General features: G+C 31.1%; 51 protein-coding genes (1 of these 51 only partly in view). 42 read left to right on the top strand and 9 right to left on the bottom strand.

The window, feature by feature from the left end; all coding sequences use genetic code 11:
- The 3 genes from BSD9I1_RS02530 to BSD9I1_RS02540 form a co-directional block, all read left to right on the top strand.
- Positions 1-656: the 3' portion of a radical SAM protein gene (locus BSD9I1_RS02530; protein ID WP_186429001.1), read on the top strand. 229 nt of this gene lie to the left of the window's left edge; only the last 656 of its 885 coding nucleotides appear in the window; the start codon falls outside the window, past its left edge; its stop codon occupies positions 654-656.
- A gap of 187 nt (positions 657-843) precedes the next feature.
- On the top strand, positions 844-4,044 hold the full coding sequence (locus BSD9I1_RS02535; RefSeq protein ID WP_242966387.1) for a DEAD/DEAH box helicase: 3,201 nt from the start codon (positions 844-846) through the stop codon (positions 4,042-4,044).
- A gap of 280 nt (positions 4,045-4,324) precedes the next feature.
- Positions 4,325-6,019 carry a methyl-accepting chemotaxis protein gene (locus BSD9I1_RS02540; protein ID WP_186429002.1) on the top strand — a complete coding sequence of 565 codons (1,695 nt, stop codon included), beginning with the start codon at positions 4,325-4,327 and terminating at the stop codon, positions 6,017-6,019.
- A 104-nt stretch (positions 6,020-6,123) separates the two neighbouring features.
- Here BSD9I1_RS02540 and BSD9I1_RS02545 read toward each other — a convergent pair whose 3' ends face one another.
- Entirely contained in the window at positions 6,124-6,549 is a 426-nt protein-coding gene (locus tag BSD9I1_RS02545) for a hypothetical protein (protein WP_052085875.1), read from the bottom strand.
- A 328-nt stretch (positions 6,550-6,877) separates the two neighbouring features.
- Here BSD9I1_RS02545 and BSD9I1_RS18985 point away from each other — a divergent pair, with 328 nt between their 5' ends.
- The 6 genes from BSD9I1_RS18985 (at position 6,878) to BSD9I1_RS02570 (ending at position 14,072) form a co-directional block, all read left to right on the top strand.
- Positions 6,878-7,003 (top strand): hypothetical protein, encoded by a 126-nt coding sequence (locus tag BSD9I1_RS18985; protein ID WP_278281151.1) that lies wholly within the window; start codon positions 6,878-6,880, stop codon positions 7,001-7,003.
- Between the two features lie 180 nt (positions 7,004-7,183).
- On the top strand, positions 7,184-9,064 hold the full coding sequence (gene abc-f, locus BSD9I1_RS02550; RefSeq protein ID WP_186429003.1) for a ribosomal protection-like ABC-F family protein: 1,881 nt from the start codon (positions 7,184-7,186) through the stop codon (positions 9,062-9,064).
- Positions 9,065-9,094: 30 nt separating this feature from the next.
- The gene (locus BSD9I1_RS02555; protein WP_186429004.1) at positions 9,095-10,357 is read left to right on the top strand and encodes an MFS transporter; all 1,263 of its coding nucleotides are present in this window, start codon (positions 9,095-9,097) and stop codon (positions 10,355-10,357) included.
- Positions 10,358-10,734: 377 nt separating this feature from the next.
- Positions 10,735-12,159, top strand: coding sequence for an efflux RND transporter periplasmic adaptor subunit (locus tag BSD9I1_RS02560; protein ID WP_186429005.1), 1,425 nt, complete (start codon positions 10,735-10,737; stop codon positions 12,157-12,159).
- Positions 12,159-12,866 carry an ABC transporter ATP-binding protein gene (locus tag BSD9I1_RS02565; protein ID WP_035311576.1) on the top strand — a complete coding sequence of 236 codons (708 nt, stop codon included), beginning with the start codon at positions 12,159-12,161 and terminating at the stop codon, positions 12,864-12,866. The genes BSD9I1_RS02560 and BSD9I1_RS02565 overlap by 1 nt, the downstream gene beginning before the upstream one ends.
- Complete coding sequence (locus tag BSD9I1_RS02570) at positions 12,867-14,072, top strand: ABC transporter permease (RefSeq protein WP_186429006.1); 1,206 nt, start codon at positions 12,867-12,869, stop codon at positions 14,070-14,072.
- Positions 14,073-14,160: 88 nt separating this feature from the next.
- Here BSD9I1_RS02570 and BSD9I1_RS02575 read toward each other — a convergent pair whose 3' ends face one another.
- The 3 genes from BSD9I1_RS02575 to BSD9I1_RS02585 form a co-directional block, all read right to left on the bottom strand.
- Positions 14,161-14,559 (bottom strand): (deoxy)nucleoside triphosphate pyrophosphohydrolase, encoded by a 399-nt coding sequence (locus BSD9I1_RS02575; protein WP_035311574.1) that lies wholly within the window; start codon positions 14,557-14,559, stop codon positions 14,161-14,163.
- Between the two features lie 150 nt (positions 14,560-14,709).
- Positions 14,710-15,660: a hypothetical protein gene (locus BSD9I1_RS02580; protein WP_186429007.1), complete on the bottom strand. Its 951-nt coding sequence runs from the start codon at positions 15,658-15,660 to the stop codon at positions 14,710-14,712.
- Positions 15,653-16,141 (bottom strand): sigma-70 family RNA polymerase sigma factor, encoded by a 489-nt coding sequence (locus BSD9I1_RS02585; RefSeq protein WP_186429008.1) that lies wholly within the window; start codon positions 16,139-16,141, stop codon positions 15,653-15,655. Before BSD9I1_RS02585 ends, BSD9I1_RS02580 begins: the two co-directional genes overlap by 8 nt.
- A gap of 311 nt (positions 16,142-16,452) precedes the next feature.
- Here BSD9I1_RS02585 and BSD9I1_RS02590 point away from each other — a divergent pair, with 311 nt between their 5' ends.
- From BSD9I1_RS02590 to BSD9I1_RS02645, 12 genes are all read left to right on the top strand, one after another.
- Complete coding sequence (locus BSD9I1_RS02590) at positions 16,453-17,454, top strand: 2-hydroxyacyl-CoA dehydratase (protein ID WP_186429009.1); 1,002 nt, start codon at positions 16,453-16,455, stop codon at positions 17,452-17,454.
- Entirely contained in the window at positions 17,451-18,212 is a 762-nt protein-coding gene (locus BSD9I1_RS02595; protein ID WP_186429010.1) for an acyl-CoA dehydratase activase, read from the top strand. Before BSD9I1_RS02590 ends, BSD9I1_RS02595 begins: the two co-directional genes overlap by 4 nt.
- A gap of 17 nt (positions 18,213-18,229) precedes the next feature.
- The gene (gene queD, locus BSD9I1_RS02600) at positions 18,230-18,661 is read left to right on the top strand and encodes a 6-carboxytetrahydropterin synthase QueD (RefSeq protein WP_186429011.1); all 432 of its coding nucleotides are present in this window, start codon (positions 18,230-18,232) and stop codon (positions 18,659-18,661) included.
- A 1-nt stretch (position 18,662) separates the two neighbouring features.
- Positions 18,663-19,328, top strand: a complete 666-nt coding sequence (gene queE, locus BSD9I1_RS02605; protein WP_186429012.1) for a putative 7-carboxy-7-deazaguanine synthase QueE — start codon at positions 18,663-18,665, stop codon at positions 19,326-19,328.
- Positions 19,329-19,332: 4 nt separating this feature from the next.
- Complete coding sequence (gene folE, locus BSD9I1_RS02610; RefSeq protein WP_186429013.1) at positions 19,333-19,923, top strand: GTP cyclohydrolase I FolE; 591 nt, start codon at positions 19,333-19,335, stop codon at positions 19,921-19,923.
- Between the two features lie 21 nt (positions 19,924-19,944).
- On the top strand, positions 19,945-20,601 hold the full coding sequence (gene queC / locus BSD9I1_RS02615) for a 7-cyano-7-deazaguanine synthase QueC (RefSeq protein WP_186429014.1): 657 nt from the start codon (positions 19,945-19,947) through the stop codon (positions 20,599-20,601).
- 208 nt (positions 20,602-20,809) lie between these two features.
- Positions 20,810-21,355 carry a carbonic anhydrase gene (locus BSD9I1_RS02620; RefSeq protein WP_186429015.1) on the top strand — a complete coding sequence of 182 codons (546 nt, stop codon included), beginning with the start codon at positions 20,810-20,812 and terminating at the stop codon, positions 21,353-21,355.
- Between the two features lie 257 nt (positions 21,356-21,612).
- The gene (locus BSD9I1_RS02625) at positions 21,613-22,308 is read left to right on the top strand and encodes a response regulator transcription factor (protein ID WP_186429016.1); all 696 of its coding nucleotides are present in this window, start codon (positions 21,613-21,615) and stop codon (positions 22,306-22,308) included.
- A gap of 3 nt (positions 22,309-22,311) precedes the next feature.
- Positions 22,312-23,553: a HAMP domain-containing sensor histidine kinase gene (locus BSD9I1_RS02630; RefSeq protein WP_186429017.1), complete on the top strand. Its 1,242-nt coding sequence runs from the start codon at positions 22,312-22,314 to the stop codon at positions 23,551-23,553.
- 185 nt (positions 23,554-23,738) lie between these two features.
- On the top strand, positions 23,739-24,419 hold the full coding sequence (locus tag BSD9I1_RS02635) for an ABC transporter ATP-binding protein (RefSeq protein WP_186429018.1): 681 nt from the start codon (positions 23,739-23,741) through the stop codon (positions 24,417-24,419).
- 16 nt (positions 24,420-24,435) lie between these two features.
- A complete protein-coding gene (locus BSD9I1_RS02640; RefSeq protein WP_186429019.1) occupies positions 24,436-26,919 on the top strand; it encodes an ABC transporter permease in 2,484 nt (827 codons plus the stop codon).
- A gap of 184 nt (positions 26,920-27,103) precedes the next feature.
- Entirely contained in the window at positions 27,104-27,880 is a 777-nt protein-coding gene (locus tag BSD9I1_RS02645) for a hypothetical protein (RefSeq protein ID WP_035311552.1), read from the top strand.
- Positions 27,881-27,950: 70 nt separating this feature from the next.
- On the opposite strand, the gene BSD9I1_RS02650 is transcribed toward BSD9I1_RS02645, so the two are convergent.
- The 4 genes from BSD9I1_RS02650 to BSD9I1_RS02665 form a co-directional block, all read right to left on the bottom strand.
- Positions 27,951-29,423, bottom strand: coding sequence for a rhamnulokinase family protein (locus BSD9I1_RS02650; RefSeq protein ID WP_186429020.1), 1,473 nt, complete (start codon positions 29,421-29,423; stop codon positions 27,951-27,953).
- 29 nt (positions 29,424-29,452) lie between these two features.
- Entirely contained in the window at positions 29,453-30,238 is a 786-nt protein-coding gene (locus BSD9I1_RS02655) for a DeoR/GlpR family DNA-binding transcription regulator (protein ID WP_035311550.1), read from the bottom strand.
- A 152-nt stretch (positions 30,239-30,390) separates the two neighbouring features.
- Positions 30,391-30,996, bottom strand: coding sequence for a class II aldolase/adducin family protein (locus BSD9I1_RS02660; RefSeq protein ID WP_035311549.1), 606 nt, complete (start codon positions 30,994-30,996; stop codon positions 30,391-30,393).
- Between the two features lie 33 nt (positions 30,997-31,029).
- A complete protein-coding gene (locus BSD9I1_RS02665; protein WP_186429021.1) occupies positions 31,030-31,965 on the bottom strand; it encodes a 1-phosphofructokinase family hexose kinase in 936 nt (311 codons plus the stop codon).
- A 327-nt stretch (positions 31,966-32,292) separates the two neighbouring features.
- On the opposite strand from BSD9I1_RS02665, the gene BSD9I1_RS02670 reads away from it, so the two are divergent.
- The 17 genes from BSD9I1_RS02670 (at position 32,293) to BSD9I1_RS02750 (ending at position 49,967) form a co-directional block, all read left to right on the top strand.
- Positions 32,293-33,273, top strand: a complete 981-nt coding sequence (locus tag BSD9I1_RS02670; RefSeq protein ID WP_035311547.1) for a sugar phosphate isomerase/epimerase — start codon at positions 32,293-32,295, stop codon at positions 33,271-33,273.
- A 33-nt stretch (positions 33,274-33,306) separates the two neighbouring features.
- On the top strand, positions 33,307-34,374 hold the full coding sequence (locus BSD9I1_RS02675) for a zinc-binding dehydrogenase (RefSeq protein WP_035311546.1): 1,068 nt from the start codon (positions 33,307-33,309) through the stop codon (positions 34,372-34,374).
- 25 nt (positions 34,375-34,399) lie between these two features.
- A complete protein-coding gene (locus BSD9I1_RS02680; protein WP_035311545.1) occupies positions 34,400-35,641 on the top strand; it encodes a 2,4-dienoyl-CoA reductase in 1,242 nt (413 codons plus the stop codon).
- A gap of 131 nt (positions 35,642-35,772) precedes the next feature.
- The gene (locus BSD9I1_RS02685) at positions 35,773-36,747 is read left to right on the top strand and encodes an ABC transporter substrate-binding protein (RefSeq protein ID WP_035311543.1); all 975 of its coding nucleotides are present in this window, start codon (positions 35,773-35,775) and stop codon (positions 36,745-36,747) included.
- 137 nt (positions 36,748-36,884) lie between these two features.
- Positions 36,885-38,396 (top strand): sugar ABC transporter ATP-binding protein, encoded by a 1,512-nt coding sequence (locus BSD9I1_RS02690; RefSeq protein ID WP_242966388.1) that lies wholly within the window; start codon positions 36,885-36,887, stop codon positions 38,394-38,396.
- Positions 38,397-38,421: 25 nt separating this feature from the next.
- Positions 38,422-39,408 (top strand): ABC transporter permease, encoded by a 987-nt coding sequence (locus BSD9I1_RS02695; RefSeq protein ID WP_052085870.1) that lies wholly within the window; start codon positions 38,422-38,424, stop codon positions 39,406-39,408.
- A gap of 116 nt (positions 39,409-39,524) precedes the next feature.
- Positions 39,525-40,364: a PHP domain-containing protein gene (locus BSD9I1_RS02700; RefSeq protein WP_186429022.1), complete on the top strand. Its 840-nt coding sequence runs from the start codon at positions 39,525-39,527 to the stop codon at positions 40,362-40,364.
- Between the two features lie 114 nt (positions 40,365-40,478).
- Positions 40,479-41,408: a sugar phosphate isomerase/epimerase gene (locus BSD9I1_RS02705; protein ID WP_186429023.1), complete on the top strand. Its 930-nt coding sequence runs from the start codon at positions 40,479-40,481 to the stop codon at positions 41,406-41,408.
- A gap of 36 nt (positions 41,409-41,444) precedes the next feature.
- A complete protein-coding gene (locus BSD9I1_RS02710) occupies positions 41,445-42,491 on the top strand; it encodes a Gfo/Idh/MocA family protein (protein ID WP_186429024.1) in 1,047 nt (348 codons plus the stop codon).
- A gap of 780 nt (positions 42,492-43,271) precedes the next feature.
- Positions 43,272-44,522, top strand: coding sequence for a DNA polymerase IV (locus BSD9I1_RS02715; protein WP_186429025.1), 1,251 nt, complete (start codon positions 43,272-43,274; stop codon positions 44,520-44,522).
- Between the two features lie 15 nt (positions 44,523-44,537).
- Complete coding sequence (locus tag BSD9I1_RS02720; RefSeq protein ID WP_035311536.1) at positions 44,538-44,801, top strand: hypothetical protein; 264 nt, start codon at positions 44,538-44,540, stop codon at positions 44,799-44,801.
- Positions 44,802-44,894: 93 nt separating this feature from the next.
- Positions 44,895-45,431, top strand: coding sequence for a toll/interleukin-1 receptor domain-containing protein (locus BSD9I1_RS02725; RefSeq protein WP_186429026.1), 537 nt, complete (start codon positions 44,895-44,897; stop codon positions 45,429-45,431).
- Positions 45,432-45,468: 37 nt separating this feature from the next.
- Positions 45,469-46,248: an EFR1 family ferrodoxin gene (locus BSD9I1_RS02730; RefSeq protein WP_035311534.1), complete on the top strand. Its 780-nt coding sequence runs from the start codon at positions 45,469-45,471 to the stop codon at positions 46,246-46,248.
- Between the two features lie 24 nt (positions 46,249-46,272).
- A complete protein-coding gene (locus tag BSD9I1_RS02735; RefSeq protein ID WP_186429027.1) occupies positions 46,273-46,506 on the top strand; it encodes a hypothetical protein in 234 nt (77 codons plus the stop codon).
- Positions 46,507-46,654: 148 nt separating this feature from the next.
- Entirely contained in the window at positions 46,655-47,092 is a 438-nt protein-coding gene (locus tag BSD9I1_RS02740; protein WP_035311530.1) for a MarR family winged helix-turn-helix transcriptional regulator, read from the top strand.
- Positions 47,093-47,178: 86 nt separating this feature from the next.
- Positions 47,179-48,570: an MATE family efflux transporter gene (locus BSD9I1_RS02745; RefSeq protein ID WP_035311529.1), complete on the top strand. Its 1,392-nt coding sequence runs from the start codon at positions 47,179-47,181 to the stop codon at positions 48,568-48,570.
- A 308-nt stretch (positions 48,571-48,878) separates the two neighbouring features.
- Positions 48,879-49,967, top strand: a complete 1,089-nt coding sequence (locus tag BSD9I1_RS02750) for a tetratricopeptide repeat protein (RefSeq protein ID WP_186429028.1) — start codon at positions 48,879-48,881, stop codon at positions 49,965-49,967.
- Positions 49,968-50,133: 166 nt separating this feature from the next.
- Here the strand turns inward: BSD9I1_RS02750 and BSD9I1_RS02755 are convergent, their stop codons facing one another.
- On the bottom strand, positions 50,134-51,513 hold the full coding sequence (locus BSD9I1_RS02755) for a cache domain-containing protein (RefSeq protein ID WP_186429029.1): 1,380 nt from the start codon (positions 51,511-51,513) through the stop codon (positions 50,134-50,136).
- A 211-nt stretch (positions 51,514-51,724) separates the two neighbouring features.
- Between BSD9I1_RS02755 and BSD9I1_RS02760 the strand changes: the two genes are divergently transcribed.
- The 4 genes from BSD9I1_RS02760 (at position 51,725) to BSD9I1_RS02775 (ending at position 57,517) form a co-directional block, all read left to right on the top strand.
- A complete protein-coding gene (locus tag BSD9I1_RS02760) occupies positions 51,725-53,452 on the top strand; it encodes an ATP-binding protein (protein WP_186429030.1) in 1,728 nt (575 codons plus the stop codon).
- Complete coding sequence (locus BSD9I1_RS02765) at positions 53,442-54,833, top strand: sigma-54 dependent transcriptional regulator (protein ID WP_186429031.1); 1,392 nt, start codon at positions 53,442-53,444, stop codon at positions 54,831-54,833. The genes BSD9I1_RS02760 and BSD9I1_RS02765 overlap by 11 nt, the downstream gene beginning before the upstream one ends.
- A gap of 207 nt (positions 54,834-55,040) precedes the next feature.
- Complete coding sequence (glsA, locus tag BSD9I1_RS02770) at positions 55,041-55,958, top strand: glutaminase A (RefSeq protein WP_186429032.1); 918 nt, start codon at positions 55,041-55,043, stop codon at positions 55,956-55,958.
- Positions 55,959-56,047: 89 nt separating this feature from the next.
- Complete coding sequence (locus tag BSD9I1_RS02775; protein ID WP_186429033.1) at positions 56,048-57,517, top strand: sodium:alanine symporter family protein; 1,470 nt, start codon at positions 56,048-56,050, stop codon at positions 57,515-57,517.
- Positions 57,518-57,671 lie beyond the last annotated feature (154 nt).

The following is a 57,671-nucleotide window of genomic DNA, read 5'->3' on the forward strand; positions in this document are numbered from 1 at the left end:
TTGGAACTGGTGCAATGTCAGATCCATATAATCCTCTTGAAGCAAAATATAAATTTACTAGAAGTGCATTAGAACTCATAAATAGATATAACTTTGGAATGGGTATTGCCACAAAAAGTGATCTTATTACAAGGGATATAGACATATTAAATGATATAAAAAGTCATTCACCTGTTCTTATCAAAATTACAATTACAACTGCAGATGATAGTCTTAGTAAGAAAATTGAGCCTAATGTAGTAGTATCATCTAAAAGGTTTGAAGCAATAAATAAACTTTCTTCTCAGGGGATTTTTACAGGTATATTACTAATGCCTGTGTTACCATTTATTGAAGATAGTGATGAAAATATACTTAGGATTATAAGACTTGCAAAGGAAAGTGGAGCAAAATTTATTTATCCTGCATTTGGAGTTACACTTAGACAAAATCAAAGAGACCATTTCTTTAACAAGTTAGATGAAAACTTTTATGGCGTAACTGAAAAATATATAAAGGAATATGGGTTTTCCTATGAATGTCGCTCGAAACGAGCGGCTAAATTGTGGAACCTCTTTAAAGTAGAATGTGATAAGGCGAAAATATTATATAAAATGAAAGATATCATTGCTGGCTACAAAAGAGATTATGAAGTAAAACAAATAAGCTTCTTTTAATTAGAATCAAAGCAGCTTCTGCATAAGTAAATAATACAAATTAATCTAAAGGCATCTGCAAATTGCAGATGTTTTTCCACGTTCTTGGGGACGGTTGGCAACAATTAATTAACATATCATAAAAATCTAGAAAGAAAAAGGAATTATGCATTATAATAAATCTTAAGGTGATGTTTTAAAGAAGTAAATGGATACTAAAAAAAGTGAAAATCCTAAATTAGGAAAAGAGATGATAAAAATAAACATAAAAGAAATAGAACAAATAATTTTCAAAGCTTCTTCTAATATAATGAGAAAAATGGGAGAAGAGGTTTTTAAAAATGGATTAGTTACTAATGTGAAGGGAAGAAAAATAGAAGAAATATACCATATCTATGGAGAAGTATCCGGTGACAAGAATTATGATGAATTAAAAACCCATATAAAAATAAACTTGAAGTATAAAAAGCTAGATGATGTGCGTTGTAGCTGTGAGAATTTTAGAGAGATTTCTAAAGATAAAAGATTGTTTATGTGTGAGCATTTAATTGCTACGGCATACAGGTTTTTAAGTTTATTAGAAAATAAGAAATGCAAAGAAAAAAAAACGCAGGAAAAGTTACTTAAGCAAGAAAATACGCCAAAGAAACAAAAAGAAAAAACTCATGTGGGCATGGATATAAAAATAACTCATAAATCATGCAAAGGAATAAGTAGTTATGAGTTAGAATTCCGATTGGGCTTTGCACAAAAGTACTTAATTGATGATTTAGTGGGTTTTATTTTAAATCTAGACAAGGGACAAAGTATTTGCTTCAATAATCAGTTTATCTATAATCCAGAAGAATATGTGATTTCCCCCAAAGACATAAAAGTAGTAAATTTTATTAGAGAATATGTAAATAAAAGCAATGGCATATTTTCCATGGGTAGAGTATTAACAATAGACGCTAATGATTTAAGAAGATTTTTAGAATGTATAGAGAAAAGCAAAATTAGATTTAAGTACAATGGGATAGAATATAACACAACTGTCTTTAATACTGATTTACCTCTTACTTTTACTTTAAAAGAAGAAAAAGAATACTTTAAATTAACAACTTATAATAAGCTTCCAATTTCTTTAACTGAAAACAAAGATGTATATTTCTTTAATGATAATATTTATTTACCTTCTAGCAATCAAATTGAAAAATATTTACCTTTATATTATAGATTCAGAGAAAGAAATGAGATTTTATATGATAAAACTATAGGAAATTATAATAAAATTATTTCTTTGCTAAATAGCATTTCAACAGATATTACACTTACAGAAGAAATAAAAAGATTTGCAGCTAGTTTATTAAAATTTGAATTTTTTATTTATAAAGAGAAGGAAGATATATATTGTAATGTATATACAATGTATAACAATGAGAAGATCAACATATTAGAAAAGATTAATAAAAAAACACAAGTTATAAGAAATTCACGCCAGGAAGAAAGAGTTCTTATGAAGCTTGAATACTATAAGTTTATAAAGAGAAAAGATACGCTTATATTTATTGGCGGGGATGAAGATCTTTTTAATATATTAAATAGTAAGAAACGTGGAATACAATCATTAGGTACACTAATTTTAGGCCAAGGATTAGAAGATATAAAATTATATAATACTAGCTCTATTAACATAGATTTCTATGAGGGAAACGATAGATTTAAATTTAGTTATAATATTGGTGATGTGGATACTAGGGAGCTAGGAGATATATTTAGAAGCTACAAATCCAATAGTAGATTTTATAAAACTAAAGATAATGGATTTATAGATTTTGAAGATGAAGGTATAAGAAATTTCTTTAATTTAATTGAAATATTAGATATCAATAAGGATATAGATAAAGGTAGCTCTTATATAGAAAAAAATAAGGCAATATATATAGCTGAAAGCTTGAAAAATAGGGATTATAAATTTGGGGAAGGAATAGAGCTTATAAAGAATATAGAGAACAAAATAACTACAATAAATAGTAAAGATGTAACTGTTCCAAAAAGTTTAAGGGCAAAACTTAGAGAATATCAAATCATTGGATTTAAGTGGTTTAATAGCTTAAGTGAGCTAGGGTTTGGTGGTATTTTAGCAGACGAAATGGGTCTTGGAAAGACAGTTCAAACCATAGCCTTTCTTGTAGGACAAAAGAGTAAAAAGTCTTTGATAATTGCTCCAACATCCTTGATTTATAATTGGAAGTCTGAAATAGAAAAATTTGCTCCAGAATTAAGAGTAGGTATTGCTCATGGAAATATAGAGAAGCAGGAAATTGTAATAAATAATTTAGAAGAATATGATTTGCTTTTAACCACCTATGGAACTCTGAGAAATAACATTGATAAGTATAGTAATATTCAATTTGACTATTGTATTATAGATGAAGCTCAAAATATTAAAAATTTCGAAGCTCAAGTAACTTTGGCTGTTAAAGAAATTAAGGCTAATGCAAGATTTGCACTTACAGGAACTCCTATCGAAAATAGTTTAACAGAACTTTGGTCTATATTTGATTTTATAATGCCCGGCTATCTATACTCTAAAGAAACCTTTGAAGAAAAGTTTATTTATAACGAGGATTGTGATTTAGAAAATCTTAAGTTAATTATAAAGCCCTTTATTTTGAGAAGAACTAAAAAAGAAGTTATAGAGGATCTTCCAGATAAAATAGAAAAGAAAATATTAGTAGAAATGACCTCAGCTCAAAAGACTATATATAAAGATTATATAAAAGAGGTTAAAGAAAAAATAAAGGATAGTTCCAAAGGGAAAATAGAAATTTTCTCTTACTTAACAAAACTAAGACAAATTTGCTTAGACCCCTCTCTTGTATTTAATGAATATAAAGGAGGCAGTGGAAAGCTTAAGCTTGCAATGGCATTAATAGAAGAAAATACAGCATCTCAGGGGAAAACACTGCTTTTTTCACAGTTTACTTCTGCTTTGAAAAAGATAGCCGAATCTTTAGAAGACAATGAAATTGAGTATGTTTATTTAGATGGATCTACACCACCTAAAGAAAGAATTAAATTAGTAAATGAGTTTAATAGTAGTAACAAGCCTAAGGTATTCTTAATCTCCTTAAAGGCGGGGGGTACCGGACTTAATTTAACCTCAGCAAACTTAGTTATTCACTTTGACCCTTGGTGGAATCCAGCAGTAGAAGATCAAGCAACAGACAGGGCTCATAGAATTGGACAAAAGAATGTAGTAGAAGTAATTAAGCTAGTTTCAAGAGGAACTATAGAAGAAAAAATAATATTAATGCAAGAGCATAAAAAAGAGCTAATTGATACGATTATTACAGGAGAACTTACAGAAGGTACTATATTAAATAAGTTATCAAAGGAAGAGCTATTAGAACTTTTTTATAGATAGCCATTATTAAATTTGCATTCACTTGATGATCAGCATAATGATTAATTAAAATGGGACGGTTCACAACTATCATGGGTAAATAGTTATGAACCGTCCTTAATTGTATATATTATTCAATAATATTCCTGATATTTACATATTGATATGGAATTATTGGTTATTATGGGTGTTGTGCTCAATAATATAGATAAAAATTTAATGAAAATAAAGGAAATAATAAAAAAATATCGAATATATTTAAACACTAAAAAGTTGTAGCTAAAGATGGAGGAGTAAAATTATGAAAATCAAAGGGAAATTAGTGGCAGCATTTAGCTCTATTATAGTTATATTTTCTTTAATTATTTTTACAGTAGTCTATTATAGAGTTAATAAAATGGCAAATGAAAACTTTAAACAGACTATATTAGCTAATGCTAATATGGGAATTACTCTTATAGACACAAAATATCCTGGAGAGTGGGAATTAAAGGGAGAGAAATTATATAAGGGAGATACCTTAATCAATGAAAATTTTGATGTAGTGGACTCAATAAAAAAGGATACAGGATATTTGTCAACAATATTTATGAAGGATACAAGAGTATCTACTAATGTGCTTCTAGATAATGGAGAAAGGGCAATTGGTACAAAAGCTTCTAAAGATGTAACTGAAAAGGTATTAAATGAAGGAAAGGAATATCATGGAGAAGCGGTAGTTGTAGATAAAAAAGTAATAACTTATTATTGTCCAATAAAGAATTCAAATGATGAAGTTATAGGTATGTGGTTTACAGGAATAGAAAAAACAAAAGTTGACTCAGAAATACGTACATTAATGATAAGTATTTTTATAGTAGGCATTATAGTATTAATTATTAGTATAGTTTTTACGTTTATAATAGCAAAAAACCTAGTAAACCCATTAACCCTTGCAATAAATCATTTAGGATTGATATCAATGGGTGATTTTACTATGGGTGTACCAGGGAAGTTTATGAAAAGAAAAGATGAAATAGGTGAAATTGCAAAGGCTTTAGATACTATGCAAAGTTCTATAAAGGCTCTTGTGGAAAATGTAAGATATGAGACAGATTCAATTGAAGATGTTGTATATATGGTAAATAAAAAAGTAATAGATTTAAATGAAAGTATAGAGAAAATATCATTAACTACAAAAGAACTATCTGAAAGTATGGAAGAAACTGCGGCATCATCAGAAGAAATGTCTGCAACCGCAGAGGGAATTGAAAGAGCAGTTTACTCCATTGCAGAAAAATCGCAAGAAGGTGCCATGAAGGCAGGAGAAATTAATAAAAGAGCAGAGGATACAAAAGAAAATGTGCAACATTCTCAGAAGAAATCTAATGATATATTTATAAGCACAAAAATGGATTTAGAAAGGGCTATTGAAGCATCAAAGGTTGTAGAAGAAATAAATGTACTTTCAGAATCTATAATGCATATTACATCTCAAACAAATCTTCTTGCATTAAATGCTGCTATTGAGGCTGCAAGAGCAGGGGAAGCAGGAAAGGGATTTTCAGTAGTAGCTGAAGAAATAAGGAAGCTAGCAGAACAATCTAAAAGTACAGTAATAGAAATTCAAAATATAACAAGTAAAGTAACAGAATCTGTAAAGGATCTTTCAGCAAGCTCAAACAAGCTATTAACATTTATGAATACAGACGTATCAAATAATTATAATACTATGCTTAGTGTTGCAGATAAATATAGTAAAGATGCAGAGTTTGTTCATAATCTAGTATCAGAATTTAGCTCGACTTCAGAGGAACTTTTAGCATCCATAGGTGATGTGCTGAAGACCATAGATGGAGTTGCAAAAGCAGCTGGTGAAGGGGCCGGAGGAACAACAGATATTTCAGGTAGGGTTTTGGAAATTAATAATGAATCTAATGATTTATTAAAAGAAGTATTAAAATCAAAAGAAAGTGCTGATAATCTCAAGAAGGAAGTTTCTAATTTCAAAATTTAAGCCTTTAATAAAAGGGACGGTTCACAACTATTTACCAATAATAGTTGTGAACCGTCCCAAGGTTGTTATAGAATTTAAAGTAATATGAAATAAATTTCAATAAATTATAAAAGTACATCAATTCTCTTTTTTAAAACATCATAAATATCTTCACATTGTTCATTTATATCATAGACTAATTTTTCAGTATCTTTTATTTTAGAAGATTTAGATGAAGTGTTGATAGACACTGCTAAATGACCAGCAGAGCTGGCTAAGCCTAATGAAGTAGCACTTAATAAATATAAAGTATTTAATAATGGAGTAACATAGTTTTCTATATAGTTCTTTTCTTCAGGATTTAACCCTAATTTAGTTATTTCATCTTTAATTATGTTTACACTTGAAATAGTTTCAGCAGACTTAATAATATTATCTGAAATTGAGCAAGGTTCGGTTTCTACATCATTAATAGAATGTGTATTGTTTTCATTGTTTGTAATATTTATATTATTTTTTTGCCTTTCTTTAAATTCTTGTTTGCTACTCATCTATTAACTCCATAACGCATAATTTTATTTATTATTTATTTATATGGGATTATATGCATGGGTATGTATAAACATTTTATTTTCATAAAAACATGTGAGTAAAGTTAAGTATTGGTTAAATGTAACAAAAGGTTATTATGAAATAGTTTTCATATAGCAATAAGATGGAACCATGATTATGTAAAAAGTAATAATCATATTGTGAAAATATACTATGCCAATGGAAAAGTTTATGATAAAAACCAGTAAATTTCAGAAATTCATTGATTTTATAATTGACTTGGATTATAATGTTAGTGTTACATATTAAAGTAAAGGAGGTAAAATTATGAGTATTTGCATTATTAGAAAAATGGATAAAATTAGAGCAATATCTGTAAGAATTTCAGCAAATTTTGTGTTTAACGGGACAAGTGCGTCTAAAATTAAATATTTTTCTAAAGTAAGCAGGTGATTCATATTTTACCAGATATACTAAGTTAATAATATCCGGGTAAGGTGTGGCCTTGCCCGGTTTTTTATATTTTTTTTGTGCAGCATTCCGGGCAGTAGTTTACTTGCCTGGATTTTTTGTTGTTAAAAATTAAATAAATCTGGCAAGCACATCTTATCCTTATTTTAAGGAGGGGTTTATATGATTGAATTATCATTGAATGGAGTAATTAAGTATTTTGGAGCTAATTTAATTTTAAGTAATATTACCTTTGATATGCATCAAGGAGAAAGGGTTGGGTTAGTTGGAAGAAATGGAAGTGGGAAAAGCACAGTACTAAAACTGATATCGGGACTAGAGCCTATTGATAAAGGAAATATGGCCATTAGAAAAGGAGCAAAAATTGGATACCTAGAACAAATGCCAAACTATAAAGATGAGTATACAGCTCGTAAAGTCTTGAATCTTGCATTTAAAGATTTAACTGACATTGAAGAAAATATGATAGATCTTGAAAATAAGATGAGAAATTTAGAGGAGGAAGAGCTTCATAAGATATTAAAGCTATATAGTAATATGCAGCAGCGGCATGAGGCAATGGGTGGATATGAAAAGGAAGAGAAACTTAGTAAAATATGTAGTGGATTGAAGTTAACAGATGAATTTCTAAATAAGCAGTTCAGCGTACTAAGTGGAGGAGAAAAAACTACTGTAATGCTGGCAAAAATATTGCTGGAAGAACCAGATGTATTACTTTTAGATGAGCCAACAAACCATTTAGATACCGAATCTTTAGAGTGGCTTGAAAATTACCTGAAAGAATACAGGGGAACTGTTCTTATGGTATCCCATGATAGATATTTTTTAGATAGTGTTGTATCTAAAATAGTTGAAATCGAGAATTTAGAAAGTAAAACCTACATAGGGAATTACTCTAACTTTATAAGGCAAAAAGAGGAAAATCTAAAGTTGGAATTAGAAGCATATAAAGAACAGCAGAAGAAAGTAGGGGCTATAGAAAATTCAATAAAGACCTTAAGAGATTGGGCTAATAGAAGTGGCAATGAAAAGTTTTTTAGAAGAGCTGCAAGTATGCAGAAGAGACTAGATAAAATTCAGAAAGTAGATATACCTAATACTGAAAAACAAAATATGAAACTAAGTTTTATAGATAGTGAGCGATCGGGGAAGGAAGTAGTAAAGATTGAAGATGCGTATAAAAGCTTTGATGATAAGATATTATTTGATAATGCTGATTTATTAGTTACTTATGGAGAAAGGGTAGCACTGATGGGACCTAATGGAAGTGGAAAATCTACTATTATGAGAATTTTATTAGGAGAAGAAGGTGTTAGTGCTGGCAAGGCGGAGCTAGGTGCTAATATTAAAGCTGCATATTTACCGCAAAATATAACCTTTAAGGATGAAACGCAAACAGTTCTTCAGTATTTTAGAGAAGATATAGATATATTGGAAGGTAAGGCTAGAGAATATCTTTCAAAGTTTATGTTTTTTGGAGAAAGTGTGTTTAAAAAGGTTAAAAATTTATCAGGAGGAGAGAAAACAAGACTTAAACTAAGTAAACTTTTATACGAGGATATAAATTTACTAATATTAGATGAACCTACAAATCATTTGGATATTGAGTCAATAGAAACATTAGAAGATGCACTAATGGATTTTAAAGGAACTATATTCTTTATATCCCATGATAGATACTTTATAAATACGATTTGCAATAGAATAGTGGCTCTTGAAAATAAGCAGCTTATAAATTACCTGGGAAATTATGATTACTATAAAGTAAAAAAAGCCGAACTAAAAGAAAGGCAGGAAGAGATAAAGGAAAAAAAGCTAAGGAAGGTAAGAGAGGTAAATGAGACAAAGAAAAAAGAAATTGAGACTAAGAAGATAGAGAAAAAAATAAATAAACTTGAACAAGAGATCTCTGAATTGGATATTAAAATAGACTCTATAGGTTCTGATTATATAGAACTAAGTAAATACACTTCTCAAAAAGAGAATATTGAAAAGGAACTAGAAAGGTTACTGGAAGAATGGATTAAATATAATGAAAATTAATTAAATATTATGCAAGGACGTGAATATAAAATGAAATATTTAAAACAACTGCTAAAACCATATATAGGATTGCCTAAAGAAATATATGTAATATTTGTTGCTAGAATAATTAATGCTTTTGGTTGCTTTGTAATGCCATTACTAACAATTATACTAAAAGACAAAATAGGACTATCAGAGCAAATGGTTGGAGTGTATATAAGCGCCACAGGCATATTACAGCTCCCAGCTGCTATGCTCGGCGGAAAACTGGCGGATAGTATTGGAAGAAAAAAAGTAATAGTTATATTTGATTGCTTAGCCGCGTTACTTTACCTAAGCTGTGGATTTATGAAGCCATCTATTACTATGGTATATGTATTAATGCTAGCATCAGCCTCAATGATTACTGCAGGACCAGCGCATGACTCTTTAATAGCAGATTTAACTACTCATAAAAATAGGGAGGGAGCATATGCTCTTTCATATATGGGATGGAATTTAGGTTTTGCTATAGGACCAGTTATAGGTGGACTTTTGTATGAAAAAAACTTATCTCTTATATTTATAGGGGATGCAATAACAGCTTTAGTTTCTCTGGCATTGATCACGCTATTTATTAAAGAAACTATTCATAAAACAGAGGAAGAAATCACTGATGAAGATCGTATTATGGAAAGGCGCGAAGAAGGTTCCATTTTTCAGGTACTTATAAAAAGACCAATATTAATTTACTTTGCTGTAATTGTATGTGGATTTAACTTTGTCTACTCTCAATGGTCATACTTAATGCCGCTTCATCTTATATCTATTCATCCGGAAAATAAAGCTGAAATTTTTGGACGAATATCAGGACTCAATGGAATAGTAGTAATATTATTTACTCCTTTAATTACTTATATGTCTAAAAATGTTAAGAGTATTAGAAGAGTAGTTTATGGAGGGGTGTTATATGCCTTAGGGTTTGGAATGCTAGGATTTTATAATGGGTTAGTATACTTCTTTGTAAGTACATTTATATTTACTTTAGGAGAAATATCACTTGCAATTAGTACGTCACCATTTATTGCAAATCATACACCAGCGTCCCATAGGGGAAGAATGAGTGCTATTATTCCTATGATATATGGATTGGGTTATACACTAGGACCTGTAGGGATGGGGCAAATATTAAGATTTGTAACAATAAATGGTGCTTGGAAGATAGTTGGAAGTATAAGTATAGTTGCGTCTTGCTTTATGCTTATACTTGAGTCTTATGAAAGAAGAAATAAAATTCAAAATAGTACTGAAGAGGTAATAAGTGTAAAATAGTATAAAAAAACATGGCTAATCGATTTTTGTAATCAATAATTTTTCCTTTAGCATAGAGGTTTCATTGTAGTTATTAAGAAATAATTAATATATTAAATTTACTATGAAGTAACTGGAAATATTGAACTATTGCTTTGCATATGATATCATAAATGGCATAAAAGCCAATTGGTTTAATAATATAACTCAATTGGTTTATATTTGTATTTGTTAATTGATGATAGTGAATACGAAATTGAATTACCCTGATAATTTATCTAAATACATTTCTTGGAAGTGTATTTGGTTAATTATTAGGGCATTTTAATGAAAAATAAAAGAGATCATATAAATGAGTGTAACATTGAAGTGATCTATAAGTATAAAGGGGGAGAATTATGGATAATGGAAATTTAGAAAGTCAGTCAAGTATAGGAGTGGATACACAGCCAAATGCAAAGACAATTATAGGGTCTACTTCAGGTATAGACATCAATAATACTAAACCACAAAAACCTAAAAAGATCAGATTTAGGCTTAAAAAACCAATGATATTTGTTTTACTTATAATCATTGTAGTAGGAGTATTTGGAATTAGGTCCTATTCTAAGTCTCAAAAGGCGAAGATTAAAGAAGTTAGCACTGCAGCAGTTAAAAAAAGTTCATTAACTCAATCAGTAACGCTTACAGGCAGTATTGAATCAAGCAGCAGAAACGAAATAGCATTATCACCTTCTCTGAAGGTTGTGGAGATTTTTATAAAAGAAGGACAAACTGTCAAAAAGGGTGATGTCTTGGCTAAGTTAGACGACTCAGATTTTAAAAGTCAGTTAGAAAAGCAAAAACTTAATTTATCTAATGCAGAATATAATTTAAATTACATAGTAGAAAACAGTTCATCAAACGACAAACTAACTTCTGAGAATGCATTAAAACAGGCACAGATATCACTGGAAAATGCCAAAATTAATTTGGACGATGTAAATAAGAAATTTGGACAAAGTAAAAGTTTATTTGAAGATGGATTGGTATCAGCCAATGAATTTGAAGCAGCAAAAAAAGCAGTTAAGGACAACCAAAATGCTGTGAAGAGTGCTGAAATTGCTCTGGCAAATGCGCAAAGTACTTATTCTAGCATGGATTCAACTATAAACAATAAGATTATAAATCAAAAAAATCAAATTGAATTAATTCAGTCAGAAATTCAGAGTCTTAACAAGAAGATTGAGGATTGTAATTTAAGAGCAAATGTAGATGGAATAGTTACAAAAATAGATGCTAAAGTAAATCAATATCCAGAAGCAGGGGAGAAGATTATAATAGATGATAATTCATTATATAAGGCTTCTATGGATGTAAGTCAGTATGATGCTATAAAGATGAAGAAGGGACAAAAGGCAATAATTAATGTAAATGGAGGGGACAAAAAATACACAGGAGCTGTCACAGATATTGGCCAGCGTGCAGAAAAAAAGTTAAACTCAACAGATCAGGATTCAAAGGTTAATGTCAAAGTATCTATAAACAAGCCAGATACAAATGTTAAAATAGGGTATGAAGTAGACACAGAAATTATTTTGAATGAAAAGAAAGATGTACTACAAATAGGTTTTGAAGCAATAAAAGAAGATGCAGGTAAAAAATATGTTTTTGTTATAGATGGTAATAATACAATAGTTAGAAGGTACATCACTACAGGATTGGAAACTGATTATAATATTGAGGTTTTAAGTGGATTAAAAGAAGGGGAAAAATACGTATTAAGTCCAGAAAAAACTTTAAAAGAAGGCGACAAAGTTTCTGAGTCTGGAGGAAATAAATAATGGTTATTGAAATTCAAGATCTTATAAAGATATATGATACGGGAGCTATTACGCTAAAGGCTTTGAAGGGCGTTAATTTTCAGGTTGAAGAAAATGAATATGTTGCAATTATGGGTGCATCTGGTTCAGGCAAGTCTACACTTATGAATATTTTAGGCTGCCTAGACAGAGCTTCTTCTGGTAAATATATTTTAGATGGCAAAGATATATCTACTCTAGATGATGATAGTCTTGCTGAAATTAGGAACAAAAAAATAGGATTTGTGTTTCAGTCATTTAATTTACTTCCAAAGCTTAGTTCTCTTGAAAATGTTGAGCTGCCTATGATGTATAATAGGATACCTTTAGCGGAGAGACGTAAAAGAGCAAAGGTAGCTTTGGCAAAGGTAGGGCTTGAAAGCAGAATGCATCATAAACCAAATGAGTTATCTGGAGGTCAAAGACAGAGAGTTGCAATTGCGAGAGCTTTAGTCAATAATCCGTCGATACTTTTGGCAGATGAACCTACAGGAAATTTGGACAGTGCATCAAGCGAAGAAATAATGGGTATTTTTAAAGAGTTAAATGATGAAGGTGTAACCATAGTAATGGTAACTCATGAGTCAGATATAGCAGCATATACAAAGAGAAATATTCTGTTTAGGGATGGAAATATAATATCCGATAAACCTGTTTTAAATAGAAAATTAATTAGGGGGCAGGTATAAATGTATCTTCTTGAGAGCTTAAAATCTGCTGTTCAAAGTATAAAGGCAAACAAAATGAGATCTTTTTTAACTATGCTTGGAATAATAATAGGTATATCATCTGTTATTACGATAGTATCAATTGGAGAAGGGGCAAAGCGGTTTATTACAGGAGAATTTGAGGGCATGGGTACCAATGTAATAAATTTGCAGATGAATTCTTCCTCAGATGATATAAGAAAAAGAGATTATTTTACCTTAGAAGATGTAAATTTAATAACAGATAAGGTGCCAGAAGTTACTGCCGTTGTGCCTATAGTCAATGGCATGGGTTCCTTTAAAGCAAACGATAAATCTAAGAGGGTATATGTAAGTGCAACAAATCATAAACATCCAGAGGTTGAAAATATAAAGATTTCCGACGGAAGATTTTTAAATGAGCATGATGTTGAGACTAACAAAAATGTTGCAGTGATAGATTATCGAACAGCGGAAGAATTATTTAATGATGCAGAAAATGCAGTTGGAAAAAAGGCAAAAATGAATATAGGTGATAAATATTTAGATTTGTTCATCGTAGGTGTTTTAAAGAGTGAAGAGGGTTTGGCTTCTTTTGATGGTGGCAGGCCAGGGCAGATATACATACCTATAACAATACGAGAACAAATAATGAAATCTACTGATATAAGTTATATGTCTGTTATTGTGTCGGATATGTCAAAAGCAGATGAGACAAGCTCTAAAATAACAAGAATTATTGAAAACAAGCATAGAAATTCAAATAAATACACAGCTAACAAGGGCTTTCCAGAGCTAGATAGTGTTAACAAGATATTAAACATGCTTATACTTGGGTTAGGAGCAATTGCAGCTATATCATTATTAGTTGGTGGCATAGGAGTAATGAACATAATGCTTGTATCTGTAACAGAAAGAACAAGGGAAATAGGTATAAGAAAAGCAATTGGTGCTAAGACCAGTGATATAAAACTTCAGTTCTTATCAGAATCGGTTATTTTATGCTTAATAGGAGGAATAGTTGGAACTATGCTGGGTATCTCAGCAGGAAAAGCAGCAAGTAAGTTAATGAAGGTGGAAATTCCAGTATCAATAAAAGTTATACTTATTGCTTTTATTTTCTCATCATCAGTGGGAATTTTCTTTGGCCTATATCCTGCTAAAAAAGCAGCAAAACTTGATCCAATTGATGCCTTGAGGTATGAATAAAAGGGGTCAGGCCCCTGGGATAAAAGGTAAAACTAGAAGTTTTCATTAGTAAAAAATGTAGGAGGGATAAGCTATTTAACTTTCCCTCCTAATCGATTTTTGATGCCAATAATTTAACAGCAGGGATATCTGCAGGTGCCCAGTTTAAAGAAAGCAAGTTTTCTTTAGGTAACCAAATAAGTTTTGCATGCTCATCTGCAATAGGGTGTCCACCTACAATTCTGCACTTTGTTGTAATTAAATTTACTATACAATTATCATATTCATGAGTGTTGTCATTGAATATATTAATAAATTCAATATCACAACTAAGCTCTTCTTTAATTTCCCTTACTATTGCATCAGCAATTGACTCACCCTGCTCAATTTTTCCACCAGGAAATTCCCAAAGATTTGGGAGTGTCATTTTTGTAGAACGAAGAGCACAAAGCACTTGATTTTGTTCATTTTCAATAATTGCACCAACTACTTTTACTATTTTCTTCACTTTAAACACCTCTTTATATAGTGTAGCATAGATGTCAAGTGCCAGGCACGTGGCAAGTTGGAAAAGTTATCGAAGATGCCTAATATAATATATGTGCCATATTATTTACCGCCCCCTAAATTTAGGGCGCGGCATCTTGAAAACAGATATTTATTTTGTAGGATTTGAAACAGTTAGTTCATTCCATAGTTTCTCAAAAACTTTATCATTAATTTTAAAGTATACAGTGGAATAGCCATAATATACATATCCACTTTTTAAAATTGTAAAACTTACCTCGCAGCCATCTTTTAATTTTAAGATGATTTCTTTATATTCATCATCATTTCTATAATCACCTAAGGAAGTTTCTATTTCCTCCTGAGAGTAAGGAGTAGACTTATTTACCTTATCAAGAAAGCGATTTAATAAAGCTATATCATTTATTGGGCTAAAAGCTTCTACACCATTATTCCAATTATTATAACTTCTAAATTTAGCTTTGATAACATTGCCCTTAAGATTTAATTTTCCAAATACATCTGCTCCGGTATTAATTGTTATTCCATTCAAACAGTCATAAAACTCAGGGTAAGATGCTCCGTCGGGAGTTTTAATATTAGTCATTATTCTAAAGGCTTTATCATAGCCTTTTACTGTATATACATCCTGCTCTCCTATATTAGAGGCAAACTCCTTTGAATACTCTGTTTGTTTACTCCATTCATTTATATTAGCCTTTGTTCTACCTAGTTTCTCGCCTAAAAGATTTTCCGTATTTTTAGAATCAATGATTGTATGAGAAGAAGTATATATTTTGCCATTATATACAATAAGGGGAATCATTTTAACATAGATGCCATTGTTATTTGGTAATTCTATTTTAGGGATGGTTACTATATTAGGTGGATTTTTAGTTTTATTTATTATAGTTTTAAAGCTCATAAGTCCTATGCAGATTAATAAAATAGCGGCTACTGCTGCAAAGGAAGTATTATACAACTTTTTCTTTGTCCTCTTTGTCTCTATAGAAGTAGACTTTAAATTGTTCGCTAGTTTATTTTTGAATTCTTCACTTGCTTTTATATTAGAAAAGGCATCTTTGATTTTATTTTTATTCATGCTCAAAATCCTCCATCAATTTAGATTTAAGTAATTTCCTTGCTCTACTAAGTTGTGAACCAACTGTTGATTCTTTTAAATTTAAAATGTTAGCAATTTCAGAAATACTATAATCTTCATAGTAAAATAGAAAAATAACACTTCTATATTTCAATGGCAAGCTTAAAACAGTTGCAATTATTTCATTATCTTCCTGCGTAGCAGCAATAAACTCACCCTCTAATGGAGCTGTCTTTTTAAACCATGAAGACTTTAATTTATCTTTACTTAAATTAATTGCAACTTTAATTAACCAGGCCTTTTCTTGTTCACTGCTTTGAAATGTTGGCTGCTTCTCAAGAAGCTTAATAAAAGTCTCTTGTGTTATATCTTCAGCATCATTAAAGTTTTTCATGTAAGAGTAGGAAATTCTTAGTATCATATCAGAATATTTTTCAATAATATTTTGAATATAATTTTCGGTACCATAAAATTTATTCATGAGTTTTTACTCCCCTTTCACTACTAATACGATTCATAAAGGCAAAATTTTGCACTAACTAATATTTTTATTAAATAAATCTTGATGTTGCATTGATTGGCTATTAAGCTTGACTTAGTAAATATTTTATAGTAAACTGTAGCCACATAAAAAATAATAGAGACAGTTCGTAACCATCCTGTCTATAAACAAAACTAGGACGTAACTACTGAATTAGGTAGTTTTTTGTTTATGGAGGGCGTATGCCCTTTTTTGTTTGGAAAAAATAGAAAATTATAGATATATAGTTCCTAAAGTAAGGAGAAGTTGTAATGAAAAAAATAGGTTTAACTACAACAGTACCAATAGAAGTTATAATTGCTGCAGGATATACACCGGTAGATTTAAATAATATCTTTATAACCTCAGAGAATTATTTGAAATATATAGATATAGCTGAAAGAGATGGATTTCCTAAAAGCTTATGTGCTTGGATAAAGGGAATTTATGGAGTATGTTTAGAAAATAATATTAAAGAAATAGTTGGAGTTATGGGGGGAGATTGTTCTAATACTAAAGCCCTTATTGAAGTGCTTGAGTTAAGAGGAATAAAGGTTTATCCATTTTCCTTTCCAAATAGCCATAATCTTAAGGATGTAGAAAATGAAATAAAAAGATTTATGGATATCTTTAATGTAACTCTAGAAGAAGTTGAACCAGTTCGAAAAAGATTGAATGAAATTAGGGAGTTAGGTAAGGAAATTGATGAATTAACATATAAGGAAAACAAGGCTACTGGCTTTGAAAATCATCTGTATCAGGTAAGCTTAAGTGACTTTAATGGAGATATAAATTTATATAAAGCTGATCTTGAAAAGGCTATCCATGATATTAGAAAAAGGGAGCCAATAAATAAAAAATTAAGATTAGGATATATAGGGGTTCCTCCAATGACTGGAGATATATATGACTTTGTTGAAAATTTTAATGCTCATTTTGTATATAACGAGGTACAAAGGGAATTTGCTTTTCCTAGAGGAGATAAGGCTTTAAATATATTTCATCAATATTATGACTACACTTATCCTTATGATACTGGATTTAGAATTAAGGAATTAAAAAAACAAATTGAAGATAGAAACTTAGATGGCATAATTCACTACACTCAGGCATTTTGCCATAGGGCAGTTGAAGATATAGTGTTAAAGAATCAATTAGATATTCCAATCCTGAACATTGAAGGGGATAAGTTAAATGCATTAGATGCAAGAACAAAACTTAGGCTAGAAGCTTTTCTTGATATGCTTCTTGATTTAAAGGAGGCTGAAAGATGAGAATATTAGGAATAGACCTTGGAAGTAGAGAAGTTAAGATTGTCTTAATGGAAAATAATAATATAGTCCAAAAGAAAAAAGTAAGTACAATGAGTTTTTACAGAGATTACTGCAGCTTTGATGGCAAGATAATTGTAGATTTAGAAAAACTTGATATAGGTGAGGTTGATAAGGCAGTATCTACAGGTTACGGAAAAAACAATACTGATTTAAAGCTCTTTACACCAATAAATGAGATAAAGGCTCATACTTATGGAGCTATTTACCAAACTAATTTAAAAGATTTTATACTTTTAGATGTTGGTGGACAGGATGTTAAGGTAGTTAAAATAGAAAAAGGTATTACTACGGATTTAGAGCTTAATGAAAAATGTGCTGCTTCCTGCGGTAGATATTTAGAGAATATGGCAAATGTGCTTGAAATATCCCTTGATGAAATGAGTAAATACTCAGAAAATCCTGTGGATTTAAATTCAACTTGCGCGGTATTTTCTGAGTCAGAGCTAATTGGTAAAATCGCTGAAGGCGTAAGTATTGAAAGATTATGTGCAGGGGTTAATTATTCTCTTTATAAAAGATTGCAGCATCTTTTAACTAAATTTAGAGGTGAAAAACTAGTTTTAACTGGTGGTGTTGCTAATAATACTGCAATAAGAAAATACCTTGAGAATGATTATAAAGAAATAGTATCTGTAGAAGAACCTCAATTTAATGGAGCAATTGGTTGCTGCTATTATGGAAGTAAGATTTTAAGATAAATTCAGGAGGAATAATTATGTATATTTTAAAAGCAGAACACAGCTTTGATAGTGCCCATTTTCTTGCTAATTATAGAGGAAAATGTGGAAATATTCACGGGCATAGATGGAAAGTTGAAATTGAAGTGCAGTCAGAAACATTACAAAATGGCGGTCAGCTTGATGGAATGGTAATTGACTTTGGAGATTTAAAAAGAGATGTTAAAAACACAGTAGATTATTATGATCATGCATTAATAATTCAGGAAGGAACTATGAGGGGGGAAACATTAAATTGTATATGCCAGGACGGATTTAAAGTAATACAGGTGAATTTTAGACCAACAGCAGAAAATTTTGCAGCGCTTTTCTTTAAAACAATGAAAGAAAAAGGATATAACGTAAAACGAGCTACGGTTTATGAAACTCCTACTAATAGTGCTATATATGAAGAAAGTGAGGCTAGATAAGGTGAATTTTAAGGTGGTTGAAAAATTTATTAGTATTAATGGAGAAGGACGACGTTGTGGACAATTAGCAGTATTTATAAGATTTGCAGGATGTAATTTAAACTGCAGCTATTGTGATACTACCTGGGCTAATGAAAAAGATGTATCTTATGAGCTAATGTCTGCTTATGATATATATGAGTATATTAAATCTACAGGTGTTAAGAATGCAACCTTAACAGGGGGAGAGCCTCTTCTTCAAGAAGGAATAATAGAACTTTTAGAGGTTCTATCTAAAGATAAAGAACTTAACATGGAAATAGAAACCAATGGAAGTGTGCTTTTAAATAAGTTTGCAGACATAGAAAATTCACCAAGCTTTACCATGGACTATAAGCTTCCATCAAGTAATATGGAAGACAAAATGGCAGTAGAAAATTTTAATTATTTAAGTAAGAAAGATACAGTTAAATTTGTATCCGGCAGCACCAAAGATTTAGAGAAAGCTAAATATATAATAGATAAATATAATCTCGTGGATAAAGCTAGTGTATATATTAGTCCTGTATTTGGAGAAATTGAAATGGAAGATATAGTAGAATTTATGAAAGATAATAAAATGAATGGAGTTAACTTACAGGTACAGCTTCACAAAATTATATGGGAACCAAGTAAAAAGGGGGTATAATATCATGGCTATTGATATAAAAGCAATTGAAGAGCATATAAGGGGAATCTTGGTAGCTTTAGGTGATGACCCTAATAGAGAAGGGCTGAAGGACACGCCTAAACGTGTAGCTAAAATGTATGAAGAAGTATTTAAGGGAATGTGCTTTACTAACGATGAAATTGCAGAAATGTTTAATACCACTTTCGAGGATGATTTATCTATAAATGAAAATTCTAGTGATATAGTTTTTATGAAAGATATAGAAATATTTAGCCATTGTGAGCATCATTTAGCATTGATGTATAACATGAAGGTGGCAGTAGCATATGTGCCTAATGGAAAAGTTATTGGATTAAGTAAAATAGCAAGAATAGCGGATATGGTAGGCCGCAGACTTCAGCTTCAAGAGAGAATTGGAAGTGACATAGCAGAAATCATGCAAAAGATAACTAATTCGGGAGATGTAGCAGTTATTATAGAAGGTGAACATGGCTGTATGACTACTAGAGGGATAAAAAAACCAGGTACTAAAACAATATCAACTACTTTAAGAGGAAGATTTAATACGGATACAATTTTAAATAATAAATTAATGATGCTTTATACTAAATAAAATTTAGGGACGGTGTAATGAATGAATAAGAAAAAAGCCATAGTAGTATTTAGTGGCGGACAAGATAGTACAACTTGCTTATTTTGGGCAAAGGAAAAGTTTGAAGAAGTTATTGCAGTATCCTTTGATTATAATCAAAAACATAAATTAGAATTAGAATGTGCTAAGGACATATGTAAAAAATATAAGGTGGAACATCATATTTTAGATTTAAATTTATTAAATCAATTAGCACCGAATTCATTAACTAGACAGGATATAACTGTTGATAAAAATGCACCATCGGAGGGAGTGCCTAATTCATTTGTAGATGGGAGAAACATGCTATTTTTAACCTTTGTTGGAGTATTTGCAAAACAAAGGGGAATAAATACTATTATAACAGGCGTTTCTCAAAGTGATTTTAGTGGATATCCAGACTGCAGGGATGTATTTATAAAATCCTTAAATGTAACGTTAAACTTAGCTATGGATTATGAATTTGAAATCCTTACTCCTTTAATGTGGATAAATAAAGCAGAAACTTGGAAAATGGCCAGTGATTTAGGAGTTCTTAATATTGTAAAAGAAGAAACCTTGACTTGTTACAATGGAATAAAAGGAAATGGCTGTGGAGAATGTCCAGCCTGTAAATTAAGAAAAAATGGTTATGTAGAGTTCAAAAGAGAATATTTATAATGAAAATGTGGACGGTTAACAACTAATTGTGATTTTCTTAAATAGTTGTTGATTGTCCTTAATTTATTGGACGGCGTTTTCAAATATTTAATGAAAAAAACTTGGCTTAAGCTATCAAATATACTATAATAGTAAACTATATACTTATAGAGAGTAATAAATACGGTTCGTGACTACTTTTATTTACATAAAATAAGGAGGGCTATTTATGAATAGATTAATAAAGGTATTAGATAAAAAGGATATATTACCACAATATATAAATACTCCAATTGAAAAGTTGTTACAATATCATAATTTAGGGTACGATTTTGAAAAATATGCTAAAGCTGAACTTTTAGTAGGAATGTGTATGGATAATCGTAAACAACTTAGGATTCCTAATAACTTTGCTTATATTTTACGAACAGGTGGGGGCAATTTGAGATATAGCGAATTTAAGGTATCCTATGCTGTTGCTATTGGAGGTATTAAAACAATAGCTTTAATAGGACATAATAATTGTGGAATGGTAAATTTAATGTCCAAAAAGGATAATTTTATAAAAGGATTAATTGAGAATGCTGGATGGGATCAAAAACATGCAGAAGAACATTTTACAAGTTTTGCTCCAATGTTTGAAATTGAAAATGAAATAGATTTTTTGTTAAGTGAAACAAAAAGGTTAAATGAAAAATATCCAAAGATATCAGTTATACCGTTATTTTATAATGTAGATGATAATCTCTTGTATTTAATTGAGGAAAGTAAATAAACTTACATTGTTATTGAGAAAATAAGTGATATAATATAAATTTAAGCTAAAGGCATTTGCAAATTGCAGGTGCTTTTTTCGTGTGCGCCCGGCATGGGCGTAATCTTGTCAGTGAAAGTCTGATACTCGACTTGCCAAGTGCCACCCACATGGCAAGTTGTTATATGCATGATAAGTGTGTTAATAATTATAATATAGATGTATAATCTAATTGAAATAAAGATATGGATTGTAGTTTCAAAATGATGGAGGAATATATGAATAAATTACTATTAGTTGAAGATGATGAGGCATTATCAATGGGTATAGAATTTACCCTTACAGATGAAGGCTATGAGGTTTTTAGTGCTTCCACTTTAGAAAATGGAAAAGCACTCTTTGAAAAAGAAGATTTTGATTTAATAATATTAGATGTAAATTTGCCAGATGGTAATGGATATGAACTTTGTAAGTACATCAGGACTAAAAGTGATACACCTGTAATATTCTTAACTGCCTTAGATGAAGAGGTAAATGTGGTGCTTGGCTTTCAAATGGGTGGAGATGACTATATAACTAAGCCTTTTAGAGTAAAGGAACTGCTGCTGAGGATAAAAGCAATTTTAAGAAGAAATTCTAAGATAGCGGCATGTGGAAACAAATTGATAAGTGAAGATATTGTTATAGATATATCCACAGCTCTTGCTAAAAAGAATGGGAATGAATTAACTCTTACAGCTCAGGAATATAGATTACTTTTAATATTCATGTCAAATGCAAATGTCTTAATGAAAAGAGAAGAAATATTAAAAGAGTTAATGGATGGGGCAGAAGTTTTCTTTGATGAAAATACCCTTTCTGTGTACATAAAGAGAATTAGAGAGAAGATAGAAGAAAATCCCAAGGAACCAAAGTACATAGTAACTATAAGAGGGCAAGGATATAAGTGGAATAAGGAAGTAATTAAGGAGTAATATATGAAAAGATATTTTAATAACCCGGAAATAAAAAGGAGTTCTATTATATTTCTTTTAATAATGGCTATATTCTTAACTTGCAATTATTTTATGATAAAGGCTCATAATGAAAAGTTAAAAAGTGATTATATAAAGGCTTTAGGGGTTGTTACAGCTAAAATAGTTGAATCTGATCCTAAGTTTGAAAAAGAAATAGTACCACTTTTGACAAGGGAAGTAAGTAAGGAACAAGAGAGAAAAGGGAGAGAAATTTTAAGGCAATATGGGTTAAGTGAAAAGTTAGATATAAGTTTATTTCCTTATATAAAAGGCAATTTTAAAAGTATGGAACTAAGTATATTTAGTGCAGGAATTATTCTTACAATGCTACTTTTTATTCTTAATTATTTTCAGCATGGATATTTTTATGAAAATATGAGAAACTTTAGCTCAGCAGCAAAAAAAATCGTAGAGGGAGACTATAATTTAAAACTTAGTGAAGAAAAGGAAGGGGATTTATCAAAGCTAACAAAATCCTTTAATTCCATGGGAGAGGTTATTAGAGGCAACTTATTCACTCTTAACAAGGAAAAAAGGTTTTTAGTAGATTTACTTTCAGATATTTCTCATCAGTTAAAGACTCCTCTCTCTACAATGATTTTATATAATGATATTCTTTTAAATAAGGATTTAACAAAAGAGCAGCAAACTACTTTCTTGAAGAATAATGAAAATCAGCTTAATCGTATGAGTTGGCTTATTTTAAATTTACTAAAGCTTGCTAAAATAGATGCTAATGCAATAGAACTTGAAATGGAGGAGCAGAGCTTAAATGAAACCATAGAAGAAACTGTGGAAATACTGGAAAGCAAAGCTATGGAAGCTAAGGTTAAGGTAGAATTTATATCAAAGGATACTGTAATCTTAAAGCATGATAGGCTATGGATGCAAGAAGCACTAAGTAATGTAGTTAAAAATGGAATAGAGCATGCCTGCCAAGGTGGAAAAGTAAACATAAACATAGAAGACAATCCAATATACACAAGAATAATCATAAAAAACACTGGAGAACCTATTTCAGAAGAGGATTTACCTCATGTGTTTAAGCGGTTCTATAAGAGTAAAAAATCCAAAAAAAGTGACTCTATAGGAATAGGTTTATCATTAGCAAAATCAGTAGTTGAAAGGCATGGGGGGTATATTGAGGTTATAAGCAAAGAACAAGATGGAACAAGTTTTATAATTACATTTTTAAAATATTAAGGTTATCTTACTAAACTGTAAGATAACTTTTTTCTTTGTAAGCAGTATGTCATGGAGACTTTATTTAAATAAGACTATAATAATGTCATTGGTAGAAGTGAGCTATAATTCAATACTAAAAGCCATTTCTAATTTTAATTAATAGAAGCTGTTTTATATGGAAGATAATATTAGGAGGTAAAAATATGGAGATATTAAAGGTTCAAGGCTTAAAGAAGATTTATGGAAAAGAAGGAAATAAAGTAGAAGCATTAAAAGGTGTGGATTTAAGTATAAATAAAGGTGAATTTGTAGCCATAGTAGGGGCTTCGGGTTCTGGAAAAAGTACTTTACTTCATCTTTTAGGAGGATTGGATAGACCTACTGAAGGAAAGGTTATTATTGATGGAGAGGATATTTATAAATATAAGGAAGAAAAGCTTGCTATATTTAGAAGAAGAAAAATAGGTTTCATTTTTCAATTTTTTAATCTGTTACCAATACTTGATGTAGAAGAAAATATTGCATTACCAGCTTTACTTGATAATGATAAAGTAGATAAGAAATATTTAGCTGAAATAATAAAGCTTTTGGGCTTAGAAGATAGGAAAAACCACTTGCCCTCAGAACTTTCGGGAGGTCAACAGCAGAGAGTATCTATAGGAAGGGCGCTTCTGAATAAACCATCCATAATACTTGCAGATGAGCCTACTGGAAATCTTGACAGCAGTAATTCCAAGGAAGTTATTGAGCTTTTAAAGTTTTCTGCAAAAAAATATAACCAAACTTTGATTTTGATTACTCATGATGTTAACATAGCTTCTAGTGCAGATAGAGTAATAACAATTATGGATGGAAGAATAGTTTCAGATAAATATTTGAAATAGATTAGAGGTGAAAAACATGATTAAGAGTTATAAGGAGATAACGGGGAAATATCTAAGAGGAAATAAAAAAAGAACAATACTTACTTTAATAGGAATTATATTATCAGTTGCTTTAGTATCATCCATAGGATTTTTTCTAAAGAGTATGCAGGAAGCACAAATACAAGATATGAAAAATACCTATGGGTCATGGCATATTATGTATTCTAAAGTTGATGAAAATCTTATTACTAAAATAAAGAGTAACCCAAATGTTTTAAGAAGTGGTACTTATGCAAAGGGAAAAGAAATAAATATAGGCAATAATCTTAAGGGACAAGAAATATTTGTAACAGATGAGGGGGTAAAACTACTACCTTACACTCTTAAAGAAGGAAGATTTCCAGAAAGGGATACAGAAGTAGTTTTAGAAAAGTGGTTTCTTGGCAAAATAAGTAAAGATTCAAAGCTAGGAGACACTATAAAGATATCAGATAAAGAGTATACTTTGGTTGGAATATTAAGTGATACTTTTAGGAGCCAAAGTCTAGGCATAGGAGAGATAATTACAAATAGTTCTGATTTAAATCAAAATGAGAGAATTTTACTAGCAGAACTGCATGTTAATAAAAATCTTGGAACAAACCTTGATGAGCTTAAAAAGTTATCAGATGAAAAATCAGTTGTGAAAAATTCTGATTTATTAGCAATGCAAGGTGAAGGATTTCCTAAGGAATTATTAAATGTTTTAATTGTGGTAATTGGAATTGTAATAATTGCTACCATTGCTGTTATATATAATGCTTTCCAGATAAGTGTAGTGGAAAGAGTTAAGCAATTTGGACTTCTAAGAGCTGTAGGAAGCACTCCAAAACAAATAAGAAAAATTATATTAAGAGAAGCTACATTTCTTGCAGCCATAGGAATTCCTATAGGACTAGTTGGAGGAATAATTGCATTATATGGAATAGACTTAGCATTTAAAATTATAGGTAAAGGTGAATTGGTCTTTATTAAACCAACCATCACTATAGATGTTTTAATTATCAGTGCCATTGTTGGATTACTTTCAATTTATACATCAGCAATGCTTCCAGCGGTATTTGCAGGGAGAATTTCACCGTTAGTTGCAATAAGCAGTAGAAATTCAATAACAAAAGAAAAGATAAAGAAAAGAAAAAGCTTGGTTGTAGGAAAAGTTTTTGGATTTGAAGGAGCTTTGGCTTCAAAAAATATAAAAAGAAACAGAAAAAGGTATAGAACAACTATATTTTCAATAATAATTAGTGTAACTTTATTTATAACATTTAAAGCTTTTATGGATATGTCCCTAAATGTTTACAGTGAAATGAATGAGTCAAATAATATACATTTTTCAGTAAGAACTTCTGGAGATGATAATACTAAGGGTATAGAAGATAAAGTTTTAAGTGATGTAAAAAAGCTACCTGAAATGGGAACTTTGTACAAGGAATATGGTACACAGTATTTTAAGGCAGTTATAGATAAAACTAAGGAATTGGCACCTATAAAAGCTATAGGAGGAATATATGAGGATATAAAATATAAGGGAGAAGTTAAGACTTTAGCTGATGCTTCTTTAGTTGTTTATGATGAAGCTTCTTTAGAAGTTGCAAAGAAGTATTTAAAGGAAGGAAATATAAATGTTGATAACCTTAATAATGAAAATGGGATAATTATAATAGGGAAAAATAGAGTATATAATGGAAAAACCAAGAATAGTTACTACGGACCTGTAACAGATTTAAAGGTAGGAGACAAAATTCTTCTTCAAAGAGATGGAAGTAGATTTAATGAAGAGGAGGGTATCTTAGGGTTTGGAGAAGGAGATGTAAATAAAGTTAAAGTCCTGGCTGTGCTTGAAAGCAATCCTTTTGATTTTCTGGGATCTGAAACAGATATTAAAATAATAACTACGGAAAAGGTTGCCGAAGAATTAATAGGCAAGAATATAAAACCTTCAGCATTAAACATAAAATTAAAGGATGCAAAGGCAGAAGATACAGCTAAAAAAGATATTGAATCTATAATAAGTGGAGAAGGAAACTTAAAGCTTATAAATATTATAGATCAAAATAGAAAAACAAAGGCTTCTATATTGATGATTAAAATCTTATTATTTGGATTTGTTGTGGTGGTATCATTAATAGGCAGTGTTAATATTATAAATACATTAACCACAAACTTAATACTAAGAAGAAGAGAATTTGCGGCACTAAAATGTATCGGGCTCACTCAAAAAGGACTTAAAAAAATGATAACTCTTGAGGGAATGCTTTATGGAATTGTGGGAAGCTTATATGGGTCAATAATAGGAATTTCATTATCTTATGCTATGTACAGAAGTATGAATGAGGTGAGAGAACAAAGTTATAAACTACCTGTAGATTCTATAATTATTGCAGTGGCAGGAGCTATGATAATCGGATATATCTCTGTGCAGGCACCTCTTAGAAGAATGAAAAAGGAAAATTTAATAGATGTGGTAAGAGAAGAATAGTGCCACCCACATGACAAGTGGCAAGTTAAAAGCATCTGCAATTTGTAGATGCTTTTTTCATAGAAGCAGGAGAAGTTAATAATAAAAGAATCAGAAAATAATGTGAGTTGTTTCAGTATAATTAACAATACTCCGTAATATAGTTATATTGAGATAATATAAACAAATTTGGGGGGAGTAACACATGGCGAAAAGAAAGATAATGCCAATGATTTTAGCTTTGACACTATCGATTGGACTTTTAGCAGGATGTAGTTCAAGTCAGCCAACTGCACAGCAGGCTAACCAAACACAGTCAACACAAATGAAAATTTATAGGGGAGTAGGACAAATTCCAACTTTCCGTGTAGGACCTGGAAAGGATAGTAAGGGAACTCAAGTGTATACCTTTACTTATGTAACTGCTAGTGCGATGTTTGATAAGGATGGGAAAATACTTGATGTTTATTTTGATTCCTTAGAAGTAAGTACCCCTAACTATGATGGCGCAAGTATGCCTCATTTTTCTGGATGGCCAGGCACACAAGGATATAATGTAACTGATCATAAAACCATGGAGGTAAGTGGAGTATCTAAGAATACTGATGAAACGATTGCAGCTGAGGTTAATGGTTGGAAAACTAAACGTGAACGTGGAGATGAATATGGTATGGACTATGCTAGAGATTGGTATAAACAAGCGGACTTCTACCAGAAGGTTTTTAAAGGTAAAACCGTAGCAGAAATTGAACAGTGGTATGCAAAAAATTGTTCTGACGTTAATGGACGTCCATTAAAGGCTGATTCCAAAAACGAGAAAGATAAGGAAAAGTATGCTAAGCTTACTGATCAGGAAAAGAAAGATCTTGCCGATGTAGTATCTGGGGCAACTATGAGTCTTAAAGATGCGCATGGTGATATAATAGGTGCAATTAAAAAAGCTTATGAAAATCGTGCTGAAATAACTGTTACTACTAAGTAATGGCTTATTAACTTAAAAAAGCATCTGCAAAATGACAGATGCTTTTCCTATTATAAGAGGGATAAGGGACTCAATCTAAATTAAACAAACCTTTAAATCTAAAATATTGTTCCTCCCAAACTCTTGTGTCCTCAGGATAAAATTTCTGAGTTGGAAAGGATTTTTGTAATATGTTTTTTCCTTGGTTAATATCAGAGATTTGTTTGTTAGCAATAAGTTGAACAAGAATATTTCCTAGTGCTGTGGCTTCTGAAGGCCCAGCGATAACTGGTTTGTTACATGCATTAGCTGTAAACTGACACGTTAATACTGAGTTTGAACCACCACCAACAATATTGATAGTTGGTAACGGCTTGCAGGTAATTTGTTCAAGCTTTTCAATGGTCCAACGATATTTAAAAGCCAAACTCTCATATATACAACGTACTAGCTCACCTATTGTTTTAGGAGCATGTCCATAAATATTCATGCAATATGTGGAGATTTTTTCAGGCATATCTCCAGGTGAAAAGAATATTAGATTATCAACATCTATTAGATATACAAAAGGCGGTGCTTCAACTGCCAAAGATTCTAGCTGAGCATAACTATAGTCTTGACTTTGGTTTTTATAATATTCACGAATTTCCTGAATTAACCAGGAACCCATTACGTTTCGAAGTAGGCGATGTCTTCCGGGATAGCCGCCCTCATTAGCAATATTGTATTTAAAACTTTCATTTGTAATAATAGGTTCAGATACTTCTGTGCCAACTAAAGCCCAAGTTCCACTACTAATAATAGCGCAATCGCTTTGGCAGATAGATGCCAGAAATGCAGAGGCGGTATCGTGTTCGCAAACTGCAGTAACTTGAAATCCTTTGGTCTGTAGTTGCTTATTGTATGACTCTTTTGTAGTGCCTACAATTGTACCAGGTTCAACTAAATCTCCAAATAAATCTTTAGAAATTTTAAATGTATCCAAAATTTCATTGCACCAGTTTTTGTCTTTAAAACTATACATTTGGCTAACAGAAGATATAGTATATTCAGATATAAATTTATCAGTTAAAAAATTAATAAGCAAATCAGGGGTAAAAAGCATTTTGTGAGAGTTATCCAAAATAAAACTTTGACCTGCTTGTTGCATTGCAGCCAATTGCATTAAAGTATTAAATGACGCATTTTGGTTTCCTGTAAGAAGATAAAGAGCTTTTGGAGAAATCTTATTATAAATGTCTTGCTGATACTTTTGTGTTCGATTGTCACGATAACAACGTAACGGAGAAAGTAATTCTCCGCTGCTATCAATAAATACAAAATCATTAGAAAAAGTATCAATGCCTAATGACTCAATATTATCATTTGTAATATGAATTGCTTTTTTTATACCAATATTCATTTGCTGATAAATACTTATGATATTCCAATAAAGAGCTCCATTAATGGAAATAGGACTATTTTCAAATCTATGAACATTTTCAAGATATATAGTGTGTCCGTCAAACTGCCCCAAAAACACTTTGCCACCGCTTCCGCCTAAATCAAAGGCTAAAACATTCATAAAGTAACTCATCTCCTATAATCAATTAACTAATCGGCAAAAATCAACTTAACATTTGTTTTATCTAAATATCCTAAGGATTCTTTATCTGTTTGATTATCAGTAATAATATAGTCAATTGGATCAAAACTAGATAAAAAAATCTGGCCTGCCTTTTCGAACTTCGTGTGATCAGCAAGTACAAAAACTTCTTGAGAACGTTCAATCATCATACGCTTTGTATCAACTTCGTGAATGCTAGAATCTGCAAGCATATTATGTGGGCTTATTCCTGAACAAGACATTAAAGCTTTATTAGGATAGTATTCACTAGCGCTTTGCAAAGTACTGTTTCCGTAAACAGAAAGATTACTATCATTAAAAATACCTGATAAGCAAATTAGAAGATGATTGTTATTTGGATTTTTTGTATACTCTAATAAGAATTTAATAGAATTTGTAATAATAGTTACACGGATATCAGATGGAATATATTTAGCTAAATATATGGTAGTAGAACTATTATCCACAAAAATAGTATCGCCATCTTTAATAAAAGAAGCTGCTTTCTTGCAAATTTCATTTTTTTCATTGAAGCGTTGTATACCGCGTACCGCAACAGGATATTCGGTAGAGACAGGGGTGTTTGAAGATTGCTGAATAAGTACAGCACCACCATGAGTACGTTTTAAGGCACCTGCATTTTCTAACTCCTTAAGATCACGACGGATAGTTTCTTTAGAAATTCCAAATCTAAGTGCAAGGGCATTTACATCCACGCTGCCTGTTTTTTCTAAGATATTCATTATTTCTGATTTTCTCTCAATATTATACAATTTAATCACTCTCTACATTTTATTAAATTTAAGCATAAATTTAAGTAGCTTATTTTCTTTATACTACCAATAATTCCTTGTGTGGTCAACAAGTTTTAAGACTTTATTTTTGATTATGACCGTATGTGTATTAATAAATTATATATGGAGTCTTATATAGTATTTCTTGTAATAGTACAGAATGCATCTGTTTCAATTCTCTCAAGCATACTGTAGGCCATATAGATATCTGGTCCGGAAACGACAACTCCATGAAGAGGAAGAATAACACCAATTGGTTTTCTTTCCGCAAGCTCTCTGTGCTTTTCGAAGTAATTATATACATTTTGTGAAAGTTCAGGAGTATATGCTTTTGTATATTCTATACATCCTACAGCCCCTCTTCCTAAAGTAGCTTCTGTTACATTAGGGATTGGTTTTGCTTGGGCCACAAATGGCATACAATAGAATGGGTGAGCATGAATTGTGCATCCAATTTCTTTAAAATTCTTTAAAATCAGCATATGCATAAGACCTTCACGAGAAAGCTTTCCGCTGCCTTCTAAGATATTTAAGTCATAATCGATAAGCAACATATCGCTAGGTTTTAAGCAGCAATGATGACGTTCGGACATTAAAGATGGAGAAATAAGAATTCGATTATCATCAACTCTAACAGCAAAATTACCTCCTGCTGCATTAGTCAATCTGCGATCCCACATGTTTTTTGCTACAATGGCCATTTCTTCCCTAATTTCAATATATGATAAATTACTCATTATCAAAGACCTCTTTTCATTTTAATTTTATATTTAACGAATTTTACTTACTGTCACCAAAGGAATGAGTTCTAATGCACGGCTTAATTCAAAGCCTACTGACATTGATGATTCAGCAGTTGCTGCAGAAGCTGCTGTTGCTAGCTGAATCATATAAGTTGTTGTCATATTTTTAGAAATACCGAAAATTAATCCGGATAAAAAACAGTCTCCGCAGCCAATAGTATTTACTACATTGACTTTAGGAGGAGTTGCTTTATAAATGCCATCAGGTGTTTTAATAATTGAACCTGCACTACCAAGAGACACAGCAATAATTTCGATATTATATGGTTCAAGTGAATCAATTGCTGATAAAATATCATCGTCATTACATGTAAGGGTTCGTCCACATAAACTAGATAACTCATCTAAGTTTGGCTTGATTAAGAAAGGGGACTCTTTAATACATTTTTTTAGTGAGTCACCACTAGTGTCTAAAAAAACTTTTAAGTTCTTATCCTTAAGTTCGGTTAATATTTTATTGTATACTGTTGAATCAGAATAATTTGATGCATCTCCAGATAATACAAGATAATCATTATTTTGTATTTCATTTTTCATATTCAGTAGCATGTCCTGAAAATCGGCATCAGAAATCTGCACTCCTTTTTCAGCCACTACCGTACAATCTCCATTTTCTTCCACTAATAAATAATTGGTACGGCTATCAAAATTATCTTTATGAGTAAAATGGACATCTACATCAAATTTCCTCAGCATATCAATAATCTTTTGACCTATTTTCCCATGAGATATACCAAATGCTTTGCTATTTTCTCCGAGTATCTTCAAGTTAATAGATACATGAGTACCTTTTCCTCCTATGGTTTCTGCAGTATCTTGAACACGACTAGTTACATTTTTTTCTAACTTACCTAGATATAATACCTTATCTACTGCAGGGTTTAGTGTTACTGTGTTTACCACTCACATCGCTCCTTTCATTAGTTATACTAAAGCGGGCAATATAGAAAAATTATTTTTGTTTATGACTGAATTGTAACACCAAACGGTCATAAAAGCAATATGTTTTTGAACGTTTGGATTTATTTGAAAATATATAATATTTAGCAAAAAGTGTTTAATCTCATTAAAATCATCATTTAAACTGGAAAAATATTCTTTACTGTATTGCATTTTTAATAATGCGCTGATATAATAAACACATAAGCAAAAACAAAATCAATTAAACGGAAGTGAGAACAAACACACATAAACAAGCATAGAGAGTGGATTATAAGGGGGAAAAAATATATGAAACTTGGATTTTTTACTGCAAACTTTACTGAAAAACCATTAGAAGATGTTGCTAAGATGGTCTCTAGTTATGGCTATGAGGCACTTGAGATACCTGCTTATGAAGGAAATGGGCAACTGGAAACGGTAGAGGTTATAAAAGGGAACAATGCAGAACAAATTAGAAAGATGGTTGCTAGTTATGGATTATCTATATCAGCACTTAGTAATCATGCAGATTCATTCTTAATTATGGGACCTACAGGAGTTGAAACAGACTTTATATATAAGGGAAGCGCTGAGGAAAAGATTAAACATGGTACAGAAAGTTTGATTCGTACAGCTCAGGCAGCCAATGCTTTAGAGGTTCCAGTTGTAGTTGGTTATCCAGGTGTAGAAAATTGGGGACGTTTTTTCTTTTTTCCATATGGACAAGGGTGGAGCGAATATGAAGAACAATTTGTAGAACGTTTTATTCCCATATTAGATAAATTTAAAGAATATGGTGTGAAATTTGCAATTGAACCTCATCCAAATAGCTTTATATATGATATTCATACAGCTGAAAGAGCATTAGAATTAGTGAATTATCATCCTTGCCTTGGATATAACTTTGATCCAGCAAATGTAACTTATCTTTCTTTAAGTCCAGAAATATTTGTTGATAGATTAAAAGATCGTATTTTCCATGTCCATGCTAAGGATGCTGAATTGGTAGCACATAATCTTGCAACTGGAGGAACTCTAATGCAGGGTGATATGAGCAGACTAGATCGTTCATTCCGTTTCCGTATACCTGGTTGGGGTGATGTAAATTGGAAGAGACTAATTACAGAACTTTCAATGACAGGTTATCAAGGAGTTTTAAGTTATGAACATGAGGACGTTACAATGAGTCGTATGGATGGAGTGGAAAAGACAGTAGCATTCTTAAAACCATTATTAATCAAGGCGCCTTATGAAGGACGTACTGATAAATTATTTAGTAATAAAGACTAATATTAATTATTTAATAATATAGGGGGGAAAGCAATGACGAAAATGATGCGTGCTCAAGTAGTACAAGCTCCAGGTAAAATGGAACTTAAACAAGTACCTGTTCCAGAAATAAGTGATGATGAAGTACTAATTAAAGTTAAAATGTGTGGCATTTGCGGTACAGATTTAAAAATTTATGCTGGGGAATACGTAAAAGAACATCTTCCACTTATTTCTGGGCATGAGTTTTGGGGAATTGTAGAAAAAGCTGGTAAAAATGCAAAAGGAATTAAGGTGGGAGATAGAGTTTCAGCTGATATATGCATGACATGCGGAACTTGTTATTTTTGTAGAAGAGGCGATGAGTTACTATGTGAAAGCTTCACTCAGCTAGGTATACACACCAATGGGGCTTTTGCTGAATATGTAAAGGCTCCATGGAAGAATTGTTACCTTATTCCAGAAGAAGTAGATGACTATTCAGCAGCATTTATTGAACCTATGACAGCTGTATTAGAAGCTTCAAAAGTAATGGATTGTAAAATTTCTTCTAGTGTAGTTGTACTTGGTAGCGGTCTAGGTATTTTACATGCAGCAATGGCTAAGGCAAGGGGTGCAGCACCTGTTATAATTACTGGCGACAGCAAAAATCGTTTACAGTTAGCTAGAAAAATGAACGTAGCAGATTATTATATAGATATTACAGAAGTAGATGATGTAGTAGCAGAAGTAAAACGAATCACAGGTGGAGTGGGTGCAGATTATGTAATTGAGGCAATTGGGCGTCCTGAAACCTATGAACAAGCGTTTAAAATGGTACGCAGAGGTGGAGTTGTTGAAGCGTTTGGTGTAGTTGGACAAGGGAAAACTGCTTCATTTGAACCCTATGAATTTGTTTTAGGCGAAAAGAAAGTTCGTGGCAGCTGTGCAGGGATTGGAAATGATTGGGCTGAAGTTATCAATCTTTTAAGATATAAACGTATTGATCCTAAACCTATGTTTTCTCAAGTTGTTCCATTAGAAGATTTAGAAGATGCAATTCACGAATTAAAAACCAATAGAGAATTGATTAAAATATTTGTTTCTCCAGAGATTACTGAAAGAATATATTTTGATAGATAAATTTATTTTAGAGAGGATGACAAAAATGAGCTATAAAGAAACATTATTAAATCCTATAAAAATTGGGAATAGGGTAGCACAAAATAGATTTTTTATTCAAGCAATGGAATGTAATGATGAGGATGAATCAGGCAATCCATCAGAACGTACAACAGAGAGATATAAAAATTTAGCTAAAGGTGAAGCGGGGTTAATTTCGCTAGAGGCTATTTCTATTACAAGAGAAAGTCGTTCTAGAGATAATCAGTTGACTATTATGCCTCAAAATGAAAAAGCATTAACTAAGTTTGTTAAAGAAGTTAAGGAAGCAAACCCTGATACATTATTTGTTTTCCAACTTACACATTCAGGGGAACTTTCAAATCCACAATTCTCCAGAAGGGTTACAGTTAAGCCGCTTCATGGTTACGGTGGAGATGTTCTTACTGAAGATGAAGTTGATAAAATTATGGATGACTTTGTTCTGGCAGCTAAAATTGCACATTCAGCCGGTGCTGATGGTATTGATATGAAGCTATGCCATGGATATTTAGGTTCACAAATACTTAGACCTTATAATGACCGCAAATGGAAATACGGTGGTTCATGGGAAAACCGCAGCAGATTCGCATTTGAGCTTTATGAGCGTATATCAAAAGAAGTAAATGATAAAAACTTCTTAATTGGATCTAAGATATCCGCATGGGAAGGATTCCCAGGGGGATTTGGAACTGATGGCCCTGACTCACCAATTATTGATCTTACTGAACCAATTTCCTTAATTAAAGGATTAGAGGAGCGTGGAGCTCAGTATTTTATCCAATCAGCAGGAAGTCCTTCTATTACAATTAGCTTAACACAAGTTGACAAACATATTCCTTATTATGCATATCTTCATCAATATTTTGCTAAAGAATTAAAAAAGAACTTAAAGCCTGAAACTGTACTTATTGGTTCGAATTTTTCACCATTCCGTGATGGGAAAAATGGTCTTTGTGCTGTTAATGAAGAACAAAGTTCTTTGCTTCACTATGGTGCACAGTGTGTCGATCGTGGTGTAGTAGATATGGTTGGACTAGGCCGTCAATCATTTGCAGACCCATTCCTAGCTAAGAAACTTCGCGAAGGTAAAGAAAATGAAATTAAATATTGTACACTTTGTGATAACTGCTTAGAATTGCTAATTCAACAGAGCAAAGTTGGATGCGCTACATTTGACAAACGTTATACTGATGAACTTGTGAGGACACGTAAAGAAAAAGGTAAATTAAGAATAGCTCACACATAAGATAAGTAAGTTATTTTGTAAAAAGTAAGAAGTAACTTATAGAAAATAATAATGTTATTCTCCTTCTCTATAGAGGAGGAAAATATAAAAGTCAAAGGGAAAAATTAATCATATCTAAGGGGGATAAGTGTATGAAAAAAAGTTTAACCAAAATTCTTGCACTACTATTGATGACAAGTACCCTAAGTTTTGCGGGTTGTTCTAATTCAAAGTCTACAAGTACTGAACCAAAAAAAGAAGAGGCTAAAAGTAAAGTCATTGGAATAAGCGTTCCAGCGGCAACACATGGATGGGTAGCTGCCACAGCTTATTATTCAGAGAAAAAGGCAAAGGAACTTGGGCTTGAGTACAAATTAGTTGTAAGTGCTAATCCAAGTGAGCAGGCAGGTCAACTTGATGAATTAATAGCAATGAAACCTGCAGCAATCGTATTGCTACCACAAAATGACGAGGTTACAGTTGCGGCTCAAAAGGTATTAGATGCAAAAATACCTCTTGTTAACTTTGATCGTAAAGTTAATGTAGATTCAACTGCTTATATAGCAGGAGATAACGTAGGAATAGGAGTTGAAAGTGCAAAATATATAGGAGAAAAGCTTAATAAAGAGGGCAGCGTAGTTATTGTTGGAGTTCCTAGCTGGGGAGCTATCAATACAGAAAGAATAAATGGATTTAAAGATTACGTTTCTAAAAACTTGCCAAATATTAAAATCATTAACGAATACGGTGCTGCTACTGCTGCATCACAAGATGGACTTAAGGTTATGGCTGATGCATTGACAGCAAACAAGAAAATTGATGCAGTATTTTCTGTAGATGATGAACTTTCTATAGGTATTCAAAAGGCTTTAGAAGAAGCTAAGAGAACAGATGTAAAAGTTGTTACAGGCGGAGGCGGAATGCAGGCATATTTTAACCTTATAAAGGCTCAAGATAAAACTTGGTATGCAAGTGCTCTTTATAGCCCTTCAATGATTCAGGATGCTGTGCAAATTGCAAAAGATATTATAGATGGAAAAACACCTGAAAAAACAAAGATTATTCCAAGCGTAGTTGTTGATCGTAATAATGCGGACAAATACTTAGATGCAAAATCTCCATATTAATAGTGCAATTTATTTTATTTTTACAGACTGTAGTATATACAGTCTGTAAAAGGTATTTATATTTAAAATTCATATTATAAGGTTATGCTCTAATATTTAAGAGTTATAAGAACTAAAAATATAATAGAGGTAGAAATATGGAAAATATTATATTGGAAATGAAAAAAATAAACAAATCCTTTAATTCAAACCGCGTAGTAAAAGATGTGAACTTTAAAATGGTAAAGGGAGAAATTCACGCTTTACTCGGGGAAAACGGAGCAGGTAAATCTACATTGATGAATATATTAGGCGGGGTGCTAAAGCCAGATAGCGGAGAGATATATATAGATGGACAAGAAGTTGATATCCAAAATCCATCAAATGCAAAAGAGCAGGGGATAGCATTTATTCATCAAGAATTAAATCTGGTAAATGATTTAACAGTATATGAAAATATGTTTTTAGGCTCTGAAATATTGAAGAAGTCAGGATTTATTGATATAGAAAAGATGTGTGAAAAAACAAAAGAGGTATTGAAACTAATAAAAGTTAATATAGATCCTAAGACCATGGTTAGTACACTTGATGCTTCATATAAGCAAGTAGTGGAAATAGCTAAAGCAATTTTGCTAAATGCAAGGTTAATTATTATGGATGAACCTACAACATCACTTACTAATGTTGAGATAGAAAATGTATTTAAAATAATGAGAACATTAAAAGAAAATGGCGTGGGTATTATTTTTATTTCACATAAGCTGAGGGAAATTGTAAGTATATGTGATTCTTATTCCGTCTTAAGAGATGGGGTGCTTGTGGCAAATGGAGATCTTAAAGAAGATAAAATTACAGAGGAAGATTTAGCGTCGTTCATGGTAAAGTCCGATGTGCAAATTGATAAGTTTAATCGAAAGAGGGAATTAGGAGATACAATTCTTGAAGTAAAGGATTATTCCATGAAAAACTATTTTTCAAATATCAATTTTTCAATAAAAAAGGGTGAGATTTTAGGTTTCACAGGTCTTCTAGGGGATGGAAGCAGCGAAGTTTTTCAGTCATTATTTGGATGTAAGAGTGGTGCCAAGGGATCAGTAAGACATAAAGGTAAAGAAGTAGTGATCAGAAATCCTATTGAAGCTGTACAAGCAGGAATAGGTTATGTGCCTAGAAATAGAAAGGAAAATGCAATAATAAAGGATTTAACAATAGTAGAAAATATCACTTTAGTTGCATTAAATAATTTTAAAAGAAGGTTTTTAATAGATCACAAAATGGAATGTGGTTGTGCTTGTAAGTATAAGGATGCTTTACAAATAAAGATGAGAAACGAGAAAGATTTAATCACATCTCTTTCTGGAGGAAATCAGCAAAAAGTTGTTTTAGGTAAATGGATGGAAGCAAGACCAGATGTTTTAATACTAGATAATCCCACGCAAGGGGTAGATGTTGGAGGTAAATATGATATTTACTCGATAATATTTGAACTTGTGGCTAAGGGAATGAGTATCATTGTACTTTCAAATGAGGCACAAGAGGTAATGCGTTTATGTGACAGAATAATGGTTATGTATCACGGGGAAATTGTTAGGGAGTTATCATCGGAAGAAGCAACCGAGGAAAAGATTATGATACTTGCTACAGGTGGAAGTATAGATAAAGTTAACTAATATTTTGGATTAAGAGGTATTAAGAATGGATAAATTGAATTTTAGCGGAAAACGTATAGATCTCAGTAAAATTTGGGCTAATTACAGTGTAGGAGTAATATTTGGGATAATAGTATTACTTTCTATTATGGTTAAAGGTAGAGATTTCTTTTCAGTTACAAATATAGTTAATATATTCAGAAATAATTCTATTGTAGGAATTATTGCGCTCGGAATGACTTTTGTTATCATTTTAGGTGGTATTGATCTTTCTGTTGGATCCCAGCTTGTTGGTGTGGGAACAATCGTGGTATTGATTCTTGAATCAACATCAAAATCTTTTTCTCCGATTTCATCTATTCTTCTTGCGGTTCTAGGAGGAATCGTCACTGGAATAGTACTAGGCGGATTAAATGGCTTAATTATAACAAAAGGAAAGGTGCCTGCTTTTATTATGACACTTGGAACCATGAATATTTATAGGTCTGTTGCACAGTATTTTCTAAGAGGAGGAGGGTTTTCAACAACTAACAAATCATATATTCGAATAGCTAACTATGAATTGTTTGGAATAATACCACTTCCTATTATTTATTTTTTAGTACTTACTTTTATAATGCATGTAATTAGCAAGTACACAAGATTTGGAAGATATATTTATGCAGTAGGAAGTAATGAAAAGGCTGCAAAGTTATCAACTATTAATGTAAACAAGATAAAAATGCTTACCTATACATTGATTGGACTATTAGTGGGTATAGCAGCTATTATAGAAACTTCCAGAATGGGAAGCATAAATCCAACGTCCTCTGGAAATTTTTATGAAATGGATGCAATTTCTGCAGTTGTTGTTGGTGGAGTAAGCATGAGCGGCGGCAAGGGTATGATTATGGGTACCTTCTTTGGAGTTTTAACCATTGGACTAATAAATAATATGATGACTTTAATGGGAGTACCTCCATTTCTAGTAAATGCAACTAAAGGAGTTATTATCGTAGCTGCTGTACTTTTACAAAAGAAAGAATCGGATTAGTATAGATAAAAGCAGGGAATATTCCCTGCTGCTTTATAATATATTTTCTTAGCTACAAAGTTGATGAAAATTTTTAATGCCAATAATATTTATTGCGTAGGATAGGATGTGTAATGATGAAGTGTGATTTACATATTCACAGCAAATTATCGGATGGGTCTTTAAGTATTAAAGATATTGTATGTTACTCAAAAAAAATAGGTTTAGATTATATTGCTATTAGTGATCATGATACTTTGGCGGGGGTAAAATCTGCAATATACTTTGGAAAACAATTTAAAATAAATATAGTTCCTGCTGTAGAAGTTTCAACTGTTGATCCAAATTGTAATAGGCCAGTTCATATGCTCTGCTACTTACCACAAAAGCCAGAAATTTTACAAACCTTTCTAAATGACACACTAAAAAGCAGATATATACAAAAGATTAAAGTTATAGAAAAAATCATGAAGTTATATCCAATTACAATGGAGCATATTAAGCAATACAGCGATCAAAGTCAATCTATCTATGAATCTCATATTATGCAGGCTCTGTGCGATTTAGGTTATAGTAATATAGCCATAGGTCCTCTTAGAGATGAGCTTATATCGAAACAAGGAAGTTGTTATGTACCAAATATTTATCCTGATATTTATTCAGCCTTAGATATAATCTCTGAAGCAGGTGGAATTTCCGTTATGGCACATCCAGAACAATTTGATTCATTGAGTTTGCTAGAGGAACTAGCAGCTCAACAAAAAATACATGGTGTTGAATATAATCATCCACGAAATTCTGATGAAACAAAGAAACATATCCTTAAAATTGCATCAAAATACAATTTAATAACAACAGGGGGATCGGATTTTCATGGACAATATGCAAAAAATCCGCATCCACTAGGATCATTTACTTGTTCGGAAAAAACTATACATGATATGTTCAAATTAGCTAATAAAATTAAGTTTATTTAGTCAGATAATATCTTCTTAGAACATAAATAATAAACTACTTGCTTTGTGAGTAGTTTGTTTTCTATACAGAATTTAAATCATAATAATGATATAAAAGAAGGAAGGTATAGCAATATGAAACTTGGATTTTTAACTGGATGTTTACAAGAAAGCACATTGGTAGAGAAAATAAACTGGGCAAAAGCAAATGGATTTGACTGTGTAGAAGTATCCTGCTGGCCTAAGATAAATACAAGAAATTATTCTGGTAGTGATATAGACGTAAAAAACTTAGATGAAAAAGGCGTAAAAGCAATAAAGGAAGTGCTTAAAAAAAATGATTTATTCATATCTTCTTTAGCTTATTATGACAATAATTTGCATAGAGATATTGATGTTAGAAGAAAAAATATTGAACATTTAAAAAAAGTTATCGATGCAGCTCAAATGCTAGAAGTGGAACTTGTGGGCACTTTTGTAGGTAGAAATTTAGATATGACAATAGAAGAAAATTTTGATTTGTATGAAGAAGTATTTACAGAATTAGTGGAGTACTCAAAAAATAGAAATGTAAAGCTTATGATAGAAAATTGCCCTATGCCAGAATGGCAAATGGATGGAGGTGCTGGAACCATATCTTATTCACCAGAACTATGGAATGAAATGTTTAAACGAATACCAAATGAAAGCCTTGGCTTAAACTTTGATCCTTCTCATTTAACTTGGCTTCAGATTGATTATATTAAGGCTTTTATAGATTATAAAGATAAAATTTTTCACGTTCATGCAAAGGATATAGAGTTTTCTAAGGAAATGCTTTCTCACTATAGTATCTTTGGAAAACAGCTGAATAAAAAGACACCTATTGACTTAGGGTGGTGGAAGGCAAAAATTCCAGGAAAAGGTCAAATAGATTGGGATAAATTTATAAACACTTTGAAAGAAAACAATTACAAAGGTGTTGTCAGCATAGAACATGAGGATGAAGATTATGCAAATGATGAAAGTATAATAAAAGAAGGTCTTGTATATAGCAGTAAGCATTTAAGAAAATTTATGGATTAAATTTAAGTGACTAAATAAATTAGTTGAGGTGGAAATATGATTAAAGTAGGAATTTTAGGTTGTGGTTCAATAACGAAATTTAGACATGCTCCCGAATATGCAAATAACCAGCAGGTAGAAATTGCAGCTTTTTATGATACTAATAAAAATAGAGCTGAAGAGCTAGCTTCTATTTATGGTGGTAAAGTGGCTGAGACTTATGAAGAAATTTTTAATGATCCAGAAATCACTGCAATCAGCAACTGTTTGCCCAACAATTTGCATTATAAAACAACTATAGAGGCATTAAAATCTGGTAAGCATGTATTATGTGAAAAGCCTATGACTGGAGATTTAAATGAAGCTAAGGAAATGGTAGAAGTAAGCCAAAGCACTGGAAAGATACTTATGGTGGATCACAATCAAAGGTTTGCCGAAGCTCATAAAAAGGCTAAGGAGATATTAAAAAGTGGCGAACTTGGAAGAGTATTAACTTTCCATACGGTTTTTGGACATAAGGGTCCTGAATATTGGAGTGAAAACAAAACTAAAGGAACTTGGTTTTTTAACAAGGAACAATCTATACTTGGGGTTGCAGGTGATTTAGGAATTCATAAAATTGACCTGATAAGATACATCCTTGAAGATGAGATAGAGTATGTAACTGCAATGGAAGGCACATTAGATAAGAAAGATGAAAATGGTGATCTTGTTAAAGTAAGTGACAACATGATATGCACTCTTAAGACTAAAACTGGAATTATAGGAAATGCAACTTTTAGCTGGACGTATTATGGTGAGGAAAAAAATTATACAATGTTGTTCTGTGAAAAAGGAATAATGAGGATTTATGATAATCCTGAATATGACTTAATAGTTGAAAAACTTAATGGCGAAAATGTGTTTTATAAAGTAGGTAAACTTCAGACAAATGATAATCAAACATCTACAGGTATCATTGATGAATTTATTGAGGCAATAATACAAAATAGAAAACCATTAATTACAGGAGAAGATGGCTTAGAAGCCTTGAAGGTTATCTTAGCAGCAATTGAATCAGCTTCAAGTCATAAGAGTGTCCGTATATCAAAGGCAAATGGATAGTTAGCGTTTACTTCTATATTTTACTATATAAAAAATCAGATAGTATTATTAAATTATTTTTTAAAAATAAAAAAAGATAATGTATTATATTTTTATAATTGAGCACAATAATAGCATAAGGGACATGACAGTTGAGCGAAGACTTATATATGCTCTTAGGTTTTGGGGTGTATATGAGTCGAACAAAGATTTTACATAGATCTATAAGGGTTTATGTAAGGTCGGCGATAAGATCTTATACTGTGAGGTAAAGTTTTATTATAGTTGATTTTGAAAAATAAATTCATTATAATAGGGCTGAAACTTATAATATAAGGTCGAGTTAAGATTATATAATGTATTGAAATAGATTTTATAGAGTCGAGAGATTTTATAAGGTTTATTATATATGTTATATAGTCGAGGAAACCATTATTATAGGTTGTGATTTGTTTTATTATAGTCGCAAGATTATAATAAGGCAATAAACTATTTATATTAGTGCAACTTAGATTGTTATGTTCTTTAGATGTGATATTAGCCCTAAAAAGTTAATAACTTTATGAAAACTAATATCATAAAATGGGCATAAATGGATTGCTCATAAAAACCAGAAATTCCGATACTTTACGAAATAAAGTATCGGAATTTTTTTGTTTTTATAATAATACCCTAATTATAGCTTTAACTTAAGTCATAATTTTTTTAAAAACCTCTTATAAAAAGTATAAAAATGGTATATAATATATACGAACATATGTTCTAAAGTATGATTGAAATTTATTAAGAGGTTGAGAGTTTATGAGTAGATTAATTTTTCACATTGACGTAAATAGTGCATACCTTTCATGGGAGGCAACCTACAGGCTTCAGCAAGGAGAGGAGTTAGATCTTAGAACAATTCCATCAGTGGTAGGTGGGAATGAGTCAAGTAGACATGGAATTGTTTTGACGAAATCCATTCCTGCAAAGAAATACAATATTCAAACCGGTGAAACTTTATATAATGCTAGAATAAAGTGCCCTGAATTGGTAGTGGTACCACCAAGATATTGGCTATACGTTCAGTGCAGCTCAGCTATGCATGAAATATTACAAGAGTATACACCCAACATACAAAGATTTTCTGTAGATGAAAGTTTCTTAGATTTTTCTGATATGGAAAATATACATCCAGATTATATGAAACTTGCTGAAACCATAAAGCAAAGAATAAAAGATGAATTAGGGTTTACAGTAAATATAGGAATATCAAATAATAAACTACTTGCAAAAGTTGCTTCAGATCTAAAAAAGCCAGATAAAATACACACTCTATTTCAACAGGAGATAAAGGAGAAGATGTGGCCTCTTCCAGTTGAAGATTTATTTATGGTAGGTAGAGCTACAACTCCTAAATTACACAAATTAAATATCAATACAATAGGAGATTTAGCAAATTATGATGTTAATATACTAAAAAATATTTTAAAAAGTCATGGAGAATTAATTTGGAATTATGCTAATGGTATAGATAACTCAAAGGTTAGAAAAGGTAATTATATTGATGTGAAGGGTATAGGGAACTCTACAACAATTCCTTTTGATGTAGAAGATAAAGAAACAGCCCATAAGGTAATTTTATCTTTATGTGAAACAGTAAGTATGAGGCTTAGAAATTCAGGTAACTGCTGTAAGGTGGTTTCAGTATCAATAAGAGGCAGTGATTTGATATCTTATTCACGTCAAAAGAAGTTAATTACAGCTACAGATTCCACTAGAAAAATATATGAAGTAGCATGCTTGTTATTCGATAATGCATGGAAAGGAAATAACATAAGACATCTAGGGGTGCATATAACAGATTTTTGTAATAATGATTTTTATCAATACAGCATACTTGATTCCTTTGATTATGATAGAGATAGAGAATTAAATAAGGCAGTGGATGAAATTAGATTAAAGTATGGAAATAAAGCTATCATGAGATCGTGTTTTCTGCATTCAGGTTTGAGTTCAATGTGCGGAGGCATAGGGGAAGAGGACTATCCGTTAATTAGTTCTATGCTATAGTGAAAGGTGAGATTTATGAGAATCATAGCTAAGCCAATTGAAGTAGTTTCTTACACCAACGATAAGGGTGATATAAGGCCTTTAAGATTTAGGTTGCAGATGGAGGACGAAACTATAAAGGTAATAAAAGTTGATAAGGTTATTGTAAAAGAAACTGAGAAGCTTGCTGGCAATATCATGCTTGTATTTAAATGCCAAAGCTTAATTGATGATGTGATGAAATTATTTGAAATTAAGTACGATTTAAAAACCTGCAGATGGATGCTATATAAAATCTAGTGCCACCCACATGACAAGTGGCAAACTAGGCATAGGATTATACTGACGCATAAAGATTTAAATTTATTATTAGGTACAGGGAGATGAGGTTGAATGAATAAGAATATTTTTTTATCCTATTGTTGGAAGGATGAGGAAGTTGTAAACGAAATAGATAATTATTTTAAAAGTAGACAGGTTATATTTCAAAGGGACAAAAGGGATATTGAAAGTTGGGAAAGTATAAAAGTCTTCATGAAGAGAATAAGGAAAAGCAGCTACGCAATATTAGTGATTAGTGACAATTATTTGAAATCTGTAAACTGTATGTATGAAGTATTAGAAGTAATGAAAGATGAAAATTATAGAGAGAGAATACTTACTGTAGTTTTAAATGATGCCCTAATATATGATGCATTAAGTAAAGCTAAATATATAAAGTATTGGAAAGAAAAATACAGTGAATTATATGATACAATAAAAGAGATTGATGATAATCAAAGTACTATAAAATTATTAGAGGAACTTAAGAAAACTAAGGAGATAATGAATAATATCGGTGAATTTATGGCAATAGTATCTGACATGAATAATCCTTCCATAAATAATGTTTGCGAAGAAATAGGAATTAAGATAAAAAACAATAGCTGAGGATAATCAAATTAATATATAGGAGAGAGGTTTTATTATGATATTTTATTTTTCAGGTACAGGCAACTCTTTAGAGGCAGCTAAAAAAATTGGAAGTTATAACGATGAACTATTGATTTCTGTATCAAAGGAAATGAATAGTAAGAGTGGGAGTTTTGAGTATACTCTAAAAGATAACGAAGTTATAGGCTTTGTATTTCCGGTGTATGCTTGGGCACCGCCTAAGATGGTGCTGCAGTTTATTGAAAAATTAAAGATTAATAATTATAATAATAATTACATTTTTTCTGTAGCAACTTGTGGAGAAAATATAGGGAACACTATGAAGATTCTTGATAATTGCCTGAATAAGAAAGGCATGAAATTAAGCAGCGGATTTTCCCTTGTAATGCCTAACAACTATATTATTATGGGTAATATTGATTCAAAAGAAGTTGAAAGTAAGAAGTTACAGTGTGCAGATGAAGTTTTAAGAAATATTAGCAGGATAGTTAAAGAAAAAACAGTGGGTATATTTCAAATTGAAAAGGGATTCTTACCGGGAATATTAACATCGGTCATAAATCCATTATTCAATAAATATGCCATGAATACAAAAAAGTTCAATGTAAATAATAAGTGTACTAGGTGTGGAATATGTGAAAAAGTATGCAATTCTAAGACTATTAGGGTTAAAGAAAAACCAGAGTGGGGAGATACATGCACACAATGTTTAGCATGTATTCATCTTTGTCCAGTAAAAGCTATTGAATATGGTAAGAATACGCAAAATAAGGGAAGATATAAGAATCCTAATATAAGTATAAGCGAGATGTAAATAACAATTTAAGGAGAAAGAACTATGAGAGTAATATTTGAATTTAAAGACTCAAGTGGCACAGTACTTACAGAAAATAATATAGAAAAACAGCTAACTAATGAAGAAATTCTTGTAATCCTAAATAGCAAGGAAGTGACTTATCCAGTACATGATGGATTTTTGTTCACAGTTAAGCACTGTGTAATTGAAAATTCTACATATGATATGTTTGCAGAGCCTTATAAATTAAAAATAAGTCTTAGAGAAAGGCTATAGATTAAATCTATAGCTTTTTTATATATTTATAGCTGCATTAAATGTTCTATAAAATGAAGCATCAATTAATTTCTGGTGTAATTTCCTTGCAGTAAAGCTTAATATTTGTTATGCTTATATAAGAAATGCTTAGGAGGCTAACTAATTTATGAAGGAAAAACCTGAAGATTGGATTGGATATTGGATTAATAAAATCGATAGAGCCATGAAAAATGTTCATGATAAAAGGTTTCAGGAGTATGATCTAACCACATCCCAAAAGTCAATTTTGTATCAGCTTTGGAATAAGGATGGACTTACTCAAAAAGAAATTCAAGAAAATCTATGTTTGAAAGCAGCTTCTGTATCTGGACTTGTAGAGATGTTACTAAAAAAAGGATTTATATATAGAGAACAGGATGATGAAGATGCAAGATTCAAAAGACTTTATCTAACGGAAAAGGGAAGACAGATGAAGGAGATATCTATAGCAATTTTAAAAGAAATTGAAGATGAAGTATCTCAAGGGTTTTCTGATGATGAAAGAAGAATTTTTATATCATGGATGAGAAAGCTATATATTAATCTTAATGCTATAGAAAAATAAGTATATAGCATATTTTAATGCGTTTAATTATACTTAGATGCTTAGGAAGCTAAATAAAGTAGTTAAAATAAGGGAGGTAATAAAATATGAATGAATCAAAAGAATTGGAAACGGAAAGTGTAGGGAAACTTCTCCTTAAGTTTTCTATTCCAGCTGTTATAGGTATGCTTGTTAATGCCCTATATAGTATTGTAGATAGAATATTTGTTGGTAGAGGAGTCGGATCACTTGCACTTTCAGGTGTAGCAGTTACCTTTCCTATTACCAATATAATTATGGCAGTAGGAATGCTTGTAGGAACAGGTGCGGCAGCCGTAGTTTCTATAAAACTGGGACAAAAGAAGAAAGAAGATGCAGAAAAGATTTTAGGGACTTCTTATGTTCTTACAATAATAATGTCAATAATCGTAACTATTTTAGGACTTATATTTTTAGAGCCTCTTTTAAAGATATTGGGTGCAAGTGCAGAAACCATGCCTTATGCAAAGCAATTTGGAGGGATAGTACTTCTAGGAACTGTACTTCAAAATATAGGATTTGGACTGAATCCAATAATTCGTTCACAAGGTGATCCTAAGACAGCCATGAATACTATGCTTATAGGTGCTGTACTTAATTTGATTATAAATCCAATATTAATATTTGGATTTAATTTAGGAGTAGTAGGATCAGCAATTTCAACTATTGCTTCGCAAGCTGTTTGCTCAATATGGATATACAAATATTTTACAGGAAACAAAAGTTTATTAAAGCTAAAAAGAGAAAATATGAAATTGAAAAAAGCTGTTATTAAGGAAATAATAGCAATAGGTATGTCTCCTTTTGCTATGCAAATTGCAGCTAGTTTAGTTACAATTACTATAAATACTAATTTAGCAAAGTATGGTGGAGATCTTGCTATAGGAGCTTATTCTCTTATAATGAGTATTGCTGTTTTAATATTGATGCCTGTACTCGGTGTAAACCAAGGGGCACAGCCTATAATAGGATATAATTATGGAGCAAAAAACATAAGTAGGGTTAAAAAAACATTGCTGTACTCAGTTATTGTAAATACGTGTATATCAACGGTTGGATTTATCTTAGTTCAACTATTCCCAACTGAAATTATTAAAATTTTTAATAAAACAGACCTTAAACTTATAGCTCTTGGAGCAAATGGACTTTCTATTTATCTTATGGCTTTTGCTCTTGTGGGACCGCAAGCAACTTGCACTAATTATTTTCAGGCTGTGGGAAAGGCAAAATACTCAATGTTTTTAAGTTTACTAAGACAAATTATACTGCTTATACCTCTTATATTAATACTTCCCCATTTTTATGAATTGAATGGAGTATGGATATCAGGACCAATTGCGGATTTTGTTTCATCAGTGATAACGTTCATTTATATAGGATATGAAATGAGAAGGTTAAGAGCACTTAGAAATGATGAAGCAGTTGACTCTTCTGAAGCAAGAGTTAAGTTATCAGTTTAATTAGGGATAAATAATGGATAAAATATTATATTAATTTTTTCAAATGTTGAAGACTAAAGCATCTGCAGTTTGCAGGTGCTTTTTAAATGCTCAAATAGTAATAGTTTTTATATATTAAATGTATAGTTATATTCATAAGTACTTGGTGGGAAAATTATTCGTTGGAATCTATTGAAAGAAAATGTCTAAATATGTATAATTATAATGTATAATTTGGAATTAATTTTAGTATATATAAACTTAGGATTATATTGGTCAAATGTTTGTTGAAATAATACCGAGTCTTAGATAAAGGTGGGAATATACTTATGAATTTTGACTATGAGATAGAAAAAATAAATGCTATTAGCATTACTTCTGAAGAATTTAATTCTTATGAAATTCCTAGTAATGTTCGAAAATCTATAGCTCTTTATAATAAGTCTATTATAAATTTAAAACTAAAGCTTGTGAACTTAGCTATAACAGACTTAAAAAGATCTTTATCACTTAATTCAGATTTTTGTGAGGCAATAAAACTTTTAGGGTTATGCTACGTACATAAAAAGGAATTCAATAAGGCTGAAAAAACTTTTAAAAAACTAGCTAGCTATGATATATATACCAAGCTGGCAAATGAATATCTACAGGAACTAAAGGCTGAGAGAACTGGTTCAAAAGCTCTTAATACCATAAAAAATGTTAGTTCAAATTCAAATGATAGAAATAAAATAAAAATTACTAGTAGCTTTACAAAAGAGTTCACTATATTATTTTTAATAGTAATTATGATAATTGCTATTTCAGGATTAGTTTATTGGAACGGGTCTAATATTAAGGCAGTGTTTAGTAAAACTAAAAATACTTATGCTAATAAAAACCAAGAGATTGAACAAAAACAAGCAATGAATGAAAAATACAATAAAATAGAGGAACAAAACAAGAAACTTCAGAAGAACTTGGAAAATACAAAATTAGAACTTGATAATTATAAAAACAAAAATAACATTATTTTAATGATAAGTAATGCTGAGAAATTTTATTCAGAAGGAAATTACGAAAAAGTGCTGGATAATTTAATAGCATTAAAATCTTTAAAACTTGATAATACAGAAAGATCAAGAGTGGATAAGCTTTGGAATAGTATGAAAACAAATAATATATGGGATATATACAATGAGGCAAACAAATTATATAAACAGGGAAAGTACCAAGAGGCATTACCAAAATTGATAATTGTTGAGAAAATTAATCCGGAATTAGATATAATGCCATGGGTGCTTTACCAAATAGGAAATTGTTATAAACAAGGTAATGATAATAAAAATGCGCTTATATTTTTTCAAAGAGTTAAGAAGGATTATCCAAATACAGAATATGCCGGTTATTCCCAAGGAATGATTAATGACATAAAATAAATTTGCTTCAATGAAATTGTTTGAGAAATAAATACCATTAAAGATATCAAAGGAAATAAGATATTGATAATGAATTAGGGTACATAGTTAAGGGGGAAATATAAGGGATATTTTGTAAGTAAACTAATAGCCATATAAGTTATAACTTATATGGCTATTAGTTTACTTAAGAGTTAGTAATAGAACTAATAAGTTCATCTAATTGTATAAGTTCATTTTTTAACTCAATAGGAATAGAACTTTTATGTAAAGAGTTTATGTAATCTTGTACTTCAAGGATAAAGTTATTTATACTTATCATTTGGATTTCGTGAGACTTTATAGATAAATTGAGCTTGTCTTTACAATTGCCTAGTCTTGTTATTAAAATTTTTAGTTCACTAGCACTTGAATAAGTAAAGTTATCAGCATTGTCTATCAATTTATATATTCTTTCCTTTTCAGCTTCAATTTCAAATAATATATTAATATCTGAAGTTGGCTTTTCCAGTAGAAACTCCTCATTTTGAATTTGAAATAAATTTAACTTCATTGATTTGGAAGGTGGTTGTTCATCTATAGCTTTAATAGACCCACTTAGGGATTGTATAGTATGGCCCATCTGTTTTGTAATGTATAATATACTAATAATGCTGATAAATATTATAGCAATAACTCCAATAAATATGTTAGTTATTATAGTCTTTGTTTCTTTTATTAATTGATTTTGTTCTATAACACCTACAACCTTCCATCCAGTAACTGCATTTGTCGTATATGAAACGTAGTATTCTCCTGAGGCGCTATCAGAATGAAGACTCCCAGAGTTTTGGCTATATAGATTGTCCATAAGATTGCTATTAAAAATAGCTTTAGATTTGCTGTTTTTAATATTATCAATTATAAAAAAATCTGTATTATCGGTTCGTGAGATCATGTAAATATCGCCTTCGCTAAATTCCTTGAAATAGTTAATTTTTTCATATAAGTCATCAAGATAAATATCTATAGCCAGAACACCTTTAAATTTATTTTCTTTATCTATAACACTTTTAGAAACAGTAATAATATGCTTTTTTGTAGTACTATCAACATATGGTTTTGTCCAAGTGATTTTTCCCTTTGAATTTATCGTATTTATATACCATGGTCTTTTTGTTGGCTCCCAATAGTCATTTGAAAGTTCTTCTGAGGTGTCTGGCCATGATACAAGTTTTTTAGTACCAAATATTTTTTTTTCTGGTGTAAAATAAGCAAATGCAGTCGAAGAATAAGCTTGCTGAAAGTTTTTTAAAAGTTCAAGAGTAGAATTATAATATTTATCAGGATTATCAGATACACATTGAATCATTTCATTCTTAGATAGCATCTCAATAGCACTTTCCAAAGTGGATAGAAATTCAGTTATAGAAAGATTATGCTGCTCTATAGAAATATCAAAAGATTTAGTATACTTATTTTGGGATAATATACGGTTAGCATTTATGTAAATATTTGTAACTATAAGAATGGTAATTACAATAAATATAATGAAGTTTACTGATAGATTTTTTAATATTTTAAACACAAAAGCACCTCCTGATCATAGTTACATAATTATTCTAGCATATACATAGATGGGAGTGTTAAAACTTTTTATTCAAAATCAGAAAATAATAAGTTATAATAAAAACGATTGTTGTTAAGCATGGGAAGGATAGTTTAAAAACAGCAATTAATTTATATTAAAATTTAAATTTGTAAACTCGTATTTTTTAAGGAAGAATAAGGTGCAGAATATGAAACTTAAGTTTAAAAGAAGAATGGTATTACCGATATTATTTCTAATGATAATGCCTACACTAATATTAAGTATTTCTTTTTTTAGTAGAATGCAAAGAATTTACTATGAGAATGTTGTTCAGGATACAGAAAACTTTTTTAACTTAATTTCGGAAAAGACTTATAAAATGAATAATGATTTTTATTCTAAACAAATGCTATCTAGTGAATTATCTTCATTAAAAAGGCTAGGAGTGGTAGCCTATAATGGAGATAATATATTTTATACCAGTTTAGATGGAATTAATTTAGATATTAATATAATAAAGTTTGGACATACAGAGAATAAAAGGTATGAAATTAAGAAGAAGACCTACGAAAATTTAAATATTTCTATATATGTAATAATTGATAACTATCAGATATTCTTTGATGTTTTAAATACATATAAGCCATATTTAATATTAATAGTCGTTTCAATATTTATTTCGCTGCAAGCAATTCTTTTTTTAATTGATAGTTTTTCAAAGCCTATATCTATACTTTTAGAAGGATATAATGATGTAATATCAGGAAACTCTAAAAATAATATAGATATCAAAACGGAAGATGAGTTAGGGCTTTTAGGTGAAGCATTTAATGAGATGAAACAGCAGGTCGCTATTGGAAGCAACAAGTTTTTACAAATGAAAAGGTTCAATGAAGATATATTACGTAGTATTTCAACAGGAATAATAACTGCAGATATGCAGGGCAAAATAATGAATTATAATGATGCTGCTTCAGATGCTATTGAAAGAGTAATGTGTCTTAATGAAAAAAATCCAAAGATAATTAAAACACTTATGATACAGATAAATGAAACCATAGAAAGAATGGATTCAATAAATAGAATAGAGCATTTTAATGAATATGATACAAAGGAATCAGTTTATTTGGATATAACCACAGCATTAATGAAAGATTCCTCAGGAGAATGTATTGGAGTGATTTGCAGCTTTAATGATATAACAAACAGAAAAAAGATTGAAGAAAGTGTAGAGAGAATAGATAGGCTCACTTCACTAGGGCAACTAACAGCAGCTTTAGCCCACGAGATAAGAAATCCTCTTTCTGGAATTAAAATGAGTGCTCAAATATTGAACAAAAGGCTTACTACCCACCTTAAGATATCTGATCAAAATTTATTTGAAGCTATAATTAAAGAAACAGAAAGACTTGACTTATTAATTACAGATCTTTTAAACTTTTCAAAGCCAAGAATACCAAAATTTCAAATTATAGATGTACTTGAGATTCTTGACAGAGCACTTCTCTTTTCTGATAAGAAAATAAGAGAAAAAGAAGCCTTTGTTAACGTGAATTGTGATATGAAGTTAATGCAGGTATATTTTGATAAGGGGCAGCTTTTACAAATTTTTTTAAATATAATATCTAATGCATTAGATGCCATAGATATAAAGGGTGGTTTGAAAATAACTGTAGAAAAACCAACAGAAGGTGATGATAAATATATAATTATATCATTTGAGGATAATGGATGCGGAATAAAAAAGGAAAATATAAATAAAATTTTTGATCCGTTTTTTACAACTAGAGAAAGTGGGACTGGCTTAGGCCTTTCCGTAGTACATAAATTAGCTACAGCAAATAATGGGAATATTCAAATAGAAAGCATAGAATCAGTAGGAACTATTGTAAAAATATATTTGCCAAAATATAGGGGAGAGAGTAATGAATACTAAAGTTCTAGTAATTGATGATGAGGAAATAATGAGATTAACCCTTGGAGAGGGGCTCGGTGATTTTGGGTATGATGTAGAAACAGCATCAGACGGGCTTGAGGGAATAAAAAGGTTAAAAGAATTTAGACCAGATGTTATATTGCTTGACATGAGGCTTAGAACAGAAAATGGGTTGGATATTGCGAGAAAAATAAAGCAAATTGATGAATATGTAGAAATAATTATTATGACAGCATATGGAGACATCAAGACTGCCATTGAAGCAATAAGAATAGGAGCTATAGATTATATAAAAAAGCCTTTAGATATTGAGGAAATCCAGGTTACTATATCAAAGGCAATTGCCAGCCAGAGTATGAAGAAAAAACTAAAACTTTACGAAGAAAAAGAATTAAGAACTGAAGATACATTTATAAGCAAAGATTCTGTAATGGAAGACACCATAAGAAAGATGAATGTGTTAGCTAAAAATGATTCCGTAACTGTACTAATAAGAGGAGAAACTGGAACGGGTAAAGAGGTTGTTGCAAATTACATACATAAAAATAGTGCTAGAAAGGATTCAGTAATGCTCAGTGTCAATTGCGCTGCGATACCTAGGCAGCTTCTTGAAAGCGAACTTTTTGGTTTTGAAAAAAATGCATTTAGTGGTGCAAATTCAAGAAAGAGAGGACTTTTGGAACTGGCACATGGGGGTACTGTATTTCTTGATGAGTTAGGAGAGATGCCGCTTGATATACAGTCTAAGATTTTGAGATTTCTTGAAACAAGAAAATTTAACAGAATAGGCGGACTTGAGGAAATAGAAGTTGATATAAGAGTGATTGCAGCTACTAACAAGAATCTTGAAGAGGCAATAGCCAAAAAGGAGTTTAGGGAAGATTTATATTACAGACTAAATGTAGTACCAATTTTTATTCCGGCATTAAGGGAAAGAAAACTTGATATTGTGGAGCTATCTAAATACTTTTTGGACATTTTTAATATCAAGTTCAAGAAAAATTTTAAAGACTTCACAAATGAAGCTATTGACAGGATAATATCCTATCAATGGCCTGGAAATATAAGAGAACTTAAAAATATTATAGAGAGAATTGTAATTTTAAATAATGGAGGTTTTATAGATGTTGAAAATCTTCCAAGTGAAATACAAGAGCAAGTAACTGCAGGAGAAAATGTGACAATTGCAGAGCCAAATGAAGAATTTATTCAAGAAGGGTTTTCGTTAGAAGAAAAAGTAGCAGATTTGGAAAAGTACTATATAAAAAAAGCTTTAAGTAAATCAAACGGAAATTTTAGTGCTGCTTCAAAAATCCTTGGAATTTCAAGGCATGCACTTAATAGGAGAATGGAAAAGTATTCCAATGATATAATCAAATAGTTATTATGAAATTTATGTTTATATAAAAAATGCTCGATATCAAGCAATTTGTTCGATATCGAGCATTTTTAATGTGCGATTTGGGACGATTTCAACGTTAATATACAGAAAAATCGGTATTTTTCAAAGTTTCATTATATTTTTTTATTTGGCATGCATTTTGCTGTATATATTAGTGTTCAGAAATTGCAAAGGAGGTAATTATTAGTGAAAACGATTTTGAAAAGTGTAATCGAAAACAATAGGTATATTACAAAATTTGGACAAGTAGCAACGTATATTCCTGAACTTGCAAAGGGAAATAGAGATGCTCTTGGAGCATGTGTTTTTGACACAAGCTGTAATTCAATTCTAGAAGGAGACTACGAAACAAAGTTTACTATTCAGAGTGTATCAAAGGTAATAACTCTTATATGTGCTCTAATAGATAATGGCAAGGAAGAGGTTTTTTCAAAAGTAGGTAATGAACCTTCTGCAGACCCATTTAACTCGTTACTAAAGTTAGAAATACAGCAAAATCATAAGCCATTAAATCCATTTATAAATGCAGGAGCAATAGTTTGTACATCTCTTGTAGCAGGAGATAATGGCATAGAGAAGTTCAGTAGAATTCATAATATGCTGAAGAAGTTGGCAAATAATCGTAATATCGATGTGAACTATTCAGTTTATAACTCGGAAAAATTGACTGGAAATACAAATAGGGCAATAGCCTATTACCTTAAGGGAGCTAACATAATTGAAAAAGATGTAGAGGACACATTGGATGCTTACTTTAAATCCTGCTCAATAGAGGTAGTTGTTGAAGACGTAGCAAGGATAGCTTCGGTAATTGCAAATAATGGTGTGGCCCCATGGTCAAATGAAAGGTTGATTCCAGAGGAAGTTAATAGAATAGTAAAGGCTATTATGACAACCTGTGGATTATATGATACATCTGGAACGTTTTCTGTTAATGTTGGTGTTCCTGCTAAAAGTGGGGTAGGTGGATGTATCATGGCTGTCGTTCCAAATCGTATGGGAATAGCAGTTGTAGGACCAGCACTCGATAATCATGGGAACAGCATTGGTGGAGTGAAGGTCATGGAAGATCTTTCTAGAGAACTAAATCTAAGTATTTTCTAATTTTTACATAAAAGTATTTAGTCTAATATTTTAAAAGAGATAAAACTATTAAATTTAAAAATAAAAATTATTAAGAGGAGAGTGTAAAAATGGGAGAACTTTTAAATTCTTTTGTATCATTTACTAATAATATACTTTGGTCCTATGTACTCATAGTTTTACTTATAGCGGTAGGGCTTTATTTTACTATTTGTCTTAAGGGACCGCAGTTCAAATTTTTCGGTCAAACATTTAAGCTTTTAGCTGGTAAAAAACCTAAAGATGGTAAAGGAGTTTCTTCATTCCAGGCATTTTGTATAAGTGTTGCTTCTCATGTTGGTACTGGAAATCTTGCAGGTGTTGCAATTGCAGTTTCAGTTGGAGGCCCAGGAGCGCTTTTCTGGATGTGGATTATAGCTCTTTTAGGAGCAGGTTCAAGCTTTGTTGAAAATACATTAGCACAGGTATATAAAGTGAAGGACAAAAATGGCTATAGAGGCGGTCCTGCATATTATATGGAAAAAGCTCTTGGCAACAGAAAGCTAGGAGTTATATTCTCAATACTTATAACTATATCCTTTGGTCTTATATTTAATTCTGTTCAGGCAAATACTATAACCTTTGCATTTGAAGGAGCCTTTGGTCTTAACAGACTTTATGGTGCTATAGTTCTTATAGTTCTTACTGCTATGGTTATATTTGGTGGAGTTAAGAGAATAGCACAAGTTGCAGAAGTTATAGTTCCAGTTATGGCTGTAGCTTATGTATTAGTTGCATTATTTGTAATCTTGAAAAATATAACTCTAGTCCCACACGTATTTGGAATGATTTTTGAAGGAGCTTTTGGGATAAAACAATTCACAGGTGGTGGAATGGGTGCTGCTGTTATGATGGGAGTTAAAAGAGGATTATTCTCAAATGAAGCAGGTATGGGAAGTGCACCAAATGCAGCAGCTACAGCGGAAGTAACTCATCCAGTTAAACAAGCTATTATGCAAGTATTTGGTGTTTTCCTTGATACTATAGTAATATGCAGTGCAACAGGATTTATAGTATTAGTTTCTGGTGCAAATCAACAGGAAGGACTTACAGGAATTCAGTTAACACAAGTCGCTTTAACCTCACAGGTAGGTGCTTGGGGAAATATATTTATAGCAGTATGTATTTTTATGTTTGCATTTAGTTCTATACTTGGAAACTACTATTATGGTGAATCAAATATCGAGTTTATGAATGGAAGTAAAACAGTACTTAATATGTTTAGATTTGCTGTAATCGTTATGGTGTATGTAGGTTCTATGTCTTCATTAGATATGGTATGGAATTTGGCAGATTTATTCATGGGATTAATGGCACTTCTCAATATTGTTGTTATATTTAAATTAAGCAAGATAGTTTCAAAAGTAGCTCAAGATTATATAGCACAAAAAAGAGAAGGCAAAGATCCAGTGTTCTATGCAGAAAATATTGATGGATTAGTAAACGTTGAGTGCTGGAGTAAGGAGAATAAAAATATTGAAAATCAAGAGGGGAATGGTAAAATTCCAGTAGCTCACGAAGAAGCATCTATTGATGTATAGTAAAGGCTGATTCGTTTAATGAAGATAAAATGCGGTTGAAAAAGTAAATTAAAATATTATTAAACTCCCTATGATTTAAAAAATTATAGGGAGCTTAATAATATGTAATTAAAGAAAGCATACAATATTCATATCAATAAGAGTATATTCATGG

This window comes from Clostridium sp. BSD9I1, from assembly GCF_900185645.1.
Taxonomy (GTDB): domain Bacteria; phylum Bacillota; class Clostridia; order Clostridiales; family Clostridiaceae; genus Clostridium_AK.

Excerpts from the sequence above, each read along its gene's own strand:
- BSD9I1_RS02535 (WP_242966387.1), top strand. The coding sequence starts at position 844 with ATGGATACTAAAAAAAGTGAAAATCCTAAATTAGGAAAAGAGATGATA.
- BSD9I1_RS02540 (WP_186429002.1), top strand. The coding sequence starts at position 4,325 with ATGAAAATCAAAGGGAAATTAGTGGCAGCATTTAGCTCTATTATAGTT.
- BSD9I1_RS02545 (WP_052085875.1), bottom strand. The coding sequence starts at position 6,549 with ATGAGTAGCAAACAAGAATTTAAAGAAAGGCAAAAAAATAATATAAAT.
- BSD9I1_RS18985 (WP_278281151.1), top strand. The coding sequence starts at position 6,878 with ATGAGTATTTGCATTATTAGAAAAATGGATAAAATTAGAGCAATATCT.
- abc-f (WP_186429003.1), top strand. The coding sequence starts at position 7,184 with ATGATTGAATTATCATTGAATGGAGTAATTAAGTATTTTGGAGCTAAT.
- BSD9I1_RS02555 (WP_186429004.1), top strand. The coding sequence starts at position 9,095 with ATGAAATATTTAAAACAACTGCTAAAACCATATATAGGATTGCCTAAA.
- BSD9I1_RS02560 (WP_186429005.1), top strand. The coding sequence starts at position 10,735 with ATGGATAATGGAAATTTAGAAAGTCAGTCAAGTATAGGAGTGGATACA.
- BSD9I1_RS02565 (WP_035311576.1), top strand. The coding sequence starts at position 12,159 with ATGGTTATTGAAATTCAAGATCTTATAAAGATATATGATACGGGAGCT.
- BSD9I1_RS02570 (WP_186429006.1), top strand. The coding sequence starts at position 12,867 with ATGTATCTTCTTGAGAGCTTAAAATCTGCTGTTCAAAGTATAAAGGCA.
- BSD9I1_RS02580 (WP_186429007.1), bottom strand. The coding sequence starts at position 15,660 with ATGAATAAAAATAAAATCAAAGATGCCTTTTCTAATATAAAAGCAAGT.
- BSD9I1_RS02585 (WP_186429008.1), bottom strand. The coding sequence starts at position 16,141 with ATGAATAAATTTTATGGTACCGAAAATTATATTCAAAATATTATTGAA.
- BSD9I1_RS02590 (WP_186429009.1), top strand. The coding sequence starts at position 16,453 with ATGAAAAAAATAGGTTTAACTACAACAGTACCAATAGAAGTTATAATT.
- BSD9I1_RS02595 (WP_186429010.1), top strand. The coding sequence starts at position 17,451 with ATGAGAATATTAGGAATAGACCTTGGAAGTAGAGAAGTTAAGATTGTC.
- queD (WP_186429011.1), top strand. The coding sequence starts at position 18,230 with ATGTATATTTTAAAAGCAGAACACAGCTTTGATAGTGCCCATTTTCTT.
- folE (WP_186429013.1), top strand. The coding sequence starts at position 19,333 with ATGGCTATTGATATAAAAGCAATTGAAGAGCATATAAGGGGAATCTTG.
- queC (WP_186429014.1), top strand. The coding sequence starts at position 19,945 with ATGAATAAGAAAAAAGCCATAGTAGTATTTAGTGGCGGACAAGATAGT.
- BSD9I1_RS02620 (WP_186429015.1), top strand. The coding sequence starts at position 20,810 with ATGAATAGATTAATAAAGGTATTAGATAAAAAGGATATATTACCACAA.
- BSD9I1_RS02625 (WP_186429016.1), top strand. The coding sequence starts at position 21,613 with ATGAATAAATTACTATTAGTTGAAGATGATGAGGCATTATCAATGGGT.
- BSD9I1_RS02630 (WP_186429017.1), top strand. The coding sequence starts at position 22,312 with ATGAAAAGATATTTTAATAACCCGGAAATAAAAAGGAGTTCTATTATA.
- BSD9I1_RS02635 (WP_186429018.1), top strand. The coding sequence starts at position 23,739 with ATGGAGATATTAAAGGTTCAAGGCTTAAAGAAGATTTATGGAAAAGAA.
- BSD9I1_RS02640 (WP_186429019.1), top strand. The coding sequence starts at position 24,436 with ATGATTAAGAGTTATAAGGAGATAACGGGGAAATATCTAAGAGGAAAT.
- BSD9I1_RS02645 (WP_035311552.1), top strand. The coding sequence starts at position 27,104 with ATGGCGAAAAGAAAGATAATGCCAATGATTTTAGCTTTGACACTATCG.
- BSD9I1_RS02650 (WP_186429020.1), bottom strand. The coding sequence starts at position 29,423 with ATGAATGTTTTAGCCTTTGATTTAGGCGGAAGCGGTGGCAAAGTGTTT.
- BSD9I1_RS02660 (WP_035311549.1), bottom strand. The coding sequence starts at position 30,996 with ATGAGTAATTTATCATATATTGAAATTAGGGAAGAAATGGCCATTGTA.
- BSD9I1_RS02670 (WP_035311547.1), top strand. The coding sequence starts at position 32,293 with ATGAAACTTGGATTTTTTACTGCAAACTTTACTGAAAAACCATTAGAA.
- BSD9I1_RS02675 (WP_035311546.1), top strand. The coding sequence starts at position 33,307 with ATGACGAAAATGATGCGTGCTCAAGTAGTACAAGCTCCAGGTAAAATG.
- BSD9I1_RS02680 (WP_035311545.1), top strand. The coding sequence starts at position 34,400 with ATGAGCTATAAAGAAACATTATTAAATCCTATAAAAATTGGGAATAGG.
- BSD9I1_RS02685 (WP_035311543.1), top strand. The coding sequence starts at position 35,773 with ATGAAAAAAAGTTTAACCAAAATTCTTGCACTACTATTGATGACAAGT.
- BSD9I1_RS02690 (WP_242966388.1), top strand. The coding sequence starts at position 36,885 with ATGGAAAATATTATATTGGAAATGAAAAAAATAAACAAATCCTTTAAT.
- BSD9I1_RS02695 (WP_052085870.1), top strand. The coding sequence starts at position 38,422 with ATGGATAAATTGAATTTTAGCGGAAAACGTATAGATCTCAGTAAAATT.
- BSD9I1_RS02700 (WP_186429022.1), top strand. The coding sequence starts at position 39,525 with ATGAAGTGTGATTTACATATTCACAGCAAATTATCGGATGGGTCTTTA.
- BSD9I1_RS02705 (WP_186429023.1), top strand. The coding sequence starts at position 40,479 with ATGAAACTTGGATTTTTAACTGGATGTTTACAAGAAAGCACATTGGTA.
- BSD9I1_RS02710 (WP_186429024.1), top strand. The coding sequence starts at position 41,445 with ATGATTAAAGTAGGAATTTTAGGTTGTGGTTCAATAACGAAATTTAGA.
- BSD9I1_RS02715 (WP_186429025.1), top strand. The coding sequence starts at position 43,272 with ATGAGTAGATTAATTTTTCACATTGACGTAAATAGTGCATACCTTTCA.
- BSD9I1_RS02720 (WP_035311536.1), top strand. The coding sequence starts at position 44,538 with ATGAGAATCATAGCTAAGCCAATTGAAGTAGTTTCTTACACCAACGAT.
- BSD9I1_RS02725 (WP_186429026.1), top strand. The coding sequence starts at position 44,895 with ATGAATAAGAATATTTTTTTATCCTATTGTTGGAAGGATGAGGAAGTT.
- BSD9I1_RS02730 (WP_035311534.1), top strand. The coding sequence starts at position 45,469 with ATGATATTTTATTTTTCAGGTACAGGCAACTCTTTAGAGGCAGCTAAA.
- BSD9I1_RS02735 (WP_186429027.1), top strand. The coding sequence starts at position 46,273 with ATGAGAGTAATATTTGAATTTAAAGACTCAAGTGGCACAGTACTTACA.
- BSD9I1_RS02740 (WP_035311530.1), top strand. The coding sequence starts at position 46,655 with ATGAAGGAAAAACCTGAAGATTGGATTGGATATTGGATTAATAAAATC.
- BSD9I1_RS02745 (WP_035311529.1), top strand. The coding sequence starts at position 47,179 with ATGAATGAATCAAAAGAATTGGAAACGGAAAGTGTAGGGAAACTTCTC.
- BSD9I1_RS02750 (WP_186429028.1), top strand. The coding sequence starts at position 48,879 with ATGAATTTTGACTATGAGATAGAAAAAATAAATGCTATTAGCATTACT.
- BSD9I1_RS02760 (WP_186429030.1), top strand. The coding sequence starts at position 51,725 with ATGAAACTTAAGTTTAAAAGAAGAATGGTATTACCGATATTATTTCTA.
- BSD9I1_RS02765 (WP_186429031.1), top strand. The coding sequence starts at position 53,442 with ATGAATACTAAAGTTCTAGTAATTGATGATGAGGAAATAATGAGATTA.
- BSD9I1_RS02775 (WP_186429033.1), top strand. The coding sequence starts at position 56,048 with ATGGGAGAACTTTTAAATTCTTTTGTATCATTTACTAATAATATACTT.